The sequence below is a fragment of the Marinobacter alexandrii genome (genome assembly GCA_039984955.1).
Taxonomy (GTDB): Bacteria; Bacteroidota; Bacteroidia; order Cytophagales; family Cyclobacteriaceae; genus Ekhidna.
Window position 1 is genome coordinate 1 of the sequence record JBDWTN010000003.1, and the last position, 57671, is coordinate 57671.

At 37.5% G+C, this 57671-nt stretch carries 55 protein-coding genes (1 of these 55 running past the window's edge); 33 read left to right on the forward strand and 22 right to left on the reverse strand.

What is annotated here, in order from left to right; translation table 11 throughout:
- Positions 1-3018: hypothetical protein (locus ABJQ32_00460; protein MEP5288084.1), on the reverse strand; the 3018-nt coding region annotated here is incomplete at its 3' end.
- A gap of 836 nt (positions 3019-3854) precedes the next feature.
- Here ABJQ32_00460 and ABJQ32_00465 point away from each other — a divergent pair.
- Positions 3855-5384, forward strand: a complete 1530-nt coding sequence (locus tag ABJQ32_00465; protein MEP5288085.1) for a M20/M25/M40 family metallo-hydrolase — start codon at positions 3855-3857, stop codon at positions 5382-5384.
- Between the two features lie 145 nt (positions 5385-5529).
- On the opposite strand, the gene ABJQ32_00470 is transcribed toward ABJQ32_00465, so the two are convergent.
- Positions 5530-6174 (reverse strand): hypothetical protein, encoded by a 645-nt coding sequence (locus ABJQ32_00470; GenBank protein MEP5288086.1) that lies wholly within the window; start codon positions 6172-6174, stop codon positions 5530-5532.
- Positions 6175-6284: 110 nt separating this feature from the next.
- Complete coding sequence (gene mnmE, locus ABJQ32_00475; GenBank protein ID MEP5288087.1) at positions 6285-7646, reverse strand: tRNA uridine-5-carboxymethylaminomethyl(34) synthesis GTPase MnmE; 1362 nt, start codon at positions 7644-7646, stop codon at positions 6285-6287.
- Between the two features lie 99 nt (positions 7647-7745).
- Here mnmE and ABJQ32_00480 point away from each other — a divergent pair, with 99 nt between their 5' ends.
- Genes ABJQ32_00480 through ABJQ32_00490 form a run of 3 tightly spaced genes read left to right on the forward strand, consistent with a single transcriptional unit; the run spans position 7746 to position 9135 of the window.
- On the forward strand, positions 7746-8063 hold the full coding sequence (locus tag ABJQ32_00480) for a metalloregulator ArsR/SmtB family transcription factor (GenBank protein ID MEP5288088.1): 318 nt from the start codon (positions 7746-7748) through the stop codon (positions 8061-8063).
- A gap of 8 nt (positions 8064-8071) precedes the next feature.
- A complete protein-coding gene (locus ABJQ32_00485) occupies positions 8072-8593 on the forward strand; it encodes an SRPBCC family protein (protein ID MEP5288089.1) in 522 nt (173 codons plus the stop codon).
- A gap of 23 nt (positions 8594-8616) precedes the next feature.
- Complete coding sequence (locus tag ABJQ32_00490; protein ID MEP5288090.1) at positions 8617-9135, forward strand: SRPBCC family protein; 519 nt, start codon at positions 8617-8619, stop codon at positions 9133-9135.
- Between the two features lie 127 nt (positions 9136-9262).
- Here ABJQ32_00490 and ABJQ32_00495 read toward each other — a convergent pair whose 3' ends face one another.
- Positions 9263-10339, reverse strand: a complete 1077-nt coding sequence (locus ABJQ32_00495; GenBank protein ID MEP5288091.1) for a sterol desaturase family protein — start codon at positions 10337-10339, stop codon at positions 9263-9265.
- Between the two features lie 12 nt (positions 10340-10351).
- A complete protein-coding gene (locus tag ABJQ32_00500) occupies positions 10352-10753 on the reverse strand; it encodes a hypothetical protein (protein MEP5288092.1) in 402 nt (133 codons plus the stop codon).
- A 140-nt stretch (positions 10754-10893) separates the two neighbouring features.
- On the opposite strand from ABJQ32_00500, the gene ABJQ32_00505 reads away from it, so the two are divergent.
- The 7 genes from ABJQ32_00505 (at position 10894) to ABJQ32_00535 (ending at position 18280) form a co-directional block, all read left to right on the forward strand.
- Positions 10894-11310, forward strand: coding sequence for a hypothetical protein (locus ABJQ32_00505; GenBank protein MEP5288093.1), 417 nt, complete (start codon positions 10894-10896; stop codon positions 11308-11310).
- A 141-nt stretch (positions 11311-11451) separates the two neighbouring features.
- Entirely contained in the window at positions 11452-13320 is a 1869-nt protein-coding gene (locus tag ABJQ32_00510) for a DNA topoisomerase IV subunit B (protein ID MEP5288094.1), read from the forward strand.
- 143 nt (positions 13321-13463) lie between these two features.
- On the forward strand, positions 13464-14081 hold the full coding sequence (locus tag ABJQ32_00515) for a SatD family protein (protein MEP5288095.1): 618 nt from the start codon (positions 13464-13466) through the stop codon (positions 14079-14081).
- Positions 14074-14391, forward strand: a complete 318-nt coding sequence (locus ABJQ32_00520) for a hypothetical protein (GenBank protein ID MEP5288096.1) — start codon at positions 14074-14076, stop codon at positions 14389-14391. The genes ABJQ32_00515 and ABJQ32_00520 overlap by 8 nt, the downstream gene beginning before the upstream one ends.
- Positions 14392-16986, forward strand: a complete 2595-nt coding sequence (locus tag ABJQ32_00525) for a DNA gyrase/topoisomerase IV subunit A (GenBank protein MEP5288097.1) — start codon at positions 14392-14394, stop codon at positions 16984-16986. It abuts the gene before it with no gap.
- Positions 16983-17645: an RNA methyltransferase gene (locus ABJQ32_00530; protein ID MEP5288098.1), complete on the forward strand. Its 663-nt coding sequence runs from the start codon at positions 16983-16985 to the stop codon at positions 17643-17645. The genes ABJQ32_00525 and ABJQ32_00530 overlap by 4 nt, the downstream gene beginning before the upstream one ends.
- A complete protein-coding gene (locus tag ABJQ32_00535) occupies positions 17642-18280 on the forward strand; it encodes an ElyC/SanA/YdcF family protein (protein MEP5288099.1) in 639 nt (212 codons plus the stop codon). Before ABJQ32_00530 ends, ABJQ32_00535 begins: the two co-directional genes overlap by 4 nt.
- On the opposite strand, the gene ABJQ32_00540 is transcribed toward ABJQ32_00535, so the two are convergent.
- Positions 18277-18597 carry an Hpt domain-containing protein gene (locus tag ABJQ32_00540; protein ID MEP5288100.1) on the reverse strand — a complete coding sequence of 107 codons (321 nt, stop codon included), beginning with the start codon at positions 18595-18597 and terminating at the stop codon, positions 18277-18279. The two genes, ABJQ32_00535 and ABJQ32_00540, sit on opposite strands and share 4 nt — an antisense overlap.
- A gap of 132 nt (positions 18598-18729) precedes the next feature.
- Here ABJQ32_00540 and ABJQ32_00545 point away from each other — a divergent pair, with 132 nt between their 5' ends.
- The 3 genes from ABJQ32_00545 to ABJQ32_00555 all read left to right on the forward strand — a co-directional run bounded on the left by ABJQ32_00545 (position 18730) and on the right by ABJQ32_00555 (position 20878).
- Positions 18730-19191, forward strand: a complete 462-nt coding sequence (locus tag ABJQ32_00545; protein MEP5288101.1) for a hypothetical protein — start codon at positions 18730-18732, stop codon at positions 19189-19191.
- 67 nt (positions 19192-19258) lie between these two features.
- Positions 19259-19798, forward strand: coding sequence for a rhomboid family intramembrane serine protease (locus ABJQ32_00550; GenBank protein MEP5288102.1), 540 nt, complete (start codon positions 19259-19261; stop codon positions 19796-19798).
- A gap of 30 nt (positions 19799-19828) precedes the next feature.
- Entirely contained in the window at positions 19829-20878 is a 1050-nt protein-coding gene (locus ABJQ32_00555) for a PA0069 family radical SAM protein (protein ID MEP5288103.1), read from the forward strand.
- A 71-nt stretch (positions 20879-20949) separates the two neighbouring features.
- Here ABJQ32_00555 and ABJQ32_00560 read toward each other — a convergent pair whose 3' ends face one another.
- The 3 genes from ABJQ32_00560 to ABJQ32_00570 form a co-directional block, all read right to left on the reverse strand.
- Positions 20950-21306 carry a hypothetical protein gene (locus tag ABJQ32_00560; GenBank protein ID MEP5288104.1) on the reverse strand — a complete coding sequence of 119 codons (357 nt, stop codon included), beginning with the start codon at positions 21304-21306 and terminating at the stop codon, positions 20950-20952.
- 81 nt (positions 21307-21387) lie between these two features.
- A complete protein-coding gene (locus tag ABJQ32_00565; protein MEP5288105.1) occupies positions 21388-22050 on the reverse strand; it encodes a hypothetical protein in 663 nt (220 codons plus the stop codon).
- On the reverse strand, positions 22047-23060 hold the full coding sequence (locus tag ABJQ32_00570; protein ID MEP5288106.1) for an AMP-binding protein: 1014 nt from the start codon (positions 23058-23060) through the stop codon (positions 22047-22049). Before ABJQ32_00570 ends, ABJQ32_00565 begins: the two co-directional genes overlap by 4 nt.
- 5 nt (positions 23061-23065) lie before the next feature.
- Here ABJQ32_00570 and ABJQ32_00575 point away from each other — a divergent pair, with 5 nt between their 5' ends.
- The 3 genes from ABJQ32_00575 to ABJQ32_00585 are packed head-to-tail and all read left to right on the forward strand — an operon-like array spanning position 23066 to position 25987.
- Complete coding sequence (locus ABJQ32_00575) at positions 23066-23623, forward strand: RNA polymerase sigma-70 factor (protein ID MEP5288107.1); 558 nt, start codon at positions 23066-23068, stop codon at positions 23621-23623.
- Positions 23613-25016 carry a carboxypeptidase-like regulatory domain-containing protein gene (locus ABJQ32_00580; GenBank protein ID MEP5288108.1) on the forward strand — a complete coding sequence of 468 codons (1404 nt, stop codon included), beginning with the start codon at positions 23613-23615 and terminating at the stop codon, positions 25014-25016. Before ABJQ32_00575 ends, ABJQ32_00580 begins: the two co-directional genes overlap by 11 nt.
- A 56-nt stretch (positions 25017-25072) precedes the next feature.
- Positions 25073-25987 carry a FecR domain-containing protein gene (locus tag ABJQ32_00585; GenBank protein MEP5288109.1) on the forward strand — a complete coding sequence of 305 codons (915 nt, stop codon included), beginning with the start codon at positions 25073-25075 and terminating at the stop codon, positions 25985-25987.
- Between the two features lie 16 nt (positions 25988-26003).
- Here ABJQ32_00585 and ABJQ32_00590 read toward each other — a convergent pair whose 3' ends face one another.
- The 4 genes from ABJQ32_00590 to ABJQ32_00605 are packed head-to-tail and all read right to left on the reverse strand — an operon-like array spanning position 26004 to position 30076.
- Entirely contained in the window at positions 26004-26852 is an 849-nt protein-coding gene (locus ABJQ32_00590) for a 1,4-dihydroxy-2-naphthoyl-CoA synthase (GenBank protein ID MEP5288110.1), read from the reverse strand.
- Entirely contained in the window at positions 26833-28476 is a 1644-nt protein-coding gene (gene menD, locus ABJQ32_00595) for a 2-succinyl-5-enolpyruvyl-6-hydroxy-3-cyclohexene-1-carboxylic-acid synthase (protein MEP5288111.1), read from the reverse strand. Before menD ends, ABJQ32_00590 begins: the two co-directional genes overlap by 20 nt.
- A gap of 5 nt (positions 28477-28481) precedes the next feature.
- Entirely contained in the window at positions 28482-29621 is a 1140-nt protein-coding gene (locus ABJQ32_00600) for a chorismate-binding protein (GenBank protein MEP5288112.1), read from the reverse strand.
- Between the two features lie 20 nt (positions 29622-29641).
- Positions 29642-30076: a hotdog fold thioesterase gene (locus ABJQ32_00605; protein ID MEP5288113.1), complete on the reverse strand. Its 435-nt coding sequence runs from the start codon at positions 30074-30076 to the stop codon at positions 29642-29644.
- 28 nt (positions 30077-30104) lie between these two features.
- Here ABJQ32_00605 and ABJQ32_00610 point away from each other — a divergent pair, with 28 nt between their 5' ends.
- The gene (locus ABJQ32_00610) at positions 30105-30716 is read left to right on the forward strand and encodes a histidine phosphatase family protein (GenBank protein ID MEP5288114.1); all 612 of its coding nucleotides are present in this window, start codon (positions 30105-30107) and stop codon (positions 30714-30716) included.
- 70 nt (positions 30717-30786) lie between these two features.
- On the opposite strand, the gene ABJQ32_00615 is transcribed toward ABJQ32_00610, so the two are convergent.
- Positions 30787-31449 (reverse strand): HAD-IA family hydrolase, encoded by a 663-nt coding sequence (locus tag ABJQ32_00615; GenBank protein MEP5288115.1) that lies wholly within the window; start codon positions 31447-31449, stop codon positions 30787-30789.
- Between the two features lie 480 nt (positions 31450-31929).
- The gene (locus tag ABJQ32_00620; protein ID MEP5288116.1) at positions 31930-34149 is read right to left on the reverse strand and encodes a helix-turn-helix domain-containing protein; all 2220 of its coding nucleotides are present in this window, start codon (positions 34147-34149) and stop codon (positions 31930-31932) included.
- 35 nt (positions 34150-34184) lie between these two features.
- Here ABJQ32_00620 and ligD point away from each other — a divergent pair, with 35 nt between their 5' ends.
- The 9 genes from ligD (at position 34185) to ABJQ32_00665 (ending at position 46826) form a co-directional block, all read left to right on the forward strand.
- Positions 34185-36494, forward strand: coding sequence for a non-homologous end-joining DNA ligase (ligD, locus tag ABJQ32_00625; protein ID MEP5288117.1), 2310 nt, complete (start codon positions 34185-34187; stop codon positions 36492-36494).
- Positions 36495-36650: 156 nt separating this feature from the next.
- Complete coding sequence (holA, locus tag ABJQ32_00630; GenBank protein ID MEP5288118.1) at positions 36651-37673, forward strand: DNA polymerase III subunit delta; 1023 nt, start codon at positions 36651-36653, stop codon at positions 37671-37673.
- Positions 37674-37726: 53 nt separating this feature from the next.
- Positions 37727-40660, forward strand: a complete 2934-nt coding sequence (locus ABJQ32_00635; protein ID MEP5288119.1) for a tetratricopeptide repeat protein — start codon at positions 37727-37729, stop codon at positions 40658-40660.
- On the forward strand, positions 40660-42315 hold the full coding sequence (locus ABJQ32_00640; GenBank protein ID MEP5288120.1) for a hypothetical protein: 1656 nt from the start codon (positions 40660-40662) through the stop codon (positions 42313-42315). Before ABJQ32_00635 ends, ABJQ32_00640 begins: the two co-directional genes overlap by 1 nt.
- A gap of 58 nt (positions 42316-42373) precedes the next feature.
- Positions 42374-43672, forward strand: a complete 1299-nt coding sequence (locus ABJQ32_00645; GenBank protein ID MEP5288121.1) for a hypothetical protein — start codon at positions 42374-42376, stop codon at positions 43670-43672.
- Between the two features lie 76 nt (positions 43673-43748).
- The gene (locus ABJQ32_00650) at positions 43749-44423 is read left to right on the forward strand and encodes a MotA/TolQ/ExbB proton channel family protein (protein MEP5288122.1); all 675 of its coding nucleotides are present in this window, start codon (positions 43749-43751) and stop codon (positions 44421-44423) included.
- Between the two features lie 2 nt (positions 44424-44425).
- Positions 44426-44815: a biopolymer transporter ExbD gene (locus ABJQ32_00655; GenBank protein MEP5288123.1), complete on the forward strand. Its 390-nt coding sequence runs from the start codon at positions 44426-44428 to the stop codon at positions 44813-44815.
- Positions 44812-45612 (forward strand): hypothetical protein, encoded by an 801-nt coding sequence (locus tag ABJQ32_00660; GenBank protein ID MEP5288124.1) that lies wholly within the window; start codon positions 44812-44814, stop codon positions 45610-45612. Before ABJQ32_00655 ends, ABJQ32_00660 begins: the two co-directional genes overlap by 4 nt.
- Positions 45609-46826: a folylpolyglutamate synthase/dihydrofolate synthase family protein gene (locus tag ABJQ32_00665; GenBank protein MEP5288125.1), complete on the forward strand. Its 1218-nt coding sequence runs from the start codon at positions 45609-45611 to the stop codon at positions 46824-46826. Before ABJQ32_00660 ends, ABJQ32_00665 begins: the two co-directional genes overlap by 4 nt.
- Before the next feature lie 23 nt (positions 46827-46849).
- On the opposite strand, the gene ABJQ32_00670 is transcribed toward ABJQ32_00665, so the two are convergent.
- Positions 46850-47599 carry an isocitrate lyase/phosphoenolpyruvate mutase family protein gene (locus tag ABJQ32_00670; GenBank protein MEP5288126.1) on the reverse strand — a complete coding sequence of 250 codons (750 nt, stop codon included), beginning with the start codon at positions 47597-47599 and terminating at the stop codon, positions 46850-46852.
- Positions 47600-47679: 80 nt separating this feature from the next.
- Positions 47680-48207, reverse strand: coding sequence for a hypothetical protein (locus ABJQ32_00675; GenBank protein ID MEP5288127.1), 528 nt, complete (start codon positions 48205-48207; stop codon positions 47680-47682).
- A gap of 32 nt (positions 48208-48239) precedes the next feature.
- On the opposite strand from ABJQ32_00675, the gene trmB reads away from it, so the two are divergent.
- Positions 48240-48899 (forward strand): tRNA (guanosine(46)-N7)-methyltransferase TrmB, encoded by a 660-nt coding sequence (gene trmB / locus ABJQ32_00680; GenBank protein MEP5288128.1) that lies wholly within the window; start codon positions 48240-48242, stop codon positions 48897-48899.
- Here trmB and ABJQ32_00685 read toward each other — a convergent pair.
- On the reverse strand, positions 48896-49537 hold the full coding sequence (locus ABJQ32_00685; GenBank protein ID MEP5288129.1) for a hypothetical protein: 642 nt from the start codon (positions 49535-49537) through the stop codon (positions 48896-48898). The two genes, trmB and ABJQ32_00685, sit on opposite strands and share 4 nt — an antisense overlap.
- Positions 49538-49638: 101 nt before the next feature.
- Positions 49639-50349 (reverse strand): flavodoxin family protein, encoded by a 711-nt coding sequence (locus tag ABJQ32_00690; GenBank protein ID MEP5288130.1) that lies wholly within the window; start codon positions 50347-50349, stop codon positions 49639-49641.
- A 68-nt stretch (positions 50350-50417) separates the two neighbouring features.
- Here ABJQ32_00690 and ABJQ32_00695 point away from each other — a divergent pair, with 68 nt between their 5' ends.
- Positions 50418-51353, forward strand: coding sequence for an ABC transporter ATP-binding protein (locus tag ABJQ32_00695; protein ID MEP5288131.1), 936 nt, complete (start codon positions 50418-50420; stop codon positions 51351-51353).
- A 92-nt stretch (positions 51354-51445) separates the two neighbouring features.
- Positions 51446-52393 (forward strand): LysR substrate-binding domain-containing protein, encoded by a 948-nt coding sequence (locus ABJQ32_00700; protein ID MEP5288132.1) that lies wholly within the window; start codon positions 51446-51448, stop codon positions 52391-52393.
- Position 52394: 1 nt separating this feature from the next.
- On the opposite strand, the gene ABJQ32_00705 is transcribed toward ABJQ32_00700, so the two are convergent.
- The gene (locus tag ABJQ32_00705) at positions 52395-52901 is read right to left on the reverse strand and encodes an exonuclease domain-containing protein (protein MEP5288133.1); all 507 of its coding nucleotides are present in this window, start codon (positions 52899-52901) and stop codon (positions 52395-52397) included.
- A gap of 79 nt (positions 52902-52980) precedes the next feature.
- Here ABJQ32_00705 and ABJQ32_00710 point away from each other — a divergent pair, with 79 nt between their 5' ends.
- Positions 52981-53481, forward strand: a complete 501-nt coding sequence (locus ABJQ32_00710; GenBank protein ID MEP5288134.1) for a DUF427 domain-containing protein — start codon at positions 52981-52983, stop codon at positions 53479-53481.
- 59 nt (positions 53482-53540) lie between these two features.
- Here ABJQ32_00710 and ABJQ32_00715 read toward each other — a convergent pair whose 3' ends face one another.
- Both ABJQ32_00715 and ABJQ32_00720 read right to left on the reverse strand, forming a co-directional pair.
- Positions 53541-54506 carry a sodium-dependent bicarbonate transport family permease gene (locus ABJQ32_00715; protein ID MEP5288135.1) on the reverse strand — a complete coding sequence of 322 codons (966 nt, stop codon included), beginning with the start codon at positions 54504-54506 and terminating at the stop codon, positions 53541-53543.
- A gap of 2 nt (positions 54507-54508) precedes the next feature.
- Complete coding sequence (locus tag ABJQ32_00720) at positions 54509-54796, reverse strand: hypothetical protein (protein MEP5288136.1); 288 nt, start codon at positions 54794-54796, stop codon at positions 54509-54511.
- A gap of 90 nt (positions 54797-54886) precedes the next feature.
- Between ABJQ32_00720 and ABJQ32_00725 the strand changes: the two genes are divergently transcribed.
- Both ABJQ32_00725 and ABJQ32_00730 read left to right on the forward strand, forming a co-directional pair.
- On the forward strand, positions 54887-55813 hold the full coding sequence (locus ABJQ32_00725; GenBank protein ID MEP5288137.1) for a LysR family transcriptional regulator: 927 nt from the start codon (positions 54887-54889) through the stop codon (positions 55811-55813).
- 131 nt (positions 55814-55944) lie between these two features.
- Positions 55945-57671, forward strand: partial view of an ATP-binding protein gene (locus ABJQ32_00730; protein ID MEP5288138.1) — the 5' portion only. It continues 52 nt past the right edge of the window; 1727 of the gene's 1779 nt are visible here — the first part of the coding sequence; it begins with the start codon at positions 55945-55947; the stop codon falls past the right edge of the window.

Consider the following 57671-nt stretch of genomic DNA (forward strand, 5'->3'; position numbering starts at 1 on the left):
GTTATCACCAGAACTACCGATAATAAACATCTTCGTACCGTCCGGATTGAAAACTAAAGATGTCGGTGTTCCTTCTTGATTGCGTACATTGAATGTTTCTTCAACACCTGCATAGGCTGCATTTGCTATATCGAATGCAAACCCAACTTCATGAATGTTTCCTTCAAAACCTCCAGTAGCTGGATTTCCGGATCCGTCTTGAATGCCGGTTCCGCTAGCATTGAGATCAATGCTAATGATTCCATCACCTGATATAGATGCTACAGTTACAGTGTACACATTATCACTACCACTAACTCCAGTCAAACTTGCAGTTACGCGTTCAGAGTTATTGAGTGTGAAGTCAGAACCATTAACACCGGTCACGTTTTCTTCAAATGTTACGATAAAGTCAACAGAAGTGTCAAAAGCACCTGGATCTCCTGATACGACTATGCTAATCACAGAAGGCTCTGTAGTCACGATAACCGTTGTGGTATTATTGTTAGCAATCAAATTGCCATCACTTACGGCTAATGTGAATGTGGTCGTCTCTGTAGCTCCTGAAGTTACACGATCATCAGTTGGGTCAAATATTAGGTTGCGTATTGTTTCTTGCAACAAAGCTGGAGTAGCAGAGGCCACTGTGTAAGGCCCTGTCCCTGTGAGATCAGCACCAGAGAGAATTCCCTTTGCATTATCATCTAATGTGATCGTAGCTGTTACAGCTTGATTGTTTCCTTCAGTTATTAATATACCTCCGAAAGGAGCAATGGTAGTTCGATCATTGACTTGCTGATTAGCGACTGCTCCATTGATTTCAGGCACTATATCAAATAAGGTGAATTCCTGAATAACATCATTGGTTCCACCAACTACAAACATCCTGGTTCCATCGGAGTTGAAAGCCAACCCGTAAGGGTTAGATTCAAATGAATTTATGTAAAGCCTCTCTTCATTACCGTCAAAAATGGCTGTAGAAATATCATACGCAGTTGATAGTGAATATGAATTGATATCATCACCGCTACTACCCATGATATACATCTTAGTACCATCTGGGTTGAAAACCATTGAGTTCGGGGTAGATTCTTGACCACCTACAGAAAACCGTTCTGTATCTCCGTCATAAGCAGCAGTAGATACATCGAATGGACTTGAAAGCGTGTACTGATTAATGTCATTACCAGCGTTTCCTAGGACGAACATTTTTGTTCCATCTGGATTGAAAAGCAAATCAGTAGGGGATGTTTCTTGGAAGGTTACAGAGAATCGTTCTGCGTCACCATCATAGATTGCTGTAGATACATCATAAGCGACAGATAATGTATATTGATTTACATTATCATTATCACCTATGACAAACATTTTTGTTCCGTCATTATTGAAAGTCAAACCATAAGGATTTCCTTCCTGTGTTGACACTGAAAACCTTTCTGCGTCACCATCATATGTCGCTGTAGATACATCAAAAGACGTGGATAAGGAATATTGATTGATGTCATCCCCAGACGTACCCATGACAAACATCTTTGTGCCTCCAGGGTTGAAAACTATTTCATATGGGTTTGCTTCTTGTTCTGCAACAGAGAATCTTTCATTAATGCCTGCATAAGCTGCATTTTCTACATCAAACGCATACCCAGCGGTATGAATATTCCCTTCAAAACCTCCGACGATAGGATTACTTGCACCATCCTGAATTCCTGTACCATTAGCATTGAGATCAATACTAACAATGCCATCACCTGATATGGATGCCACGGTTACTGTATATAGGTTGTCACTGCCGCTAACTCCAGTTAAGTTGGCAGTAACAAGAGAAGAAGTGTTGAGCGTGAAGTCCGAAACATCTACACCTGTTACATTTTCACCAAATGTCACAATGAAATCAACTGAAGTATCGAAAGCATCTGGATTGCCTGATAAAAGAATACTTGTAACTGATGGATCAGTACTTGAGATAACACTCGTTGTATTATCACTGGCGGCTAAATCACCATCACTAATCACTAGAGTAAAAATGGTGGTCTCAGAACCTCCAGAAATGACCCGATCATCTGTAGGATCGAATATTAGGTTCCTTAAAATGGTTTGCAATAGTTCTGGAGTCGTAGAAGCAATTGTATAAGGCCCTGTTCCTGCAAGATCAGCACCGGAGAGAATTCCTTTCGCGTTATCATCTAATGTGATAGTCGCAGAAACATCTTGACTATTAGGCTCAAATATTTGAATACTAGCATAAGGATTTATTGTAGATCTATCGTTGACTTCCTGGCCGGCCAATGTTCCATCAATTTCAGGAGCTACATTAAATAAGTTATATTCATGTACGGCATCAGTGTTATTGCCCATCACGAACATTTTACTTCCATCAGCATTAAATGTAAGAGACAAAGGATTTGGTGCTTCATTGGTCACTAAGCGTCTTTCCGTATCCCCATCAAACACTGATGTCGAAACATCAAAGGGTGCGGATAAAGTATATTCATTAATGTCATCACCCGAGTTTCCCAAAATAAACATTTTGGTACCATCAGAATTAAAAGACATAGAGAATGGGCTAGTTTCCTGTAGACCTACACGGAATCTTTCTGCATCGCCATCGTATATAGCAGTAGAAACATCAAAGGGTGCGGATAAAGTGTATTCGTACACATAATCACTGGATATGCCCAATACAAATAGTTTGGTGCCGCTTGTGTTGAAAGCCATATCAGTCGGAGTTAGATCTTGACTTGCTACAGGAAATCTTTCCGCATCGCCATCATATACAGCTGTTGAGACATCAAAAGCTGTGGATAAGGTATATTGATTGATATTATCACTGCTTTCACCCAATACAAACATCTTGGTGCCATCAATGTTGAAAACCAAACTGTAAGGATTTGCTTCTTGTGCCGAGACAGAAAACCTTTCAGCATCACCGTCATAGGTAGCTGTAGAGACATCAAAAGCTGTCGATAAAGTATATTGATTGATGTCATCGCCAGAGTTACCCATGACAAACATCTTTGTGCCGGTGGTATTGAATTTCATTGAGATCGGATTTGATTCCTGTCCTCCCACATAGAATCTTTCTTCAAAGCCGGCATAGGCTGCTCTCGAAACGTCGTAGTTAAATTGTGCGAATAGAGTCGAACTTGATAGCTGAAAACAAAAAATCAATAAAGTCGACAACAGTAGTTTATGTCTGAAAAATACTATGGATTGAAATGCAGTAGACATACTCTTCCTGCTAGGGCGGTAATCTTGGTTGGTAGTGTACATATGTGTGGTAGTAGTTCTAAGGTAAATTTTTGTGCTGCGCAAAAATAGATAATTCTAATACTTTGTTGAATAATTTCAACAAAACAGTTTGCTATTTTAAAGCAATTTTGAAATCTATTATAAATGGAATTTAATAAGGTCTTGACTGTAAGTAGTTTAGAGGCTAGAAATTATTTTTTTAAAGTTTAGCTTACATCCCTTTCGAGTCAATTTAATATTCTCTACGAGCTGCTCTAAATTTTTTTGATGCTTTGGAAATAATATTTGCTTCTTGCTTTCATACGATCAGACAAATTTGCCCTACTATAAATGACTCAATGGAAAAATATTTTACATTATAAACCAATACATACTAGGATGTAGCGAATACTCAAACACACCATCTTTTGCCACCTTCGATCTCCTAGACTACATACAATCTGTTTATTGAATGGTAATGAAGTTTAAAAAAAACAATTAGCAGTAGACCTATCAAGAGAAGTTTCTTACTACAAAAACGAACATCCAACTAATTAAAGGTCTCAAAATTCCACTTGTAGAAAATGCTACTTAGTATCAGTTTGATTTTTGTAGATTTATAAAATTCAACCTATTAAAAAGATCTTATGAAAAAAATACTACTTATCCCGGCACTGCTATTTGTTTTTATTTTAAATGGTCAGGAAGTGATTGATGCAGCATCAATCGAAAAAATTAAGGAAGAAGGCCTCAACAATTCACAAGTAGAGAAAATTGCTTTTGAATTGATTGATAAAGCAGGCCCAAGGCTATCCAATTCGAAAGGGTATGAAAGAGCCGTTACTTATGCGATCAATCAATTATCTGAGTGGGGATTGGAAAATGCAACGAAAGAGGCTTGGGGAGAATTTGGTAGAGGTTGGGAAGTTAACAAGAGTTATGTGGCGATGACCAAACCTTATTATATGCCGTTTATCGCCGTGCCGAAAGCGTGGACGGAAAGCACTGAAGGTGCCATTTCTGGTAAAGTACTTTTTGTAGAGATCAATAGTGAAGAGGATTTTGATAAGTATCGAGGGAAGCTGAAAGGAGCTATTGTTGCATTCAAGCCTCGCGGTGATCAATCTCCTAACTTTAAGGCTGATGCACGCCGCTACTCAGAGGATGATCTCGGTGAGATGGAAGAACCAAGAGCGGCAAGAAGTACTTATACCCCCGATCAAATCGCCGCTTTTCGCAAGCGAAGAGAATTCAGCGGAAAACTCAATACGTTCCTAACGGAAGAAGGTGTTGCAGTCATAATTAAGGGGGTAAATGGGCGTCATGGGACGCTCTTCACTAGCAGTCCTCGTGGATACTTAAAAGATACACCTAAGGGGGCTACTGAGTTGGAGATGGCACCTGAGCATGCTAACCTCATGGCCAGATTAGTAGAAAATGGGGTAGAAGTTGAGATGGAAGCAGAAGTAAAAACAACTTTTGATACAGAAGACCTCCAAGGGTATAATGTGGTTGCAGAAATTCCAGGCTCTGACAAAAAACTAAAGTCAGAAGTAGTAATGCTAGGAGGTCATTTGGATTCTTGGCATGGAGCAACCGGGGCAACAGATAATGGTGCGGGCGTTATCGTGATGATGGAAGCTGTTAGAATCTTAAAAGCTGTCGGCCTAAAGCCAAAAAGAACTATTCGAATTGCGCTTTGGGGAGGTGAGGAGCAAGGTATTTTCGGATCACGTAATTATGTGAAAAATCATTTTGGAGATGCTGAAACAATGAGTTTGAAATCCGAACAAAAGAAAATATCTGCCTATTATAACATCGATAATGGTACGGGGCGAATTCGAGGTATCTACCTTCAGGGCAATGAAGAAGTAGGTCCAATTTTTAAAAATTGGTTTAGTTCATTTGATGACATAATGGAAAATACGACGATCACTGCTAGAAATACGGGAGGTACTGATCATTTAGGATTTGATGCTATTGGTATACCAGGTTTTCAGTTCATTCAAGACCCTGTAGAGTATTGGTCCAGAACGCACCATACCAATATGGATACCTATGAGCGATTAGTAATCGATGACCTGAAACAGATAGCTACTATCGTTGCAGGTTTTGTGTATAATACGGCGATGAGGGATGAGATGCTTCCTAGAGAAGTGATAGAGATCAAAGAATAAAAAGCCCTAACTGGTTCATGTAATTTGAGACCCTGAAGTAATTCAGGGTCTTTTTTGTTTTCACAATAACTTACTTCCCGATACAAAACTTACTGAAAATATTACTCCAGTAAGTCATCAGTGGAGGAGGAAGTAGGAGTGGCACTCATTTACTCTCTATTAAGAAGTTGGATACCTTGTTTTCATTCATTTCGTAAAATTCTACGATAGGAGTATCCCAATACTTTTTAAAGATGTCTTTCATTTTGCTGTATTCTTTTAACATAGACGCACCATTTTTGGAGTAGAAAACTCCGTTTTCGTAATAGAAAGCATGATTCATCCAATTGGATTTATTCCTAAAAACAATCAATGTTCCATCATCCAATTGGTCTTTGAAGTGTTTTTTGTTTTTCGTGGAAAACTGGTTCGTTTTGATGAAAGTATTATTAACAATGGTTTCGAATGTTTTTCTTGTTATCCCTACATCTTCGTTGAATAACATTTCAGCTTCAATTTTATTGAATTTAAAGTAGCGTTGCAACGCATTGCTGTAACAGTTCTGCGCTCCTGTTTTCATAATGCTTTTTAGACGTTCCTCTTCTTCAATTGTGGGAGTAAAAGTTGAATCCTTCTTGAGTTTTCGCATCAATTCGAGATTGTATTTTACAGGATGAATTAAAGATCTGATTTCTATAGTGTCGCTAAGCCATGTGACAGAGATTCTAACATGATTTGGCTTAACATTGAGTGTATCCACAAATTCAGAAATTTGAGATAGAGACTGTAGCTCCATTTTGTCTTGGCTCATGAGCCGAGTATTGAAGAATAGTAAACAAACGATTACAAAAGTAAGAAGAGAGCCTCGCATTTGATGATTTTGGTGTCTGGAGCTATTGCAATATTAAGATAGTCTATTTGCTACTTCCCAATACAGAACTTACTAAAAATATTCTCCAACAAGTCATCCGTGGTGACTTCACCAGTGATTTCTCCCAAGTGGAAGAGTGCAGAGCGTATGTCTTGTGCTACCAGGTCGTTACTCATCTGCATATTGATTCCTTCGATCACTCGGTTCAAGGCATCATCGGTTTGTTGTAGGCTTTGCAAATGACGGGCATTGGTCACAACAACGTTGCTTTGAGTAGGAATATCTATGAATGACTTCAGTCGCTCTTTCAGCGCTTCCAGATTGTTTTTTTCCTTAGCAGAAATGAATACCGCATTTTCCTTGATCAATCGATCTTGCAAAAATGTATCCGCTTGATCCATTTTATTACCCACAATGATGAATGGCACGTCAGATGACAACAGCCCTTTAAGCTGCTCTTCAATCGATTCAATTGATTCATTCACTAGATCAAATAGGTAGATAACAAGCCCTGCTTGTTTCATCTTCTCCAATGTTCGGCGCACACCAATGATTTCTACTTCATCATCTGTTTCTCTTATGCCTGCTGTGTCTATGAAACGGAAAGCAATACCATCGAGGTAGATTTGATCTTCTATAAAATCACGCGTAGTTCCTGCTACATCCGATACAATAGCTTTCTCCTCATTTAACAAAGCATTTAGAAGTGTAGACTTGCCAGCATTGGGCTTCCCAACGATGACGGTAGGGACACCATTTTTAATGACATTTCCGTATTCAAAACTGGCAATCAAAGACTGAATAAGTATTTGAATTTTATTGATCAAATCAATCAGGCCTTGCCTATCTGCAAACTCCACATCCTCTTCCGCAAAGTCAAGCTCCAATTCGATCATGGATGCGAAGTGTACGAGTTGCTCTCTCAGGGTTTTGATTTCGTTTGAAAATCCACCACGCATTTGTTTCATAGCTGTCTGCTGCATGCTTGCATTCTCCGATGCGATAAGATCAGCTACTGCTTCAGCTTGTGCCAAATCAAATCGCCCATTAAGAAAAGCTTTCTGTGTGAACTCTCCCGGTTTGGCCAAGCGAGCTCCTTTAGTAACCAGGAGGCTCAAAACTTTCTGAAGGATGTATTGTGATCCATGACTGGAGATCTCAATAACGTCCTCCTTCGTATAGGAGTGGGGCCCTTTGAAAATAGAAACAAGCACTTCATCAATGATCTCATTCTGATCATTCCTGATGGTACCAAGATGAATCGTATGAGAAGCTACCTCTAGGAGGTTTTTTCCCTTAAATAGCTCATTTACTATTGAAATCGTCTCAGGTCCAGAGACGCGAATAATTCCAATGGCGCCCTGTCCTGGAGGTGTGGCAAGTGCTGTAATAGTGTCATTGATATGAGACATTCTACAAAGATGATAATAAAGGAGATGAGTTGAAATATTTATTAAAATGTAACCGTTTGGTTTCTTTTATCTATAATTGTAACCAAAAGGTTTCATATTATGCGTAGAGATGTATTTCAAGCAATAGCAGATCCCACTAGAAGAGAGATTATTGGATTAGTCTCTCATCAATCCAGAAATGTGAATGAACTGGCTGACAACTTTGATATGAGCAGGCCGGCAGTATCTAAGCATGTCCGTATTCTTAGAGAATGTGGATTAGTCAAGATTGAGAAGAAAGGGAGAGAGCGTTACTGTCATGCTGAGCTAGATAAACTTGGGGAGATTGCATTATGGGTGCATCAATACAGACGTTTCTGGAATACAAGCCTTGATAAGTTAGAGGCTCTATTAAAAGAAGACACAAACAATAAATAACTACAACGATGGATAAATACGGCAAATTAATCAACGATCACACCATTCAATTTGAACGCCTTTTGCCTGGCCCGATAGAACGTGTTTGGGAATACCTTACCGACGCAGATAAACGTGCGCTATGGTTTGCAGGAGGAGAGATGGATAACAACTCAGGAGGAAAGGTTGAATATCAATTCAATCACAATAATCTTTCACCTGCTAAAGACCCCATGCCTGAAAAGTATAAAGGTATGGAAGGTGGAACGATCTCCGTTGCTGATGTACTAACCTATGATGAACCACATCTTCTGATAATCGGATGGGAAGGAGGAGAGGTAACCTTCAAATTAGAAGAAATTGATGATCAAGTTAAGCTCACACTAACACATTCCAATTTACCAAACGATAAGGACAAGCGTGTAGGAACAATGGGTGGCTGGCACACGCATTTAGATATTCTCGTAGATCGAATGAACGGAAAAGACCCCAAAGGATTTTGGAGTGTTCATATGAATATGGAAAAGGAATATACTGAAATCTTCTTTTGATTTAACCCTAAAATGGCATCATTATGAATAAATATGGAGAACTAATAGACCCCACTACGCTACAATTTGAACGTATACTTCCAGGCCCAATCGAACGAGTTTGGGAGTATCTGACTGATGTAGACAAACGCAAGAAATGGTTTACAGGAGGCAGCTCAAGTCTTGAAGTTGGGGGCAACATAGCCTTCGTTTTCAATAACAACCAACTTTCCTCCCCATTGGAATCACCTCCAGCTAAGTATGAGGAATTTGGAGATGGTTTTGTTTCCCAAGCTAAAGTCATTAAATGTGAAGCTCCACATTTATTCGTGATTGAGTGGGAAGGAGTGGTGACATTTAGACTTGAGACTTTGGATGAAGGTGTTAAACTTACACTAACGCATGAAAAACTTCAAGACGACAAAGAAACGCGAGTCGGAACAATGGCTGGGTGGCATACACACTTGGATATTCTTTCTGATCAATTATCACGGAGAGCACACGAAGGCGGCTTTTGGACTACTCATATGGCTCTCGAGGAAGCTTACGAGAAACTAGTGTAGATACTCACTTTTCGCTCGCATCAGCCAAAATTCGAAAATAACAAGAAACCCTCCTGCAATGATGTAGGAGGTTGTTCCTTCTAGTAGAAACACTATTATAGCCGCAGAAGCAACTAATCTAATATGTTCACCCGGAATCCAATTTTTTTCTATTCTCCATCAAAATTCCCAGTTGAGTGATTGACCACATAATGAATCCTGCCAGAGCTAGTTTGACATAGAAGTCATACTGCTTGAGTGTAAATAGAAAATAAGCAGTTAAAATCAACACCAGGATGAATTGAACAAACACATACCGGATCATAGGCATGTGTGGGTGCTCATCATACTTCTGGTAAGTCTTCTTATCAACTTCTGGAGCCATCTGATAGCCACCAAGTTCCACAGGCTTCCAGCCAGGTTTGTAGAAGAGCACCTTTAGCTTATTCCAGAAACCAGGAGTGGATTTCATTTGCTTAGTCATATCTACAAGAGGTAGAATGTTGGCCCAAATTGGGTTCCAGGTATTTGCCGGTTTGGTTACCCCATAGGTAGGTTTTTCTTCTTCCGCTTGGAATGTTCCAAACATTCGATCCCAAATCATCAATGTCCCGGCATGATTTCGATCGATGTACTTTGGATTTCGTCCATGATGCACACGATGATGAGATGGAGTATTGAATAGATATTCAAACCATCTTGGAAGTTTATTTATAGCTTCCGTATGTATCCAGAATTGATAAATCAGGTTGATTCCCTTAACTATCAGGAATGCATAAGTATTGAATCCAACGAGAGCCAATGGAAGGTAAAACACCATGGAGAAGACACCACCAAAAGAAGCTTGTCGAAGCGCAACAGATAGGTTGTAATCTTCGCTTTGATGATGTACTACATGAGCAGTATTCCACAGGAAATTCACTTCATGGCTCGCTCTATGAAACCAATAATAACAAAGGTCAATCAACAGGAATAGGATAAGGTAGCTCCACCATGTATTAGGTATTTGAGTGATAGACCAATATTGGTAGGTGTATTGATATATACCTATGGAGACAACACCCCAAATGGCATTCGTTACCTGAGAGAATATTCCACAACCAATATTGGAAATTGCATCGTTTGTTCGATAGATTTTTACATTCTTGACCAATTGAAAAATCAATTCAAACCCTATCAAAATAAAATAGATCGGAATCGATAGAATGATCGGATTAAAATCCATCTACCAAAAATACTACACGGTCGACTTTGATTTAGCGTGATCTTTAAAAATGTGAATAAGGTTAGGAGATACCATCGCCGTATATCCTACAATCCATGTAAAGAAGTTGAAAATATCTAAGCTGTTTGGAATTAAGTGAGCAATACTGAGAATCGCTTTGATGATAATAAGCATGAATATCACACTCACTAATAATTTAAATGCTCCTTCATATTGAGCTTCCCTAGGTCCATGAGAAGCATTCCACACTTTTTGATTGAAAACAGAGAATGCTGCCGAAACTAACGTTCCGATTAAGCCAATGAGTAGGAGAGTTAATTCAAGTTGATGATTGGCAAATTCAAAGGATACGCTAAATGCCAAGAGAAAGAATGCAACAATATTTAAGACGGCAAATAATTTTTTCTTTTTCATGTACTTTAGGTTTAACATTAGCAAACTACTGTGTTAAATGGATAATTATTTTCTTCCTAAATCAATTGATCATTTTTAGTAGTCTACCTTTGCTTGGTTAGTATATCGTTAATATTATTTATTACAAATTTTTCCAAAATATGATCAAAGCAGTCAAAGTGCTTAATGCTGTTTCAGTCTTCTTATTCACAGTAATATTATTGGTGATTTATGCCTACTTACCGATCATGGTAGACTTAAGTTTGGAAGGAGTAAAAGGCATGCATAAACAAACATTCTTCTATTATGCTTTTGGAGGGTTTGTAACTGTAAACATTATCCTTAGAATTGGAATTAATCTAGGGAGTAGGAATTTATCCACAGATCTTACTGCATGGATTCGAACGATCATTTTCATTGTGAATTTCTACCTTACTACGCTTATCGGTTTTCTTGGCGTTCTCAATAATGCAAGCAGTATAGATCCTTCTAACTATGCTTATTTAAATTATTTAGGACCGATCTTTCTAGTATTTTGGATAATTGGCCTGTTTTTTTTCATTCTTCAAAAGAAATAGAACTTCCTCTATTTCAGATTTTTAAATTGACTTATTTCAAGTAATACTACTTCTATTGCCTAGGTTGTTACGTGTAAGTCTTGGATTTTTAGCATTACTTTGAATTAGAGTTTATTAAATCATTCATAACGATTTTACTGCATGGCTGAAGCGATATATACTGAGGATAGTATCAAATCACTGGATTGGAAAGAACATATTCGACTTAGACCTGGGATGTACATTGGTAAGTTGGGGGATGGAAGTTCGCCTGATGATGGTATCTATGTATTGGTAAAAGAAATCATTGATAATAGCATCGATGAACACATGATGGGACATGGTCGTACCATCGAAGTGAAAGTAACTGATCACCGGGTGACAGTGCGTGATTATGGCCGAGGAATCCCTCTTGGAAAAGTGGTGGATTGTGTAAGTAAAATCAACACTGGTGGTAAGTATGACTCTGGCGCTTTCCAAAAATCAGTAGGCCTAAATGGCGTTGGTACGAAAGCTGTAAATGCTTTATCGAATTACTTCAAAGTTCAGAGCTACAGAGACGGAGAGACGAAAGTGGCTGAATTTGAAAGAGGAGAAGTAACCAATGATTCGAATGTCAAAAAAGCGGAGGGACGAAATGGTACGCAAATCATTTTTGAACCTGATGATAGCGTTTTCAAAAACTATCATTTCATTCCTGAATATCTGGACAATTTGATGTGGAATTACGCCTATCTAAATGCAGGTTTGACAATCGTTTTGAATGGAAAAAAATATCATTCTGAAAACGGACTAAAAGACCTTTTGACTCGCAAAGCAGACGTAGAAAACATTCGTTATCCAATCATTCATTTAAGAGGAGAAGATATTGAAATGGCACTTACTCACGCCAATCAGTATGGAGAAGAATACTACTCGTTTGTCAATGGCCAATATACAACACAAGGAGGGACTCACCTTGCAGCTTTTCGTGAGGCTGTTGTTAAAACCGTACGAGAATTTTACGGGAAAAACTTCGATGCGGCAGATGTTCGTTCGGCCGTAATAGGAGCTATAGCTGTACGAGTACAGGAGCCAGTGTTTGAGAGCCAAACAAAAACGAAACTTGGTTCTCAAAATGTAGGGCCCGAAGGTCCGACTATGCGAACCTTTGTCAATGATTTTGTGAAAACAGAATTAGATAATTTTCTCCACCGGAACTCAAGTACAGCGGATGCATTGTTGAAACGAATTCAACAATCTGAACGCGAGAGAAAGGAAATAGCGGGCATTAAAAAATTGGCGAATGACAGAGCTAAGAAAGCCAACCTTCACAACAAAAAACTAAGGGATTGCCGTATTCATTTCAATGATAAAAAGGGAGACGATGCGATCAAGGATGAGACCATGGTTTTCATCACGGAGGGAGATTCAGCAAGTGGATCAATTACGAAATCACGTAGCGTACAAACTCAGGCTGTCTTTTCTCTTAGAGGTAAGCCATTCAATTGTTTTGGGCATACCAAGAAAGTAGTTTATGAAAATGAAGAATTCAACTTGCTACAACATGCACTGAATATAGAAGATGGACTGGAGGGGTTACGATATCGAAAGATTGTTATTGCAACAGATGCTGATGTAGATGGTATGCATATTCGCTTGCTTCTGCTAACATATTTCTTGCAATTCTTTCCTGAGCTGGTTAGAAACAATCATATTTTTATTTTGGAGACTCCTCTATTCAGGGTTAGAAATAAGAAGGAAACGATCTATTGTTATAGTGAAGATGAGCGAAGGAATGCAATTGCTAAGCTTGGAAGTAAACCTGAAATCACACGATTCAAAGGATTAGGAGAGATAAGCCCTGGAGAGTTTGCTGAATTCATTGGAGATAATATTCGTCTAGATCCGGTTATTCTTCAAAAAGACACTAGTATCCAAGACCTGCTAACATTCTATATGGGTAAGAACACACCTGATCGTCAGCAATTTATTATAGATAAACTTCGTGTGGAGAAAGACTTGGTAGAGGAAAAAGTAGAAGTTATTTGATGGAGTTGTATTAGGTCTCATCATGAGTATACACTTAAAATAGGCTCAAATTGATCATCATTAAATATTGAATTGTAATAATTATACAAATAATGATTTTTTGTAAAAAAAATACAATAAATTGAATTTTGTAAAATAGATCAATGAACAGGTTCATTCTTATGGCGGATATCGTGAGTAGTCACGAAAAAGATAGTAAGACACTTATGTCAGACTTTCAGGTGCTGGTAAAGTGGACCAATATGATATATGGAGAATCGATTGAGTCGCCACTTACAATTACGTTGGGAGACGAATTTCAAGGCATTGTAACATCGGCATCCAAAGGAATTGATATCATTCTCGCAATGGAAGAATACATTTTAGAGGAAGAATTTGATTTCAAGTTACGCTATGTACTGAATGAAGGAGATGTAGAAACTCCCATTAACAAGGAAAAAGCGTACGAAATGTTGGGTCCAGGTCTAACGGATGCTCGAAACATGTTGAACGGAATGAAGAAAGAAAATGGACGCTTTCTGGTATCAATTAACGCAAGCGAGGAGATCAATAAAATGATGAAAATCACGCAACACTTCATTGATGGTTGGCATCCCAAAGACAGGAGCACAGTCTCTGGTTTTTTGCAAGGACATGATTATAAAGCTCTGGCTAAAATTCAGCAGAAGGATGATTCCTCTCTTTGGAGGAGAAGGAAGAGCCTGGCGATTGATGAGTATCTACTATGTAAGGAAGTTATACACCACCTAATAGATGGATAACTACATCATCCATAGCGCCATATATGTTGTAGGAGAGATAGTAACTCTGGCTGTTTTCTTTCTGGTAACAAAAATGTTTGGTAAGGGATTAACACTTAGCAGTGTATTAAGAGGTGCATTGGAGCGTGGCTTTTTATATATCATTTTACTTGTGGACCTACCTCAAGGGATGGCATTCTTTGGCGCACTAAAGATCGCAACACGTCTAAAAGACGATGATAAAATTTCAAATGACTATTTCCTTGTTGGGAATCTAGTCTCAGTTTTAATAGTCATCGGGTATTACTTGATGAGCCAATATTGTTTTTAAATGGGAGAAGAACACGAAAGAGAAGATGAAATACAAGATGTCATTCCTATATCAGGAATGTACGAAAACTGGTTTTTGGATTATGCTTCTTATGTAATCCTTGAACGAGCCGTTCCTGCTATCAATGATGGATTGAAACCGGTACAACGTAGGATTCTGCATGCCATGAAGGAGATGGATGACGGTCGTTATAATAAAGTTGCCAACATCATTGGTAGCGCTATGCAATACCATCCGCATGGAGACGCATCTATAGGAGACGCCATTGTCAACTTAGGCCAAAAGGATTTACTGATAGATACTCAAGGAAACTGGGGAGATGTCCGAACAGGCGATTCAGCAGCCGCAGCTCGATACATTGAGGCACGTCTGTCCAAGTTTGCCCTAGAAGTCATCTTCAACCCTCAGACAACTAAATGGCAACTATCATATGATGGTAGAAAGAAAGAACCAATTACATTCCCAGTAAAGTTTCCATTGCTGCTTGCACAAGGTGTGGAAGGCATTGCCGTGGGCCTTTCCACAAAGATGTTACCTCATAACTTCTGTGAGATCCTTGAAGGCTGTATTGCAATACTAAAAGGAAAGAAAGTCAAATTATACCCTGACTTCCTTACGGGAGGAAAGGTTGACGTCAGCGATTACAATGACGGCAAGCGAGGTGGCAAAGTCCGTGTAAGAGCTGTGATAGAAGAGCTGGATAAGTCTACATTGGTGATCAAAGAGATACCGTATGCAACTACAACTACGTCTCTAATAGAGTCGATAGTTAAAGCAAACGATAAGGGGAAGATAAAGATTAAACAGGTGGTAGATAATACTGCTAAAGATATTGAGATATTGGTGAGTCTCGCATCTGGAACATCACCAGACATCACTATGGATGCGCTTTATGCATTTACGGATTGTGAAGTTTCTATCTCTCCAAATGCCTGTGTGATTGTAGATGATAAGCCTATGTTTTTGGGCATATCAGAAATACTAAATCAATCTGTTGATCAGACGGTTGATCTTTTAAGGCAAGAGCTGGAAATTGAAAAATCGGAGCTGAAAGAGAAGATATTCTTTAGCAATTTGCTTAAAATTTTCATCAATGAAGGGATGTATAAACATCCGGACTATGAGAACTCCGGTGACCTTCAAAAATGCTATGAAGTCTTACATACTTTGTTTACTCCGTTTTTTGACATCTTCTACAGAGAGATTACGAATGAAGATTACAAACGACTCATTGACAAACCGTTGAGTAGTATCACACGCTTTGACACAAGCAAAGTAGATGCGCAAATTCAGGATTTAACTGATCAGATAGGTAGGGTTGATCATAATCTGGATAACCTCACTGAGTATGCAATTGCTTACTACCAAAACTTGCTCGAGAAGTATGGTAAAGGAAGGGAACGTAAAACTGAGATAACAAACTTCGATACAATCAATGTTACGGTAGTCGCAGCAAACAATGCGAAACTCTATGTGAATCGCAAGGATGGATTTGTAGGATACGGACTAAAGAAAGATGAATTTGTGAGTGACTGCTCAGATATCGATGACATCATCGCTTTTACTGGAGATGGTAAATGTGTTGTGACGCGTATTCAGGACAAAACATTTGTTGGAAAGGATATTCTATATGCAGGAGTGTTTAAGAAGAACGATGAGCGCATGGTCTATAATCTTGCGTATTTGGATGCAGGATCAGGAAAGACATATGTGAAACGTTTTCAGGTACTATCAGTCACAAGAGACAGGGAGTATGATCTGACAAAAGGAGCTAAAGGATCTAAGGTGCTATATTTTACTGCCAACCCAAATGGCGAGGCAGAATTGGTGACGGCTTCACTTACACAATCAAGCTCAGCTAGAAAGAAAATATTTGATTTTGACTTCTCTGAATTGGAAATCAAAGGAAGAGGAGCCGGAGGTAATATCCTTACTAAATACCCCGTTAGAAAGGTTGTCCTTAAAGAAGAAGGAAAATCAACCCTTGGGGGTGTTGATATCTGGTATGACCCGACAATTGGTAGGCTGAATAGAGAGGATCGAGGAGATCTCTTAGGCAACTTTATGTCTGAGGATCAAATTGCAGTTTTCTATAAAGATGGAAATTATGAAACCACGTCATTTGAACTCACCAATCATTATGATTTTAATAATGTGATGGGCATATATAAGCTTGAAAGTGATACTTCTTTTAATGCCATTCATTACGATGGAGAGTCGAAAACATTCTATGTCAAACGATTTATTATTGAGACCAATACCCCAGATAAGAAATTCCCATTTGTCACAGAAGCGAGAAGTTCCAAGCTTGTTTTTATATCCAAAGGAATAGAAACGGACGTTGAGGTGACTTACAAGGAAGGAAGAAAGCATGAGAAGAAAAAGTTGGATTTGATGAGTCTGATTGATATTAAGGGATGGAAAGCCATTGGAAATAAGCTACCTGTGCAACAAGTTATCTCTGTAGATCTTATCAAAGACGAAAAGCCTGAACCAATAATTGATTTAGATGCAATTAAAGACACGATAAAAATTGAAATAGAAGAGGAAGATGAAGAGAACCAATTAGGTCTCTTTGGAGAGAAGAAAGAATGACAAAAGCTGCGAAAATCATCGATGTTCTTGAGAAGTTTGTTTCAGAAAATAAACAAGACTTGATTGATAAAGTGCTTGCTGAACGAACACGACATGTCACTTTGGTTTTTGAAGATATTGATAAACCACACAATGTAAGCGCTGTTTTGCGAACTGCAGAATGCATGGGTATTCAGGATTTGCACTTCATAGAGAACAAAAATGAATATTCAGTAAATTCTCATATCACTCAAGGTGCTACCAAATGGATTACCATGCATCATTACGGTGATGGAGAAGATAATATTGAAGACTGCTATCAATCGCTGAGAGAGAATGGCTATAAGATATATGCTACATCTCTCAATGAAACTTCCAGATCAATACATGATTTGGATCATTTAGAAAAAACAGCCATTGTTTTTGGGACAGAATCGGATGGAATAACAAAAGATGCTGGGGAAAAGGCAGATGGATTTGTTCATATTCCAATGAGTGGATTCACTGAAAGCTTTAATCTTTCTGTTAGCGCTGCAATATGCCTGACTGTTCTGAAATCCAAATTAGGACAATGGCCATCTATTACCGACCAAGAAAAACTCAAATTGAGATCTGAATGGTATAGAAAAATTGTTCGCGAAGCTGACCTCATACTTAGAACAAAGGGAGTAGATGTATGAAAAAAGTTATTAAAGTTGGTTTATGGATGCTACTCATGCTTTTCTTTTTTATTCTTGGAACCAATATTTGGGTAGTTCAATCTACAAAAGACTTAATCTATCAACCAGAAAACATACCTAGAAATGATGTTGCCTTGGTACTAGGCACAAGTAAGCGTACGGTTGAAGGAAAGCCCAATCGTTTTTTCGTAGAAAGGATGAATACTGCAGCTTCTCTTCATTCAAGTCAAAGGATCAAGCATATCTTGGTGAGTGGGGATAATAGAACGAGATATTATAATGAACCTCGCGACATGCTACATGCACTTGGAGACCTTAATATCCCAGAAGAAGATATTTCATTAGATTTTGCAGGTCTTAGAACACTTGATTCAGTAGTAAGGTGCAAAGAGGTTTTTGGTCAAACAAGGGTAACGATTGTAACACAGCAATTTCATTGCTATAGGTCCTTATTCATTGCTAATTATCTGGATATGAATGCCATTGCCGTATCTGCGGATGATGGAGGTCCCATAGGAAACTCACTAGCTTTCCGTGAAGTACTTGCCCGAACTGTTGCTGTGCTAGACTTATATGTCTTACAACGTAAACCCAAGTATCTGGGTGAAGAGATCGCTTTACCTATCAATAATTAACTAGCCCATTCTACTAACTGTCTATGTGCATCTTCACACTGCGCATTGATTTCGTTTAAAATATCGCTGGTAGCATTATTTGGATGATGTTGTAAATCTTCCAAAGTCTCAGCGCATGAAAGTTGAATCATCTTCGCCGACGGCTTCAATTGATGAGCAGACTTAGACAAGTTATCTAAGTCACCACTCGCCAATTCATCTTTCATCTTTTTCACCAAAGACGTATAAGTTGCTTCAAATGTCTCAATAAACTCCTTTTTGAAATCTTCATCGTCTTCGCTCAGAACCTCTAGGTAGGTAAAATCTATTTTTTCCATATTTTGCTTAATCCAAGTTATAAATGTAATATCTCTCTAGGTAAAAAGCATAACCAAAATTTAGGGATGATGTCAATATCAATACAGCAAATAATTTTGTATTTTCGAGCCGAAAATTTGAAATTAAAAGGAATGATCCCAGAATTTGAACCATTAAGAGAAGACGAGATCCAGGTGATACTACAATCGCCGGTATATGTAGCAATACTTATTGCAGGTGCTGATGGAAAAATTGATAAATCAGAGCGTAAGGAAGCAATAGAAATTGCCAGGAATAAGCAAAGTAGATCCAGAGAACAATTAGCTGACTTTTATAAGTTGGTAGGAGAGCAGTTTGAAGATAACTTCAATAGGTTAATTGATGAACTTCCATCAGGTACTGATGCTAGAATTGAAGCAATTTCTACCGAACTGAGAAAGCTCAACTTCATTTTACCTAAAATTGAGAAGAACTTTGCGGTGAAGTATCATGCAAGCCTTAAGGATTTAGCTAAAAAGATTGCAGAAGCATCTGGAGGAGTTTTGGGCTATCTATCTGTAAGCTATGAAGAATCGAAGCTGATGGAGCTTAAAATGATTAAGGAGCTAGGCTAACATTCATTAGAATATTTAAGCCCTGATTTCAAAACTTGAGGTCAGGGTTTTTTGTTTAAATTCAACTATGAACAAGTCCGGAATAGTACCACCTTTAAGGCTCTGCTTCTTTATGTGGCTTGTTTACAGCATAGAGTTTTATCTTAAAACCGACTTAGGATACCTAGGAATCTATCCAAGAGATATAACAGGACTAGTGGGAATTTTCATGGCACCATTGCTACATGGTAATTTCAATCATTTAGTATCCAATACAATTCCACTTCTTGTTTTAGGTGGGAGTATCTTCTTCTTTTTTCCATTAATAGCTACTCGGGTTTTTTTATATGCTTATTTCTTTACGAATATATTGGTTTGGGTATTCGGTAGGCCTTTCTATCACATCGGAGCAAGTGGATTAGTCTATGCGCTTGCATCATTTCTAGTTTTTTATGGACTATTTAAAAGGAACTTCACATCAGTAATCATAAGTCTTGTGGTAATTTTTTTCTATGGTGGGATGGCTTACGGCTTACTTGCTTTAGATGATCGAATTAGCTGGGAATCTCACTTGATGGGCGCAATTGTTGGAGCAGTTAGCGCCTTTACTATCTCAAAGAATAAATAGAATTACTAAAATTTTTAGTAATTTTAATGAATGGATTATTTGAAGGGTAAGGGGGCGCAAATCAATACCCCCAACAAGTTTCTAAACCTCAGTATTAGCACCGATGAAACAGATGGTTTAGATGAAGAAATGGTACAACAAAAACCCAAGACTGAGGTATTTAAGGAAACACCTAAAAAGATTATATCAACTAACAATAGTCCAGATTTAGGTTTTTATGCTTCTGTAAATCCCTATCAAGGTTGTGAGCATGGGTGTGTGTATTGCTATGCGAGAAATTCTCACGAATACTGGGGGTTTAGTGCAGGCTTAGACTTTGAAACTAAGATTATCGTTAAACCTGATGCTCCAAAACTTTTAGAAAAAGAATTTCTAAAATCATCCTGGAAACCAAAAACAGTGATGCTCAGTGGGAATACTGATTGCTACCAGCCATTGGAGAAGAAACTGGAAATCACAAAGAGGCTCCTTTCAGTTTTCAACAAATATCAGAATCCTGTTGGAATTATAACCAAGAATTCCCTCATCACACGTGACATTGATGTTTTGAAGGAACTGGCTCAATCTAACCTGGTTCATGTGATCTTTTCTATCACTTCTTTAGATGAGAAGCTTAGACAAAAATTGGAGCCCAGAACAGCGAGTGCAGCAAAGAAGCTAAGAGCTATGGAAATACTCTCCAAGGTGGGTGTGCCAGTAGGAGTGATGAACGCACCGATTATTCCTGGTTTAACACATCATGAAACACCTGCAATATTGAGCTCAGCTTCCAATGCTGGGGCAGTTTTTGCAGGTTATACAGTCGTAAGATTAAATGGACAAATTAGCAAAATATTCCACGATTGGCTTATAAAGAACTTCCCTGATCGTGCGAAAAAGGTTTGGCATCAAGTACAAGAACTGCATGGAGGAAATGTAAATGATAGCGAATTTAAAAGGAGAATAAAAGGAGACGGAAAAGTAGCTGAGATAATCAAAAAATTGTTTGAGGTGAGCAGACGTAAATACTTTGATGATAAGACATTTCCAATTCTAGAAACTTCTCATTTTAGACGAGGAGGCAGTTATAATCTTTTTTAAGAAAAAAACCTCCCAATTACTATCAGGAGGTCTCTCTTCATACTTATCTAGTATCTAGATTAAGGTTCTCTTTAATCACTAAGGTGGGCACTCATAAACCAAGCACTACCAGCCAGAGCAATATCTTTTAAAAACATTGACGAACTTAATGGATCTTGACTTAAAAATCCAGATAAATGTATTAATACAGCAAAAAGTGCTAGCATCAATCCCAGAAGCTGAGTGGCTAACTTTGCTTTCTTTCCTATGATGATGGCTACTGCTGCCAAAATCAATGCAATCCCAGTTAAATAAACAAAAACAACAGGAGCAGGTATAAATTCAGGAACGTATCCTGTCATATCATCGGCTCCCATTAGATGAAAAATACCGAACATAGCCATGGGACCCGCAAACATTAGCTTTCCTAGAAATCCTAAGCTTTTCATATGTATGGGTTAAAGGTTGAAATAGTTGTTAATGATTTTCAAGTTAATTGTTTTCAGCAGTTAATACAAACAGGAATTACGTTATAGAATTTTACCTATTAGTATATTTAGCCGGTTAATTAGCTGACCGTCCTTAATAGGATACCAGAGTCCTTCCCCCATATCTAATGAATTTTTAGTCGGCCTTTCTTGTGATTCAAGACTATGAAAGTCAAGACTAAATGCTTCATTCATAAGCTCTCGTCCAATTTCCCAGTTGCTACTTAACTGTTCATTTATAATCACAACCCTCTCTGAAAACTTCCATATTATTTCATAAGTGATACCTTCTAATACAAAAACTACCTTGAGGGGAGACTCAATTCCGGCGATTTCAAGAACTACTTGTAGTAACTCCTGAAACAAGGCATTTGCTAGAATGATATTGCTGGGGAAGCCCAGAATCAAATCATCTTTTTCAATATGTAGATAGTTTTCATTATTAGGCTCAGAACTCATTTTCATTTCACCTAATAACTTAATATCCTCAAGCCAACGAGTATTTACTTCTCCTTTCCATATAAGATCATCATTTCTTGTAAACCCTTCCGCTCTTAATTCGTCATCAGTCAATTCTTCTCTTTCCAGATATTTCAAGTCAAGATTTAGAAATAATTTATTTTCTGCTGACTCAAATTCCATAACTGCAGCATAGGCAAAGGGAGGAGGAAGTTGTTGTGGCTGGTAGGACAATTTGATATTCATATAGATTTTTTTAACTCGGCTTGAGTCTTTGCTCTATCAATTTTTCCACTGGTAGTTTTAAATATATTGCAGTCAAAAAATGATTCTTTAGGACGATGATATTTATCAAGAATATCAAAGTCGATAACTTGTTTACTTCCACTAGATATGAGTACCACTTTACTGCCTAAAGTTTTGTCAGGCAAAGAGCTTATCATAAAATCGTTTTCAAATTGATCACTAAGCTTTTCTTCAATGAATTCAGGATTGATTTTTATCCCACCGGAATTAATCACGAAATCTTTTCGCCCTAACCATCTAAAAGTTTTTTCAGAAGTTACTGTAGCTAAGTCAGTTGTTTTTAGCCATTTGTTGGCTGTAATGGAGCCCTTTATTTTCAAGGAATTGCTGTTATCTACAGCTACAATGGTGTCTCCTGTCGTATGAAATTCTTCCATATCTATTTTCCTTAACGCAATGTGAGAAACAGTTTCTGTCATTCCGTATGTAGAATAAACTTTAGCGCTATAGCTTTTAACATCTATTGGCATAGGTGCACCTCCAATCAGAATAATGCCACACCTGTTTATTTGCTTTTCTTTTAACTTCTCAAACTGCATTGGAACCATGGAAGCGATATCAAATTCGTCACTTTCTAGATCTTTAAATGGATAAGAATTTGGTTCTACAATAGTAATGTTGTGATTATAGATTAACCCACGATATATAACCATTGCCCCACCAATATGTACAGGGTCGATGCAAAGTAATGATTCCTTCACCAGCTCATTAGGATCAAGATAGGACATGGTAGCTTGAGCGCTTAGCTGTATGCTATTTCTTGAAATTTTTATCAATTTAGGTTTGCCTGTAGACCCAGAAGTTTGATGAAAAAAATCTTTTTTATCGGAATACCAGCTTTTGATTATTTCTAACACTAATTTTTCAGTCTTGTTATATCTTTCTTTAGAAAGATCATCTTTTAGAATTTCTTCTAACTTTAAGAGAAAATTTTTAGATTTTATAATCACTGCGCTTGGAAAACGAAGAGGTAATTGTTAGCCGACTAATCAACAAAGATAAGAGGGCTTTTGAATATGTGTTTAATGAATACTATACCACAATGGTACTGTATGCAGCTCGCTTTATGGATACAAGGGAAGAGGCGGAAGAGGTAGCTCAAGACGTTTTCGTGAAATTCTGGGAGAAGTGTGATTCTTTATCACCAGACTCTTCTGTCAAAAGTTACCTGTATCGTTCTGTACATAATTCTTGTTTAAATACACTAAAACATGAAAAAGTAAAAGATGGCTACCGACAGCATGTGATCTATGTGATGGAATCATCTTATCAAAATGAATTTAAAGATGAAGATCCCGATTTCCTGAGAAAGCGTATTAGTGAAGAAATTGATAAGTTACCTCCTAGGTGCTCAGAAATATTTAAATTGAGTCGTTACGAAGGACTTAAATATCAAGAAATCGCTGATCATCTGGGAATCTCCGTTAAGACTGTTGAAGTGCAAATGGGCAAAGCATTAAAAGTGTTAAGAGAAACGCTACAAGATTTGAAAAACCTTCGTGATGCGGGTTAAGACCTTCACTATACTTTTTTTGTTTTTTTCTTTCGGCTTTTCCCAGTCAAGAAAGAACGATCGAATTAATGCCTCTTTTCTCAACACTCCATTAGAAGACGTCTTTGATACTTTAAGTGCTCAAACAAATTATTTTTTCAGTTATAATTCTGATATTTTACCTAAGGGAAGCCTTTATACAATTTCAGCCGATAACCTTCCAATTGATCAGTTTTTATCGCGATTGCTAGTGGGCACAGGACTCAAGTATTCTTTCTATAAAGACCAAATCATACTGAACTACGAGCCTCCACAGCAGCAAGCGATTAAGAAGAAGAATTTTTTCACCCTTTCAGGGACAGTATACAATGAAGAAGGTCAGCCATTGAATAATGCTAATATTTTTCTTGATGGAACGACTATAGGAATGTCAAGTGACATTGATGGTAATTACAAATTAGAATCAATTCCTCCTGGTTTTTACAATGTTGTTTTTTCGCATGTTGGATATAAAAATGCAGTTTATGAGCTTTCAGAGAACAATGGAGGAGCTCGTATCCAAGACCATCAAATGGAGTTGGATTTAGGTCAATTAGAAGAAGTTCAGGTTATTTCAGATAGAATTAGTCAAACAGCCATTAGCTGGCAGTCCCACTATTCTACATTTATGGTAGAACTACTAGGGCAATCAAAACAAGCAGAGAACTGCGTAATTGAAAACCCTGAAACATTAAATTTCTCTTATCATAGGTTAGACGAAACACTCAGAGCATATTCACAGTACCCGTTGCAAATCAGAAATGAAGCTTTGGGATATCGAATCAGCTATTTTCTTGAATTTTTTCAAAGAAAGGATACTGACCTTAGATTCAGAGGTAAAATTCGATTTAAAAACCTCGAACCAACGAATAGAGGGGATATAAGAGAATGGCGGAAAAACAGAAAGGAGAGTTACAATGGATCATTCAATCACTTCAAAAAGTCTTTATTGAATGGAGAATTAAGAAAGGAAGGTTTTAGAATTTACAGCTTGAAAAGCCTAGAGAATTTTGAAATTGATAAAAAACAAGAATTGACTGTATCAGATATTATTGTTTTTAAAGGAGATCATTACGAATTAGATTTTAAAAACCACCTCATTATTGAATACAGAAAAGAGAAAGAAAGTATGAAGTTCTTAGAAAATAGTGATTTTGTACATTTGATGTATGCCAAGTACATCAAATCAGGACGCTTAATAAAGGATCCAGGAGCTCAGATATCGGTATTGAAGTTACTAAAAGGGTCAGTTAAACTCGATTTGTCGGGACAAATTATGGATCGTTTTGCAGTGACGACCTATGGCTACTGGTCATGGGAGCGTACTGCGGATTTGGTACCGATTAATTATGATCCTGCATTTGATAATTTATGAAAAAAATTAGGGGTATAGCAACTGTAAGTTGTTAATAACCAGACGATAACAACAAAATGGAAGAAGTACTAGCAAAATATTTTTCTGGGGAAGCGTCAAAGGACGAAATTTCCTCTGTGGAATCATGGAGATGTGAATCTAAAAATAATGCCAATACATTTTTAGACGTAAAAAATGCATGGTTGGCTACTCAGCCTAAAGAGACCCCACCTGAGCATGTTTTAGGTAAAATTCTGGATGAAAAACCTAAAGGAAAGCAAGCGTCTTTCATGATGAGTACTTGGATAAGATACGCAAGTGCTGCAGTATTGATTTTAGCAATTTCCTTACTATTTATTTTAAATCAGGATTCCGGGCAATCTATCTATACAAGCCAAAAATTAGACGATGGAAGTGTTGTTGCCTTACATGGTGATTCTGGGATTGAAATATTGAAATTTAATGATAGTATTCGCGAAATAAGAATTATTGGTAAAGCTTATTTTGATATAGAAAGAGATGAAAAGAGACCTTTTGTTATTCATACTGAAAATGCGAAAGTTCAAGTTCTTGGTACTTCATTTGTAGTAGATGCATATAAAGGGAATACTGAAGTTTGTGTTGAAACAGGACTTGTGGAATTAGTAAAGAGTGATGGTGTTGCTGTTAAACTTGAAATGGGAGAGATGGGTCTCGTGTCGACTAACAATAAAGGTATAATAAAGAGAAATAATAATGACCTTAATTATCTCGCCTGGAAAACGAAAGTTATCACATTTAACGAATCCAGTATGTCCGAAGTGAAAGAGGTCATTGAAGATGTATATGGGATAGAAATGAATTTTGAAAATCCTTTATTTCAGAACTGTAAATTAACTGCCAAGTTCAATAAGAAAAAAGCAAAAGATGCTATTGAAATTATAGCACGAACTTTTGGGATTGAATATGATTATTCTAACGGCAAAGCGGTGTTAAAAGGAAAAGGGTGTTAAAACCACCCTTTTTTAATCAGGGAATCCATTTAATATTACTAAAGTTGGGCTTTCGCTTCTCTAGAAAAGCATTTCTACCCTCCTTTGCTTCATCTGTCATGTAAGCTAATCTAGTGGCTTCTCCTGCAAAAACTTGCTGTCCTACCATACCATCATCAGTAAGATTAAATGCAAACTTTAGCATCTTGATAGAGGTAGGGGATTTAGCAAGAATTTCTTGAGCCCATTGATATGCTTCATCTTCCAATTTTTCATGTAGAATAACGGCATTTACCATCCCCATTTCATAAGCTTCCTGAGCTGAGTAATTTCTACCTAAAAAGAAAATCTCACGAGCCCTCTTTTGACCAACCATTTTCGCTAGATAGGCTGAGCCATAGCCGCCATCAAAGCTAGTAACATCTGCATCAGTCTGTTTGAAAATAGCGTGCTCTTCGCTAGCTAATGTTAAGTCGCATACAGTGTGTAAACTATGACCACCGCCAACAGCCCATCCAGGAACAACAGCAATTACTACTTTTGGCATAAACCTGATTAATCGTTGAACTTCCAGAATGTTCAGACGTGGCATGCCATCGTCATCAACATATCCTTGATGGCCTCTTGCATTTTGATCCCCACCACTGCAAAAAGCCCAACCTCCGTCTTTCGCAGAAGGACCTTCTCCACTCAATAGCACAACTCCAATATTTACATCTTCCCTTGCATCTAAAAAAGCTTTGTAAAGCTCAGCTACAGTCTTAGGACGAAAGGCGTTTCGTACTTCTGGTCGATTAAAAGCTATCCTGGCCACTTTACCAAATTTCTTATAGGTAATATCTTCAAAGCCACTAGCAGTTACCCATTTAATTGTTGATGCACTCATTGATGTGTTTTTTTAGATCTTTAAATATTTGTTGGTTCGTTTCTGGATCTGTGAAAACTTCTAGAACCTTGGTTGTTGAAGAGGCCTCATAGAACGTGCTTAAATGAAATTCCAGTTCCCTTTCATTGTTGGCAGTAACGTATTCTAATCCATTCTCTAAGCAAATATATTCTGCTGTCTTATTATGTCTGGTTTCGAAATAGTCTTCCAATTCAGGTAAAGCGGACGGACCATCTATCAATCGAAAAATCCCTCCTCCTTGATTATTTAAAATGATGATGCGTAGGTTGGGAGTTCGGTAATTATGAAAGAAGGCGTTTCGATCATATAAAAAAGCTAGGTCGCCCGTAATAAGAGTATTTATTTTTGATGAAACTAAACTTGTACCTAGTGCTGTTGAAGTGCATCCATCTATTCCACTAGTTCCTCTGTTTGCGTAACATTCCACTCCATTTTTTATACCAAACAGATCAGCATAACGCACAGACATTGAGTTGCTTAAATGTAGATTTGAAGAATCAGGTAACGCGGCTAAGGCTTGAAGAGCAGTTGTTACTTCGGAGAAAGTAGCAGTAGCGCAAAAATTGGAAATAGCATTTTGTGTTAATTCCTCATAGTTCTTCCAGAGTTCTATGAAATCGGTAGCTAGATCATCAAAGCTTGCGAATTTTAACCAATCCTTCAAAGAGTATTTAATTAACTGAGGAGAAGACTTATAGGTGTCTACTGAAACTCCGCCCGCATCAAAGTGCAAATGTTTTTTGGGTGAATTTTTCCTTAAGAAATGCTTCAGTTTTTTTGAAAGAACCGACAATCCACTAGTTAAAAGTAGGTCTGGCTTTAATTCTGATTGATTATTGATAAAACCATCTACATGCTGGATGCCAGATCCAAGGTTGTTTAATGGTGATCGAACAACTGGAATTTTTTCAGATAGTATGGATAGCATACTATTGAGTTCTCCGTCCACCGGAAGTTGACCAACCAATAAAAGTGGTCTTTCATAATTTGAAAGATCAAAATTCCTGCTTTCATCCGACCTTTGATCTTCCACCTGATCACGGAATACAACCGGATTGAAAGATAGATCATCATCGACGGATGGGTAGAAAGGTTCTCTGAAAGGAATATTGATATGAACAGGCCCCAAAGGTAAGCGAGTACTCAAACGAATCGCTTCAATGATTGAAGATTGATAATCATTTGCTTCCTTCTTATTTTGAATAATGGGAAGCTGAAATGAGTCTTTCACATGGTTTTTCAATGACTCAAACTGACGGATGGTTTGACCGTCACGTTGATCGATTAGTTCAGGAGGGCGATCTGCAGACATCACAATAAGTGGAATCTCACGATAGTAAGCCTCAGCAATAGCAGGAGCGTAGTTCAATAAGGCTGAACCACTTGTACAGCATAGAACTACAGGTGATTTTGTTTCTTGGGCGATTCCAAGAGCAATAAAACCGGCTGATCTTTCATCAGGAATAATCCATTTTTCAATATCGTCATACCGAGCAAAAGATATGGTTAAAGGCGCATTTCTGGATCCAGGAGACATTACAGCATGCCGTACACCTAGTTGATAGCAAAGCTGAGAAGTATTAAAAACTGTAGAATGAAGCATCAGTTTTAAAGTAATCTTTTCAAAACGTTCATTTTCATTTCAGTCTCTAAGTATTCCTTTTTAGGAATAGAGTCCTCGGTAATTCCAGCTCCGGCATAAAAACGAATCTTGTTTTCGCTCAATCTCATACATCTGAGATTGACAAATAGATCTGTTGATCCTTCAAAGTTTATAGGGCCTAAAAAACCAGAGTAGAATTCACGATTATATTTTTCTACTTCTTTGATCCATGGTTTGGTATTTTCGATAGGCATACCACAAACCGCTGAGGTAGGATGGAGGAGTTCGAGCATTTGATCTGCCAATTCATCAAACCCTAGTTCACTATAGTCAACAATAAACTCGGTTTTCAAATGAGCAAGATTTCCTGCTTGGATGGTTTTAGGACCATGCTCATGGAACTCTCTAAGTCTTATCTTCTTGAAACAGTTTATGATATATCTGCTCACCAAAGCTTGCTCTTCAATTTCCTTTTGTGTCCAGGCAATTTCTGAAAGCTCTTGCCCTTCTTCTAATGCTTTTGTTCCTGCTAGTGAAACCGTTCTAAATTGATTAACACTATCGGAGATCAAGAGCTCGGGAGATGCCCCAATCCACACTCTTTTTCCGGGAATATGAGAGATACTACAAAAGGCATTTTTGTATGTAGAGCATATGGTTTGAAAGAACTCCCAGATTGAAAAACCAGCGGGTAAGGGTTCATCCTTATACCTGGAGAGTACGATTTTTTCAAAAGAACCATCCTTAATCTCCAAAATAGCTTGTTGAACTGCTTCTTCGAATTCGTTTGAAGAAAAGATACTTTTTTCGCTTGAATCAACAGTTTTTGTGAAAGAAGGATCGTTCATCTGCTTAACAAACTCATCAATCTCTGAAGATTTGACATTTGGATTGATCGAAGTTTGATTGTCTTTGACAACTATATCTGCTGATATATAATAAGGTTTTATTGGGTGGTTGTCTGCATATTCATTTATTAGAAAACCAGCACCTATTTCAGATAGTTGAAGATCATTCGATTTGACAGTGTTATTGAGTGAAATAATTAATTGAATACTCACGTCATTAGGCATTTTCCATGCTGCGAAAGCAACACCAGCCTTTTGAAGTTTATTAAGGAGAATATCTCCTTGATCTAAGTTCAATATTTTACTTAATTCCCACACTACTTTTTATCAAGTATAGCCATCGTTATTCTACTTACGGCAACTAATTGGTTTTCTTCATTTTTCATTTCAATACTCCAAACATGGGTGCCTCTTCCCAAATGAATTGGAGTTGCTTTTCCAGACACTATTCCACTACTAGCTGATTTGATATGGTTTGTATTTATTTCTAGCCCAACAGCGTGCTGTTTGTTTAGGTCAATGCAAAGAGTAGCACCGACACTTCCCATCGTCTCAGCGAGAGCAACTGAAGCTCCCCCATGTAACAATCCCATTGGCTGCTTTGTTCTGTGATCGACAGGCATAGTTGCAATTAGATAGTCATCTCCAATTTCTGTGAATTGAATACCGAGATGTTCTACCATACAGCCTTCCGACATATGATTAAGTGCATCCAACTCGATGTAATCAGGAAAAATTTGTTCTTTTGCCATCTTATCGGCAAACCAACGTAAAGCAGCATTGAAAAGCAAGACGATTTATTTACTTAGACACGGAGAAACGGATTTCAATAAGAAAGGAATGGTGCAAGGCAGAGGTGTCAATGCGTCATTGAACGACACGGGTAGAGAACAAGCTAAAAAGGCAGGAAACGTATTTTCTAAAACACAATTGGATCTCATATACACTTCCGCTCTGGTTCGAACGCACGAGACAGTTGCAGAATTGAATACAAATGGCGCACCAATTAGGAGTCATGAGGGTTTTGATGAAATAAGCTGGGGAAGTCAAGAGGGTAAAGAAGCATCTTATGATGCAAAGAATTTGTACGCTGATACGGTAAATGGATGGAGAAGAGGAGAATTAACTTTAAATGTAGGTGGTGGTGAAAGCCCTATTCAAGTGATGGAGCGTCAAAGAATAGCTATGGAAGAAGTTTTGGAAACAGGCGCTGAAAGTATATTGATTTGCATGCATGGACGAGCCATGCGAGTGTTACTCTGCTGGCTACTAAACTATCCATTAAATTATATGGATGGATTCCCTCATAATAACTGTTCTTACTATGTATTGGAAAATAGAGATAACTCATTCACTTTAAAGGAATTTAATCAGACGAGACATTTGAGTTGATGGAAGCACTTTATATGCTCGAGACTCGCGAATGACCACTCTTGATTTCGAAAAATACCTAAATCAATAGTTACTTTCCTAGTACATACTTGATACCATTAAAGTGAATTGATTCGAAATCACTTATGACCAGATCTGCATTGCTATAGTCTTGATTTTTAGTGTGTTCACTGTCAAAGCCCACACAGAATATTCCAGCACTTTTAGCAGCTTCAATACCATTCGTAGCATCTTCAATCACCATGCATTCTTCAGGCTTGAACCCTGTTGCTTTGGCTGCCTTGATGAAAATTTCAGGATGAGGTTTGGAAGCTTCAAGGTCTGCTCCGCTAATTTTAGCTTTGAAATAGCGATCCAGATCAAAGCGTTTGAAAACTCGATTTATGCTAGACATAGAGGAAGATGACGCCAATACGAGTGTCAGACCATGGTCATAATAATTCTGAATTAACGTTCGCACACCCTTGATGAGGTCAAAATTTTTATCATTTTCGAAAATAATATCATAGTGTTTGCGCTTAATGGATACGAGTTCTTCTGGCTCTTGAGACACACCAAAATGATTCTTTAGTTGCTTACACAAATTAATTGTGGACTTCCCGGTAAGGGAGCCATAGAGTTCTGCCGATACTGAAATATCAATCTCATCAAACATAGCGTAATAGGCTCGATGGTGCAGTGGCTCACTATCTACAATTACTCCATCCATATCAAAAATTATGGCCTTCAGCATACTTTTTTTTCGCGAATATAAGTTTAGTGGAATAAACGAGAGGCATGAAAAGATCGTAAAAGGTGTAGAAACAAATTCGTAAAGAGCGACTTTAATTATTGTTAATAAAATATTTTGGTCTCATTCTTGCTTCTATTGTAATACTAAAATCAATACCTTCTTTTATGAAAAACACCACTTACAATAATATAAAAATAGCCATGGTTGCTATTTTTTCTTTTTTGATCTTTAGTCCATCATTTTCTCAAACAGAAGAACTTATGGGGTCATATAACTTTCTACTTGACGAAACATGTGAAGAAAAAACTACTTGTTCAACGCAAGTCGGGTGGATTCCAATGCCGTTTGGTCCTTCAATACCTTATTTCTACGAAGATTGTGTAACAACGACCTGTTAATAGACCTTGGATTTTTTCTGGTAGATTAAAAAAAAGGTTACAAATCTCAAGATTCATCCTAATTGACTTAATCTTCAACTCACTAGTCTGGCTTTTCTGTTGTCAATTGATTTACATGAGCAAGTCCCATTTTAATCTCTCCCCAGGTATAACTATCAGGTAGCGCACCTTTAATTTCTCCAGATTTGGTTAAACCTTGTTCATGGCATTTAAGAATTGCCTTTAGCTTGGCTGGTTTTAAGAAGTCCGTCACATCTAATTCCCCTTTTTCGACATACTGAGCAAGGTGACTTTCAATAGTACCTTCTACCAATCCTCTTTCCTCGGCAATTACTTTAATCGATTTGCCTTCTTTATACATTTCAAAAGTGATCTCAGCAGTTGATGTTTTGTCTTTAGTAGCAGACTTTGCAACTTGTTTCAATTGATCATTTTTTTGAAGTTTATCCTTCGTAAGTGGAACACCTTCGTTTACATGTTGAACCAACAAGTTGAGCTTTACAATAGATTTAAGCTGATCCGTGAATAAATCCTTGACCTCAAGCAACTCAGCTCGATATGTTTTGGCTTGTGTTTGAGTTTTTAAAAGCCGATACTGTGATTGGATTCGTTCAATGATTTCAGAAAGCTTTCCATCAAAATAATCAGCAGCTTTTACCATCCGTTCAGAAAGCTTAGATAAATCATTTGCTTGAAGAATACCGTGAGCTTGACGTGTAAAAGATTCTCCAACCCCTTTTAAAGGAAAAGTATCATTGATTAGCTCATCAGTCCAAGGAAGATACTTTTGTTTTAATGATCTATTCTCATCCTTATTGAAAGTCTTTTTGTGATCAACCAGTTCTCTAAGCATCGGGTCAAGAAGAAATGCTCGACTCACAAATTCTGCTATGAAGTTTATTTGATCCCTCTCAAATTGCTTGTTCAGTTTATCCATTCCCTCAAACCCTTCGATGTATTGCTGCAATTGTGCATCAATTGATGGCGCTCTTTCAGGTAATTTTGATGATAAAATAAGACCTTCTAGAGAAGTCAATCTTGAGAGAGCAACATATAGCTGGCCAGCTGCAAACGAATTCTCTACATCCAGAATAGCCTTTTCGAAAGTCAGTCCTTGACTTTTATGGATAGTGACTGCCCAAGCGAGTTTTAGAGGATATTGTTTGAAAGTACCAATGACTTTCTGATCTACTTCTTTGGTCGCTTTATCTAAAGTGTATCTGATGTTTCCCCATTCATATTGCTCTACAGTCACTTCATCACCATTTTCAAAGGCAACTTCAATTCCGGATGATAGGCTTGTGACTTCTCCAATCTTACCATTAAAAAACTGGCCTTTACCTGTAGGATCGTTTTTAATAAACATTACTTGAGCTCCTTCTTTAAGTTTCAACTCTAAATCGGAGGGAAAAGCATTTTCGTTGAAGTCACCATCAACTTCAGCATGAAAGGAAACAAGCTTGCCTGAGAGTTCATCTAAATGTGTAGAATTGATTTTATCAGCTTTCTTATTGTGAGTAGTTAAATGGATATAGCCGTCCAATTCCTTTTTATCTACTTCAGCATCATAATGCTCATTAAGAAGTAAAATATCATCATGGATAAGTTCATTGTGCCTTAACCTATTCAGCAGTTCGATGAATTGATGATCACTTTGTCTATAGACCTTTTGCAGCTCTACTCGAATTGGAGGGTTTTCTTTTAGGGCCCTTGCTTCAAAAAAGTAAGGAGATGAATAATATTGTTTAAGCAACGTTGATTCATCATTTCTGACCACAGGAGGAAGTTGCATAAGGTCTCCAATGAATAGAATCTGAAGCCCTCCAAATGGATCAAAACGCCTCTTTCTTAGATGTCTTAAAGTAGCATCAATACAATCAAGAAGGTCCGCTCGAAGCATACTCACCTCATCAATGATTAGCAACTCAAGTTCATTAATGAGTTTTCTTTTCTGCGCACCAAACTTAGCTCCTTGAAATAGAGATGACGGAGTATTCACTTGAATACTTCGCTCCATAAAAGGAACATCCTCAGGGAGATAGACTCCAAAGGGTAGTTGCAATAAAGAATGTAACGTAACTCCCTCAGCATTGATGGCTGCAATACCTGTTGGCGCTGCTACAGCAGTGTTTTTATAAGTATTTTGAACAATTTCTCTAAGAAAAGTAGTTTTACCCGTACCTGCTTTTCCGGTTAGAAATATGTGTCGATTTGTCGTGTTTACATAGTTAGCTGCCAAGATAGCGGCATCACTTGCTTCATTCATAAGACGAATATACATCGATGAATTAATTCTGTACATGATGAATAGATGTCGGCTATATTTATAATTCGATCATGGCCAAGCAAAAAATACATGCCGAAGTAGGAAAAAGGGTGGTGGACCTTTCCAATCTGGAAAAGGTACTTTATCCCGATGATGGCATTGTCAAAGCGGAGGTTATTGAATATTACTTAAAACTTGCTCCAACAATTCTGAATCACATACGTGGAAGAGCGCTTTCATTAGTGAGGTACCCTGATGGAATTTATGGAGAACAATTTTTCCAAAAGCATCGACCAGATTGGACCCCTGACTGGATAGACTACAAGAGATTAGGACAAGAGCGAAAGAAAGAATATGTGGTGGCGAAAGAAGAAGCAACCTTAGTTTGGTTGGCCAACCTGGCGTGTTTGGAAATCCATCAGATTCACAGCTTTTCAGAACATAGTGATAAACCTGATTATATAGTTTATGACTTAGATCCTCCTGAGGACGGTTCCTTACCTCTAGAAGACCTCAAAGAGATTGCTTTTTCTTTGAAAGAACATTTAGAACGATACAATTACCATGTTTTTGTAAAAACTACAGGAGGAAAAGGACTACACTTAGTTACTCCAATTGAGGCGATATACTCGTTTGAAGAATGCTTTCAAGCAGCCAAAAAGATTGCTTCAGACTTTATTAATAAGCACAGTAGAACTACACTTCATATAAAGAAAGAAGCGCGAAAAGGAAGGGTTCTGATTGATATTTATCGAAACAGGCCCTCTCAGACTATTGTATGCCCCTACAGTCTTAGAGGAAGGCAAGGAGCAACCGCTTCAACACCGATCACATGGGAAGACCTAGAAGACCTAGAAGACCTAGCTTTCTGGAAGATTGATACTACACTAAAAAAGGTCTTGGAAGAAGGAGATCCTTGGGAGCAAATAAGAGGGTGGGCTGTTCCTCTACATACTGATAAGAGGGGGGTAGTAACGAAGGAAATGCCTCCTAATAAAAAGCACAAAACACCAGAGCAGTTAACCGATTACGAAAAGAAACGTGATTTTAATAAAACTCCTGAACCACTTTTATCAGATAATGAAATACCAGGAAGTCGCTTCTGTATTCAGCGTCATCACGCCTCTCATCTGCATTATGATTTAAGATTAGAGCAAGAAGGAGTGCTTAAGTCTTGGGCTATTCCAAGAGGAATGCCACCCGTACCAGGCGTAAAGAGATTAGCTGTTCAAACGGAGGATCACCCACTCAAATATTTAACCTTTGAAGGCGAAATACCTAAAGGAGAATATGGTGGTGGAATGATGTGGGTCTATGCCACGGGGCGATATGAAATCACAAAAATCAAGAAGGAGGGATTTTATTTTAGGCTTTCAGGTAAGCAATTAAGTGCAGAATACCGCATGCATTTGATGAAAGACAAAGAATGGTTGCTAGAAAGAGTGGATACACCACAACAAAACCTGCTAGAGCAAATTATTAAGCCAATGCTGGCAGATGCTTCTAAGAAAGTTCCAAGGGGAGATTATTATTATGAAATAAAATGGGATGGTATACGCGCGTTGATTTACCTGAATGAGGGACAATTAACGATTTACAGCAGGAATGGGAATGATATCACAGAACAATTTCCTGAATTAAATGTACCAGAACAAGCATTTAGAATTAACAACGCCATTTTTGATTGTGAAATAGTTTGCCTGGATCAAGAAGGCAAGGCGAACTTTAAAAAAGTGATTAAGCGCCTAATGAGTAAGAAGAATTTTGATCAGGAATCAAAACGATCTCCTGCGTATTGTTATTTATTCGACTGTCTTTATTTGGATGGGCGCTCTTTAATGAATGATCCTCAAGATCGAAGAAGGTGGTGGATGATTGACTCTGTAAGGGTAGGTGAGACTAATTATCGTGTTAGTCAATCAGAAACAGATGGGAAAGCATTGTTTGAAGCAGCCAAGACTCATGGTATTGAGGGTATTGTAGCTAAGCTTTCAAATGCTAAGTATGTTTCAGGAAAGCGAAGTGATGCCTGGGTAAAGGTTAAGGTAAAAGAGACACTCGATTGCTTCATTATCGGGTTTACGCAAGGGCAGGGTGAGAGAGAACGATATTTTGGATCACTTCAATTGGCAGAAACAGTGGGAGAAAAGTTGATTTATAGAGGAAGAGTTGGGACTGGGTTTGATGAAGCTATGCTTAAAAACCTGTCAAAAAAGTTTATAGATAAAATTTCAATTGAAAAGACAATTGAAGAAGAGGCACACGAAGAAAAAAATACCGTATGGTTAAAGCCAGAATTAATATGCGAAGTGGAATTTTCTATGCTTACAGACAATGGAACTTTAAGAGATGCTGTTTTTAAGAAGCTGATTGAATCTTGATGGCCTGATAATAGTCTCTTAAACTTGGTTTAGAGTTGTTAAGAGACTATAAATAAGCCAATTTTAATTGATTACTTACCATACAATATAAATGAGTTGATTTTTGATAATGAGTAGAAATAGTAAAGAGTAGTATGATACTTACCTTTGGAAAATATGGCATCTGAATACGCTGAAATCTTACGAGATATAAAAAGTGGATCTTTTTCACCCGTTTACTTTCTTCAAGGGGAAGAAACATTCTTTATTGATAGTATTATCAATGAAATTGAGAGCTCAGCCTTAGATGAAAGCCAGCGAAGCTTTAACCAGATCATATTATACGGAAAAGATACAAGTCTGGTAGATGTGATCGGAGCATCAAAGAGATATCCGATGATGGGAGAAAGACAAGTGGTGATTGTCAAAGAAGCTCAGGAAATAAGGGATTGGACAAAAGAAGATGGACAGAACCTTGTAGTGAACTATCTGGAAAACCCCTTGACTAGCACAATTCTGGTATTTGGATATAAGTACAAATCGGTTGATAAAAGAACCAAGTTTGGGAAGACCGTTGAGAAGAATTCTGTCTTCTTGAATGCGAAGAAGCTTTATGATAATCAAGTACCTGATTGGATTAGAGGCTACTGTAAGACCAAAGGTGTGAGAATTCAGGATAGTGCCGTCATGATGTTGTCTGAGAATATCGGTAACAATCTTCAGAGGCTGGCTAACGAAATCGAAAAGTTGTTATTGAATGTTAAGGGGGATCAGGAAGTAGATTCAGCAATGGTTCAGAGATATGTAGGAATAAGTAAAGACTATAACATCTTCGAACTCCAAAAAGCTTTAAGTGCAATGAATAAACTGAAAGCTCATAAGATTGCAGATTACTTTGGGTCTAATCCCAGCAACAACCCACTGGTTTTGACCATTTACAGTCTTTTCTCTTATTTCAGCAAGCTTTTATTAGTTCATCACTCAGATAACAAAAACGATAAAGCAATTGCATCGTTAATTGGAGTTAATCCATTTTTTGTGAAAGAGTATTTACAAGCAGCAAGAAATTATCCACTTGGAAAAGTGGTTCAGAACATAAAACATTTGCATGAAGCAGACATGCAATCTAAAGGCATTGGGTTTGCCACAAAAAAAGAAGGTCCTGTTTTAACAGAATTGGTATATAAATTGATGAATTGACACAATTTAGTGTCAAATTTTCGTTGCATTTGGTGGTCAAAAATTATTTAGTATTGAGAAAATTTCTATTTCTACTGCTTGTGGGTCTTATACAGACTATATGGGCTCAAAATTCCATTGATAGTAAGCAATTTTCTGAGCTATCGGCATTTGAGGAATTTCAAGCTCGAAAGTATCAAAGCGTAATAAGTGAGTTTAATGATAACTCAGAGAAATCATCTGACGAAGAAATCTTATTGCTACTTAGTCAACTAAAGACTGGAAATGGTTCTACAAGATCAATCGAAAACTGGCTTGAAAAAAATCCAAAACACCCGATTAAGCCATTAGCTTATTTTCATTTGGGAGAATACTATTTTTATCAAAAGGATACAAGTAACAGTAAAAAGAATCTTATCAAGGTAAATGGACAAGATCTTACTACGAGAGATCGTGCCTCATATGGATTTGTGTACGGAGTATTGCAGTTAGATGAGGCTAATTATAAAAACGCGAAAAACTTATTTCAGTTTGCACGAAAACATCAATTTGAATCATTAGCACGGCTCAACTATTATGAAGCTTATGCAGACTACCATCTAGGCAATGAGGAAGCTGCCTTAAATGGGTTTGAAAAGTCTAAAGATTCCTATGAGTTTGGCTCCTCATCCAAGTTTTTTATAGCTAAGATTCTATTGGAAAAGGACCAAATAGATGAAGTCATAGCTCTTGCTCAATCAGAACTATCCGATGAACAATCCATTACGAACTCGGCACTTCATCAACTTGTAGGAGAAGCATACGCACAAAAGAAGGATGAAGCTAAAGCTGATGCCTACTTTGAGCGGGCCATTGAGCTTCATCCAAGCAAGCCTTCGGCAGCATTGTATTATCAAGCTGGTGTAGCCAAATTTAAAATAGGAAATGAAGATAAAGCAATAGAATTCCTCACAAATGCTGGACTACAAGGAGGTGAATACGCGCAGCTAAGTGCTTTTCAGCTTGGAAGACTATATCTGAAGAAAAAAGAACTTGAAAACTCGCTGGCAGCCTACATTGAAGCTTCAGCTTCAGAAAATGACATTATAAAAGAAGAGTCTTATTTCTATGCCGCTACTATTAATGCTGAACTTGGCCTCTTTACAGAAGCCATCAATTATGCTGATGATTACTTGAAACTTTTCAAGGAAGGACGCAGAGAGCAAATCCAAAACTTGATAGCACAATCCTATCTTCGAACATCTAATTTTGATTTAGCTATAGCACATCTTAATCAAGTAGGAATTTCGAACCAAACCCAGAAAGAAGTATATCAAAAAGTCACCTATCAAAAAGCAACGCTATCATTCAACGATGGTCAATTTGCAGAGGCCGATATGTGGTTCAAAGAAAGCCTAAGATTTACCCTTGATCAATCCTTAAAAGACCTATCAAACTACCATCTAGCCGAGATTGCCATGAAAGCCAATGGCTATGATAGAGCCATAAGTTATTACAATGCTCAATCTTCCAAAGATGCACTTACAAGATATGGATTAGGTTATGCCTATTTCAATAAAAAGCAATACAAGGACGCCATTCCTCACTTTAAAAGTGCGAGCGTTTCCTCCACGGATCAAAATATTAAAACAGATGCAAAAGTAAGATTGGCAGACTGTCTCTATGCCACTAAGTCATACGATCAAGCCTTGAGTATATATTCACAATTATCAACTTCCAGTGGCTCTGCATATTTAGTTTTTCAAAAAGGAGTTACTCAAAAAAACTTGGGAAAAGATGAAGATGCCTTGCAATCTTTTAGGAAAATATTCACATCTAATAGATATGGTGCAGAAGCTCGATTCCAAGCAGGAATGATTCGGTTTGAGAATGCAGAATTTAAGGAAGCTGAATCTTATTTTAGTCAGGTAATTAAAGATCATGCCAGCTCGTCATTCGTACCTCAATCACTTCTAAATAGAGGAATTTCGAGAAAAAATCTAGGCAATCTAGAGTCGGCTAAGAACGATTATGAAGCTATTCTTGATAAATATATCGATAATGAAATTGCTTTGAATGCTATTCTGGGAATGCAAGAATTACAGCAAGCTGGTCTCAAGATTAACAAACTAGACAAATACATTGAGCAGTATAGGCAAACAAACCCTAAAGATGGTAGCCTGGAGCTGGTTGAATTTGAAGCGGCCAAACGTCTATATTTTGATTTTGCCTATGATGATGCAAGTGTGGCATTTAAAAAGTATTTGGAAAATTATTCTGCAAGTCAAAATAGAAGGGAGGCTAAGTATTACTTGGCAGACTCATATTATCGAACAGATAAGTTAGAAGAAGCCAAACCTATTTTTGATGAACTTAAATTCGTTAGAAATTCCTTTACAGGACGAGTGTTAACAAGGCTTGGAGACGTTAACAAAAGGCAGGAGTTGTTTGAAGAATCAATCGAAGTATACCAATTACTCATTGATTTGAATCTAACACCCAAGGATACTTACAATGCCAGACAAGGGTTAATGCAAGTGTTTTTTATTGCGGAACAGTATAGTCAAGCAGTTTCTATGGCTGATGAAATTATAAAAGCTGATTGGAAGCCTTTAAATGCCGAAAAAGAAGCTTTGATTTTAAAAGCTAGATCATGGTTTTTGTTGGACAACATGCAATTAGCTAAATCTAACTATAAAGAATTGGCAGAGGGTAATGATGTTTATGCAGCGGAAGCAAATTATTATTTAGGACTTATGCTGTTTCAAGAATCTAAGTATAAAGAATCATTGGATTTACTATTTGACCTTAATTCCAACTTTGGAAACTATACAGATTGGGTAGATAAATCTTATTTGTTGATTGCAAAAAATTATGTTGAATCGGATGAATTATTTCAAGCAAAAGCTACTTTAAGATCAATTATTCAACATTCTGAAAATGAGGATATTAAAAACGAATCAAGAGCTATTCTTGTGCAAATAGAACAAGATAACTCTACAGCAGATTCTTTGATAAGAAAAGACTAATGATGAGAGTATTCACTTCAATTTTAATAGTGCTGTGCGTTATCGCATCTCACGCACAAACTGATAGCACAAAGACTGGTGAGATCATTTCTGGTGAAGTAGTTATTGAAAAGAACAAAGAAATTCTTCTACCTAAAGCAGACAAAATTTTCCTGAGATCAGTTCCCAAATCATTTTTGAACCAACCATTGAATCTGACTTTTGACGTCAAAGAGCCTTCATTTGAGTGGCCAGATTATAAGTCTGATGTTCCTTTTCAATCCATCGAAGAGACCTATCCAAAAGCTCAATATCAAAATTATATCAAGGCTGGGTATGGAAATTTTAGTTCACCATTACTCGAGGTGGGTTTTTTTAAGATGTTTGGAGATTTTGATACCAAGGCTAGACTATTTTATGAAAGCTTCAAGTCTGGACCTGTGAACGGCGATAATAGCGGAAGTTCTGATGGAGGTATTCAATTGTCATCTACATACAAATCAAAAACCATTGCTATTACCCCTCTACTTTCGTTTCGCAGTAGAACCTATCGGTTTTATGGAAATTCAGATCGTGTAAATACAGGATTTGATTCAACACGATCACCTAAGGTTTTACTAAATAACCTGGCATTTTCTATAGGATTAAAAGGAGGAAATGAAGACATTAGTTACTCTATTAAACCACATTTCTCTTTCATAAATGAAGATGAATCCGACAGTCCTCTTTTTAATGAAGAATCTACAATAGGTGTTAATGGAATGTTTAATTACGGAATCGATGATTCTTTTACTACCGGCTTTGATCTGGAAGGACTGAGTAGTTCATATGATGGTGGAATATCATATTCAAGGTCTTTAATCAATGTAAATCCATGGGTGAAATACAAAAAGGATAATTTGTTGATTAAGGCAGGTTTTATTCTTTCTTCAGGTAAGGTAGCGGATGATTCTAAGACTGGTTTTTATCCAGATGTAAGAGTGGATTATGATCTTTCTGATAAATGGCTTATTTATGGAATTTTATCTGGAGGGCAGACATGGAATGGATTACAAGAATTACTAAACGAAAACGAATTTCTGGATGACTCACTAGCGATCTCGCATGTTGAGTATACCTATAAATTCGGCGGAGGAATTAAAGGAAGTCCAATCAAAAACCTATTGTTTGATGCTAGCTTGATTAGTAGCTCAACCAAGGGACTTCCATTTTTTGTCCCATCAATTAATGATTCTTCAAGATACAATCTAGCTTACGATACAGAGCCCGTTAATATTATATCGCTTAAATCGAGTGTTTCTTATATGCCAACAGCCACCAGTATGTACGGAGCTAGCCTGGAAATAAATGGCTATTCTGTAAAGACGTTGGACCGCCCTTGGAATAGGCCCACGTACATATTTAAAGCACATACAAGTCATAATATCAAGGAAAGAATTATCGTTTCAGCCTACCTAAGTAGCATGGGAGGCATTCGTTCTCCTGCCAATGTAAACTTTGGATATGTCAATCTATCTGCGTTTGTTGATGTGGGATTAGGAGCCAAATACCTAATAACTGAGCGTGCATCTGCATTCATTGACGTAAATAATTTGCTTAATAATGAATACGAACGATATTTGGGGTACCCGACCCGAGGACTCGCTTTTAAAATTGGTGGTCAGTACCGTTTCTGATACTAATATTTCCTAGTTATTAATTTTATTTTATCTTGGTTCGGTCAAAATATATACTATGGCTACAGACGACAACAAGGATAAGGATCAGCAAGATCAAGATGACTTCTTCGGTGATGATGAAGATTTCGGTTTACCGGAGTTAGATTACGAAGCATTAGATGATGACTCTGATGATGTAGAGGAAGCAACACCAACACCAACGGCAGAAGAGAAGCCTGCTACAGAAGAACCTGTGCAAGAAGAGAATGTGGTAGCAGAAGATGATTCCATATTTGAGAGCGAATCAATGGATGATGATATCTCTATGGACGATGACTTTTCCATGGATGATGATATGTCTACAGATGATGATATTTCTATGGACGATGATATATCCATGGATGACGATATCTCTATGGATGACGATATCTCTATGGATGACGACATCTCTATGGATGATGATTTTTCTATGGATGATGATATCTCCATGGATGATGAAGAAATACCTGAACAAGTTTCAGATGAAGAAATAAAAGCATCACTTGATGAAGAAAACCTTTCAGAAGGAGATGCTCTTCCTGACGAAGAGGATCTTTCCGATGATACCATGGAAGATTTCTACGAAGAAGAATCATTTGATGACTTTGAAGCTTCAGAAGCAGATGATGATGGAGAAGAGATACCCGATTCGGTATTTGATAGCGATGTACTAGATGAAGATGAATTTGCTCAGTTTGAAAAAGAACTGATGGAAACAGAAGAGAGTAATGTGTCTGATGTGCCTGCATACCAGTCTGATAGTGAAGAGCCTACCTCTCAAAGCAAAGGTAAATTTGCCAAAGTAGTAATCATAGGTATTTTGATTTTCGCAGCTCTAGGTGCTATTTTCTATGTTATGTCACCATTGGGTGGAGGTGAGGATAAGTCTGTTGCTGAGAAGAAAGTTGAAAAGCCGGTTGCTAAGAAACCAGTAGAAAAGAAACCTGTAGCGAATGAAGATGAAGAGACAACTACCGAAGAGACAGAATCAACAACAAAACCTGAGAATAATCAACCTAAAACTACACCAGCACAAAAGCCTGCGGTACAGAAACCAGAACCTGTGGCTGCTAATCCTGGAACCATAAATGCACTTACTAATAGGACGGGTAATTACTTTATTGTAATTGGAAGTTTTGTTGATGAAGATATGGCGACTGATTATGCTACTGAGCTATCAAACGTAGGAAGAAGCCCTTCGATAATTCCTCCATTTGGCAAGGCGATTACACATAGGGTAGCGATTAGAGGATATGGGTCTTTGACAGAAGCACAAGGTGCAGTTGAGGGATTTAAAGGTGAGTTTGGTGATGATATTTGGATATTAAAATACTAAAACACTAATCCTTTAGTTATTACGTTCAGTCTTTTTGGGTGGTGTTCCATCCTTTAACTCATGATAAAAAGAACATATGCTTATTAGTGTTATGCAAGATCCTATAGTAGAGGGTTTAGAATCAGAAGAATCAATTTCATTATTAGAACTCCTGACTAATGGAGGATATATGATGATTCCCATCCTGTTGCTTTGGATGGTAGCTATCTATATTTTCGTAGAAAGAACAAGGACCTTAGGGGCTGCAGCAAAAACTCCCGAGTCCTTTAAGGATCAAATAAGATCATTGGTTATTTCAGGAGATATAGGTGGTGCTCAAGTACTTTGTGGCAAGACTGATACCCCTGTTGCTCGTATGATAGAAAAGGGAATTAGTAGGATTGGTAATCCACTGAAGAACATTGAAGTTAGTATCGAAAATGTAGGAAAGCTAGAAATCTATCGACTTGAAAAAAACTTGAATTTATTGGCTACTATCTCAGGAGCAGCGCCAATGATAGGATTCTTAGGTACCGTTACAGGAATGATTCAAGCCTTTATTGCTATAGCACAAGAAGAAGGTGCTGTAAGCCCAAAATTATTGTCTTCGGGTATTTATGAAGCCATGATTACAACAGCAGCTGGTTTGTTTGTTGGCATACTTGCATACTTGGGTTACAATTACCTCGTTTCCAAAGTAGCGAAAGTGATACATACGATGGAGTTCAATGTGATTGATTTCATTGACCTGTTACAAGAACCAAAGAAATAAACATGGATTTGAAGTCAAAACATAAGGTGAGTGCAAGTTTTAGCATGTCATCAATGACGGATATCATATTCCTTCTATTGATCTTTTTCATGTTGACAGCCTCATTTATTACTCCTTCAGGTTTACCGGTGAACCTGCCTTCTTCTAGATCCTCTGAGATAGTGATGCAGAAGGTTAGTGTTACCATTACCAAAAATTTAACCTACTTCGTGAATAACCAGCGAGTGAATCGTTCTTCGTTAGAATCCGTATTAAGGAGTAATTTGTCAGGGAAAGAAGGCATTGTCGTTTTGCATTGTGATGCAGCTGTTCCTGTAGAAAGGTTAGTGGAAGTAGCCGGTATTGCTACCGCGTTAAAAGCAAAAGTTTCCATTGCTACAAAACCCGAATGATGGAGGAACGTGAAAAGAAAGATGAGCGCAATAGACGAGTTGGCTGGCTTACTTCAGTAGGCATCCAACTGGTGTTACTTGTTCTCTTTTATTTTATAGTGGCCTGGAGAGAGCCATTCCCACCCATTCCTGAGTATGGCATTGAACTAGGTTTTACAACATCTGCGGGAGCTCCCGCCGCATCATCTCCATCACCACAAGCTCCGGAAGTAGAAGACATAGAGGAAGAAGCTATCGAGGAAACTTCAGCTGAAACGGAAGAGGTCAGGGAAACTACAGATAACAGCGAAGCTCAAGAACCAGCTGTAGAATCACAAGTAGAAAGCCCTGTAAAAGTAGAAGAAGTTAAACCTCAAGAAACCAAACCAGCAGAGGAGCAACCAGAGGTTGATTCAAGAGCTGTAATGAAGCCCTCTGATAATGACTCAGAAGAGACAACTGAGAATACTTCAGATGGTGAAGAAGAGAATGAATTAGATGAAAGAGCTATCTACGGGAGCCAAGGAACAAATACTGGAGAATCTGAAGGAGCTAACCTCGCTCTCTCTGGATGGGTTTGGGATTTTAAGCCCAAACCTGATGATCAATCAGATCAGTCGGGAAAAATTGTTTACAAAATTGTAGTAGACCAAGATGGATATTTAGTCAAAATAGAAACCGTAACTTCTACCGTTTCACCTTCTGTGGAGCGTAAGTATCGACAAGCTGTGGAAAAGCTTACATTCAGCAAAACAGCCGACTATAAAACAGCCAATGTTTCTACTGGAACGATTACTTTCATCATAAAATCCAGATGACATACGAAGAAACGCTCGAGTACCTTTTTACTCGACTTCCAATGTATCAGCGTGATGGAAAAAAAGCTTATAAGAAAGATCTGACGAATACGATTAAGCTTCTTGATGTTCTTGATAACCCTCATTTAAGTTTTAAGAGTGTCCATATTGCAGGTACAAATGGCAAAGGAACTTCGGCTCATGGAATAGCAGCTATTATGCAAACAGCAGGCTATAAAACAGGGCTTTACACCTCGCCACATTTAAAGAACTTCACTGAAAGAATTAAAATTGATGGAAGTGAAGTTCCTCAAAACTTCGTAGTTGATTTTGTTGAACGAATAAAACCAGCGGTTGCAGAAATAGAACCTTCTTTTTTTGAGATAACAGTAGCAATGGCGTTTGACTATTTCAAATACAGTAGTGTTGATATCGCGATCATTGAGACAGGTCTTGGAGGAAGGTTGGATAGTACCAATGTGATAACACCAGAAGTAAGTTTGATAACCAATATTGGATATGACCACATGGATATGCTTGGTAATACATTGGAGGAAATTGCTCGTGAGAAAGCAGGTATTATCAAACCAAATGTACCTGTAATTATAGGGGAAAAGACATCTGAGACTCAGTCAGTTTTTGAAGAGTTTGCTGAAGTGCGACACACAAATTTGGTTTATGCTGATTCTGCAAATTGGAGAGCTCAATCGTTAGTCCCAGACTACTTAGTAAAGAATGTTCCAGGTATTGAGGCAGTCATTGATGAACTGAAGAATCGAGGTTGGAAGATTTCTCAAACTGATATAAATGAAGGATTGAATAACCTTAATTCCTTGACAGGTCTAAAAGGTAGGTTTCAGATTCTAAGTCAAGAACCATTGGTTATTGCAGACGTAAGTCATAATGCGGAAGGATTGAGTATCCTACTGCAGCAAGTAAAGTCTCTTTGTAAAGGCGCATTACACCTGATCATCGGAACTGTGAAGGATAAGGATCTATCTTCTATTTTTCATATTTTCCCCAAAGACTCTAAGAAATATTGGACGCAATCTTCAGTTCCGAGAGCGCTCCCGGTCGAAGAATTAGCGATTCAAGGAATAATGAATGGTATAGAAGGGGAGTGCTTTAAAAATGTAAACGAAGCGATAACAAGTGCAAAAGAAAAGGCGCACCCTGATGATATTATCTTAATCACTGGGAGTACTTTCGTTGTTGCTGAGGTTGAATCAATCTGATGTTAGATCATTTTTTCGAAGGTCTAACTAAATGAATTTTGTTCCAATACTGTTTGAGTAATCTTTTCCATTTGATTCATCAATCTTTGATGTAAGAAATTCCCCATACTTATTCGTTTCACGCCTGCTCTAGCTAATGTTTCAAAATCAGGAAGATTTGGGAAACACATGACATTCAAAGGGAGATCACAATTCGTGGTAATAGACTCGATATCACTAATTTCTGTAATACCTGGAAGAAAGATGCCATCAACATAGTTTTTATACGCTTCTATTCTATTGAGTGACTCATTCAATGGACTTGCATTTGTCACCAAAAAAGCGTCTGATCTTAAATTGATGAAAATGTTTATGCCTCTCTCTTTGAGAGTGGCTGATATTTCAGCTATTTTTTCTTGAAATATTTTCACATTCTCAAGTACTCTTTCTCCATTCACAATCTTAGAATCTTCCAAGTTGATGCCTTGGACACCTAGCTTATCTAATTTGATGATATTATCAATAATCTCACTAGGAGTATTCCCATATCCAAATTCAAGATCTACACTCAACGGGATTTTAATTGAACTTATTATTCTTTGGACTATTTGCAAGTAAAAGTCGAAGGGCATGTTTTGACCATCTTCATAACCTAGCGTATGAGCAATCGCAGCACTAGATGTCCCAACTGCATTGAAGTTCATTTTCTCATAATGTATCGCACTAGAAACGTCCCACACGTTTCCTAAAATTAAGGGCTCTTCTTTTTTATGTAGATCTAAGAATTTTTGCATCACTTGTGTTTTTGATGCAAATGACCAACTAATTTAGAATTGCGGCAACCGAAAAATGAACGAGTATATTTTTAATTAATCTAATCCTCGCCTAAATGTAAATGATGTACATGCTCATCAATAACATCAATCTGCTTTGTGATTTCCTTCACATACTTTTTAAGCTCATCTTCAAGAGCCTTTACCTCTGCCTTGTATTCTGATCCTTTTTCAGCACCGAGATTCTTCTCTATGTCATTATACGTATTACACTCCTGATGAATGAACCTTCTAAAAGACTTAGTTGTGTAATCACTTTCTAAAGTCTCAATATCATCCAGCGTTGCTTTGGCCTCTTTATCTCCATTCTTAGTAAATTTCCTGGTCACTATCCCATAAAGTAAAGTATCGTAATGGTGAATTTCATCAAGCATGCCGATGATTTGTTTTCTATATACCGATTGACCACAAAAACTCCCTAAGCCTTCATAAGTTTGCAGCTTCACGGCTTCACTGTCCCATCGGAGAGTCAAGTCATCAATAGCTTTAACAATTTCAGCTTCTTTTTCTTGAGAGAAGGAAGCAAATGAAAATAAGCAGAGTAGTAGCAGAAGGATGTTAGATTTCATTATTCTGTGTGTTTGATTGAACAGGTAATACATTGGCAAAAAAAAATAAGTTAACGAAGTTTTCCGAAAATATGGCAAGTAAAAATGTCATAGAACCAGGAAAAGATCTTTTTGAGTCGATCCATGGAAACTGGAGCGAATTCTTTAGTAATAATAATGAAATCGTAATAGAACTTGCCTGTGGGTGGGGAGAGTACACTATTTCATTAGCAGAAAAATACACTAGTCAAAACTTTATAGGAATTGACATAAAGGGTGATCGTATTTGGAGAGGAAGTCAGTATGCTCAAGAGAATAACCTGGAGAATGTAGCATTTCTTCGTACACATATCATTGAGATCTTGAAATCTTTTGATGAAAATGAGGTAGATGAAATATGGTTGACTTTTCCAGACCCAAGACCAAAAGAACGTGATGAAAAGCATAGGCTGTCCAACAAGAATTTCTTAGAAAAGTATCGCCAGATTCTTAAAGCAGATGGGTGGTTTAAATTCAAAACGGACAATACAGAGCTTTTTGAATATACATTACAAGTATTAGCCGACTTCAATATCAAAGATCATGAATTCACATTCGACCTGTACGATTCACCCATGCTGAACGAACACCACGGAATTAAAACCAAATACGAACGCATCTGGACAGAGAAAGGGGAAAAAATCAAGTACATGAAGTTTAGGTTCGCTGACTAATACTCAACGATAGTTCTTGCAGCCAGGTAGCCATTGTAGAAAGTGAAATTTGAACGTTTGAATCTTTTCATGACCTTATCTAGCTTATCAGCGTATTCTTCAGCTTCACCAATCAGCTTGTCTTTATCTTGTCTGGCGATTTTTGAGGCCATATCGTACGTTTGAGATTTGCCTAGACTTAGCTGATACTCATCCAGGTTAAGCTTAACATCATCAATTTGATCTTGCACCAATCCATAGTCACCCATATTGTTCACATGTATTTCTAAGAGATCAATCATTTTGGTGACCTTATCAACAAAATCGTCATAGGGTAACCTGAAGTAATCAGAATAATAATTTGCAGCTTGTTGGCGAAGCTTTTCGTTTCCAATATCATCGGCATAAGCTTCAAGTGTATCATCCAGGATATCCATTTTATCTGCTATCTGCTTCTTGAGATGCAAAATAGCTTGTCCCATATGCACCTTTGAAGTATCCTTTCCAATAAGAGACTCCTTCAAAGTAGGAATTAGTTGGTGGATCCTATTTTTATAATTGCTTACAATTGGAATAGCGATCCATATAGCTATGTGATCATCCAGGTAAGCATTTGTTTGCTCAAACATTTCAAGTTCTCTTGCGAATAAGGTTTCCATATTGGCATATCATTTAATGAAGCAAATATGCCCTAATCAATACATAAATTTTCATTTATATTTATTATGAAAAGCATAAGTAATTATAAATGAAAACTTAACTATCTATATTCAGGATTTTCAAAATTCCATCTCGTCCCGTCATCCCAATCTTTCCTGGAGTTACCATACTTAGGATATCCTCCATTATCCTTCATCATCCTTGCAAGATGGAGCAAGTTGTAAGTCATAAAAGTGGTATTCCTGTTCGTAAAAGCATTGTCAAATGCATTGGCTTCTTTATCCATGTAACTAGGTCCAGGACCAGCTTCACCGATCCATCCACAATCTGCCTGAGGTGGAATGCTGTATCCTAGATGTTGTATTGCATATAGAATACTCATAGCGCAATGCTTGATGCCATCTTCATTACCCGTAACAACACATCCTCCTACTTTGCCATAATAGATGTATTGTCCCTTATCATTTTGATTACCGCTCATTCCATATAAACGTTCAATTAACTTAACCGAAACAGAAGATTTTTCACCCAGCCAGATTGGGGTTCCAATGACCAAAATATCAGCTGCCATTACTTTTTCGTAGATTTCTGGCCAATCATCTTCTCCATACCCATGTTCTTTCATATCTGGGTGGACTCCATAAGGAATCGCATAATCAACAAAGCGAATACTCTCAGTAGCTAAACCTTCTTTCTCCATGATATCAATAGAAACATCTATCAAACCTTGGGTATGACTCTGATTAGGAGATTTTTTAAGCGTGCAATTGATAAACAATGCAGAAAGGTCAGTGAAATCAGTTTTACTCATCATACTTTATTTAATGTTACTGCCACCTTTGACCATCCTATATTTGGGTCGATCTCATAGATGAGTAAATGGCAAAACTAAAATTACATAATATTCGAAAGACATTCGATGGGCAGAGAGATGCTTTTGATTGCTCTTTTTTAGAAGTTGATGAAGGCAGTAGGATAGGTATTGCCGGCGAGACTGGATCAGGAAAATCAACACTATTGAAGATCATTGCAGGGTTGGAAAAACCGAATGAAGGAGAGGTACTTCTGGGTCAGGAAAATATTTACCCAAAGCTAGATCGGCTCATTCCTGGACATCCCAAAATGGCTTACTTATCTCAGTCTTTTGAACTACCAAAATTCATTAGTGTAGAAGATTTTTTATTAGTGCATCCATATTCCGATGAAGAGGTATCGCGCATGGCAGAACTTTGCAGGATAGAAGATTTACTTGACAAGGATACACGGGCACTCTCTGGGGGAGAGAGACAAAGAATTGCACTGGCTAAAGTTTTGATGAAGGAACCTGAGATTTTACTTCTAGATGAGCCTTTTTCCAATCTAGATACGCATCATAAGCATAAAATGAAGAGTGTCATTAATAACATAGATGAAGAGATTAAGGCCACCATTTTGATGGTGTCACATGAGTCAACCGACTTACTTCCCTGGTCTGAAGAAATTCTTGTTTTGAAAGAAGGAGAGATTGTTCAACAAGGTAACCCAAAAGAGATCTATTTTCATCCAGCCAACGAATATGTAGCTGGACTATTTGGAGACTATCAATTGATCGATCCAAAGAGGTGGTTGGAGGTAGAAGGAGATGAAAGAATTGTAAGACCTGAGCAATTTCAACTCAATGATCATGGAAAAAAAGGTCAAATAATTAATATTCAATTTAAAGGAAATCACGAGGAATTAGTTATCAAAGTTGCAGATGAAATTGTGTTCACATCTTCATTACCAGGAAAGTATGAGATCGGTGATGATATACATGTATCCTTGAGTATTCAGTGATTTGTAGCTCTGAGGTAATCAATTATAAAATTTGTGACACACGTATTGATATATGTTAAATTTATGGCAAATTTTTTTTATAAGTTATTCTTATGAATCTTCAGCAATTAGAATATGCACTCGCACTTGAAAAGTTAGGCTCGTTTACACAAGCTGCTAAGACCTTGCATGTCACCCAACCTGCACTTAGTTTACAGATCAAAAACCTTGAAAACGAAATAGGCATCTCTCTTTTCGATAGGTCTAGGACAAACGTAGAACCGACTGAACGGGGATTGAAATTTTTATTAAAAGCAGGCGAAATAGTCTCAGCCAGTAAACAGTTGAAAGACTATGCTATGAGCCTAGGCCAACAGTATACAGGTAAGTTGAAAATTGGAGTAATTCCAACATTATCACCATTTCTGATTCCACTATTTCTAGATGATTTCAATCAAACATATCAAGAGGTATCAATAGAAGTACACGAGCTTTTGACAGAACAGATTTTACAAAAAGTCAGATTAGGCGAACTCGATGGCGGAGTTATTTCTACACCAATATCCAGGCAAGGCATAGAGGTCAGACCCCTTTTTTATGAATCTTTCTTTCTTTATCAAAATCAAGAAAGTAATAAGGTCTTGGCTTTGGAATCACTCAAACTTTCAAACATAGATTTGGGAACTCTTTGGCTACTCGAAGAAGGAAACTGCTTTCGAGATCAGGTTAATGATATTTGCTCATTTAAGCATGTAAAAACACAAACAAGCTTAAAATATTTTTGTAGCAATATAGATTCCTTAATCCGGATGGTGGATCATTTTGGTGGAATTACAATACTTCCAGAGTTGACCACCTTAAGTTTAGATAATGATCAGGAAAAGAGTTTAGTTATTCTTGAAGGAAAGATTCGTGAAATTGGTTTTATAAATAGAAAATCTTCGGGACAAGAACATTTGTTTGAGGCTTTATGCACCATTATCGAGCGAAATGTCCCACGATCTATGAAGCATAAGGATGATAGGGAAGTTGTTGATCCAGGAATAGATAGTAACTGGTAGTTCAGAAAAGGCTTCCTGTCTTAGGAAGGGCCTGTCTCTTCAAATGTTTCAGGTACAATTGAGCACAAGCATTAGCATCACTTAAAGCATCATGATGCTGTAAAGGAATTTTATATTTTTTGGAAAGGTAGGCTAGCCCTCTACGATAGATTACACGCGTACACCTTACTTCGAAGTGAGGTTGAGCAATGTCGTAGAATGCAAGCGTATTTCTTAAACAATTCACATCAAAATTTGCGTTGTGAGCTACAACTACCTCATCTTCGATCAAATGCTTGATATCAAACCACACCTCTTCAAATAGGGGAGCCTTTAGTGTATCTTCTGGTTTGATTCCATGCACTTCAATGTTCTTATAGAAGTATTCATTTTTTGGAGGTTGAATGAGGCGATTCACTTCTTCGGTTGTAATTCCATTCTCAACCCGAACAATCCCAACTTGACAAACACTTGCTGGATTCCATGTAGCTGTCTCAAAATCTAACGCTGAAAAGGATTCTAAACTCATTGAAATGCTAAAATAGGATCTGAACTCGATAAGTGAATTTTAAAATAAACTTTTAAGTTAAAAAACGCTTAGACTATTGATGAATAAAATAAAGAAGATTAAGTCCTTACCAGGTCAGGAATCTGTTTGGGATTATCCGAGACCACCAGCGCTTCAAAAGGTTACAAAACATATTCGAATCATTTGCAGTTCGGAAATTATTTTAGACACCAATAGCTCGTTCCGAATACTCGAAACAAGTCATCCACCTACTTACTACTTGCCAATTAGTGATTTTAAAACTGATATAATCTTAAGAAATGAAAATAAAAGCTCTTTTTGCGAGTTCAAGGGGATGGCACATTATTACGATATAAAGGCGGGTGACAAGATTGTAGAGAATTGTGCGTGGGGGTATGAAAACCCTACAAATCCCTATCATGAACTTAAAGATCATGTATGTGTCTATTCGCAATATATGGATGAGTGTTATGTGGGCGATGAAAAAGTACTTCCACAGCCAGGAGGTTTTTATGGAGGCTGGATTACCTCCAATATAGTTGGACCATTCAAGGGAGAACCCGGAAGCTGGGGTTGGTAAGAAAAAAGCCGCACACATTTGTGCGCGGCTCATTTACTCAACTAACTTGAACTGGCTCCTCAACCAGCATTTTGAATGATTTGATAGTAGAAAGGAATTCCGATGATTACATTGATTGGAAATGTAATACCCAATGCCATTGGTAGATATAAACTCGGATTTGCCTTTGGCACTGCGTTTTTCATAGCTGCAGGAACAGCGATGTATGAAGCACTTGCACCAAGCAATGCAAACAATAATTGATTTCCTGGAGAGTCCGTTATTTGCATACTAATAAAGAGGGCTACCAGGCCATTGAAAAAAGGCATCAATGTTGAAAACAGGAAGGGGTATAATCCTTTTTTTACCATAACGGAGAGTTGCTTTCCACTTGTGATACCCATATCTAAAAGGAACACTGCCAGAAACCCTTTAAAAATATCTGTTGTAAAAGGCTCAATACCTTGCGCTTGTTTATCACTAGCTAGAAACCCAATGATGAGACTTCCCATAATTAGAACAACACTGCCATTCGTTACAGAATGATAGAGGACTGACTTACAGGAAGGTCGATTCTTATCTGTCTTGTTGTAAAGGTTGATAAGTAATACACCTACAACGATAGCAGGAGCTTCCATAACAGCCATAACAGCAATCATATGACCTCCAAATTCTACTTGCTGAAACTCAAGGAAAGAAATGGCGGTTACAAAAGTTACTGCACTTACGGATCCATATGCTGCTGCTATGGCCCCAGAGTTTTCAATACTCAACCTTCGTTTTAGGATGAAAAAAGCAAGTAATGGAACAGTAGCAGCCAACAAGACTCCTGCGACAATGCTCCATATCAACTCACCACTTATTGCGCTATGAGAAAGCTCTTGTCCTCCTTTGAATCCAATGGAAAACAGCAAGTAGATCGAAATAAATTTCGAAGAGCTTTCTGGTATTTGTAAATCACTTTTCAATTGAACTGCTATGATCCCTAGTAGGAAGAAGAGCAAAGCAGGATTCGTAATGTTTTCGGCTAGGCCACTGAAAATCATACTTAATTCTTAATCTTTAAGATTGTCTGTTTATTGTACTCAATGTCTTTTCCCATCTCTTCTGCACGCAAGGCAAAGCTGTGGATTGCAAGACCTGAAATATTCGTTACTTCAACAGTTTCGTGATCAATCCATCGAATCTTGCTTTCATCATACTCCCCCTTTTTCATAAGTTCTTGCTTGAATACTTCTGATAGAGGAAGCTCTTCATTCTGAAAATTCATTGATTTTTCTTGTAGCGTTTTGGCTGCATTTGTCTGCGAGAAGATGGAGTTCATGGTAATTGTCATCTTGTTTTATTTTTGATTTCGAGGCAAATATGAATGGAATAATTCATAAGTTTTTATTTATATTTTTAATGATTTACATTAATATTGCTTATGAATTATACAATCCACCAGCTTCGAGTATTTCAAAGTATTTGTAAGAACAAGAGCATCACTAAAGCTTCAGAAGAACTTTATTTGACTCAGCCTGCAGTTTCGATTCAATTAAAAAAATTGCAGGATCAGTTTGATATACCTCTTACAGAGGTAATAGGAAGGCAGCTTTATATCACTGATTTTGGAATGGAAATTCATCGTGTTAGCGCAAGAATCTTGCAAGAAGCTGAATCTTTGAAAACGACAGTAGATCAATACAAAGGCCTGCTTTCTGGTAAGATTAGCATTTCAGTAGTTTCGACCGGTAAGTATGTTATGCCTTATTTTTTGAAGCAATTTTCAGAAGCACATCCTCAGGTAGAGTTGCGTATTGATGTAACAAATAAGAATGCTGTGGTAGAGAGTTTAACAAAGAATGAAACAGACTTTTCATTGGTTTCAGTACTGCCTGAAAATCCTCCTGTTGAAGCCGTGGAATTAATGGAAAACGAACTTTTTCTAGTATCTAATTCAGATCGAACAATAAGTAAAAAGACCTTTAAACCTCAGGACATAAGCGAATTGCCAATCATTTTTAGAGAAAAAGGCTCAGCTACAAGAATGGTTATGAAACAATTCTTCTCAGACCATAACATAAATCCTGAAAAGTCCATGGAACTAATGAGTAATGAAGCGGTAAAACAAGCGGTAAATGCTGGTTTAGGAGTTTCGATTATGCCATTAATAGGATTAAGGAATGAGTTGAAATATGGAAGCCTCAAGATTATTCCAGTGAAGGGCTTACCCATTGTCACTAGATGGAACTTGATTTACACAAAAGGTAAACGCTTAACACCCGCTGCAAGTGAACTTTTAAATTTCATATCCTCTCATAAAGATGAGATTGTGAAAGATCATTTTAGTTGGGTAGAAGAAGTTAAATAGGTTAGATTTAAGGTTGAGTTCAAATATATACAACCTCCTTTAATTTGTTGTTATTCAACTGATTGGCCTAAACTAACCTATTAAATTTACTCATTTCGACTATTTTAGTCGATCTCATTACCGTCGTATTAATGCTCAAAGCATACTGTTTCATATTAATCATTATTCTTGGATCTATTCATTGTCATGGGAATGGAGATGATTGGGTCAAAATCCTCAAAGAGGAAAAGGGAGTAGTAGAATTTTATTGGTACCCAAGTAATGAGGAGACTGAGAAGTCACTCAATATTATTGATGGAATAGAGCATGACTTAGCCATTGCATTTATCGAATTTATTAGTAAGAAGTATAAAGTTTCCATTGAGTTAAAATGGCTTGAAGTTGAAAGTTTTGAAGGAGTCTTAGAAACCATTAAGAATGCCAAAGGGGGAACTTTTGGGGCCTCATCAATATCTATAACGGAAGAGCGAAAGAAATTTTTAAACTTTACTGAGCCCTTTATGGCTGACGTTGCAGTTCTTGTTTCTAATAATTATTTGCCTACTGCTTTGACGGAAGACGAACTTAGAAGAATATTAACGGGGAATACAGGAATATCAATAGCGAATACTACGTTGGATCAATCCTTAAGAAAACTGCAAAAGCAGTTAGGTATTGAGTTTGAAATTGAATACGAAACAAATAGCGGGAAGATTATTGATAGGATAACCAAACAAACAAGAAGTTTCGGGTACGTTGATATTGCAAATTTTTTAGACGCTATAGGTCAAAATATAGATGTCAAACGTCAGTTTTTCTATCCGGTAAAACTTGAAGGTCTGGCTATGATCTACCCGAAGGGAAGTGATTGGCAAAAGCCAGTAGAAGATTATTTTAATAGTCCGCAATTTGAGCTTGATAAGTTTAGAGTCATTTCCAAGTACCTGGGATCCAATGCTTCGGAAATTATAGGGAGAATATCCAAGTCTGCAGAAATAGGACCACTTGATGAAATAGTTATTTCGAATAGAGAGAAGGAGCTTCAATATGAAAGACTTTTACTCGCCGCAAAACGAGATCAAGAAGCTTCACGTTTGACAATCATCCTTATCTCCATTATTGTAGCGGGTTTGGCGATTATGGTGTTACTATTTTTTCTATACAGAATCAAAGCGCGCAATAATGACAAGCTTTTGTCTCAACAACTTCTCATCGAAGAGCGAAATGATCAGTTGCGTCAGTTAAATGATGAAAAAAACAATCTTATCCAGGTACTAGCACATGATCTAAGATCACCTCTTTCAAATATTCTGAATGGATCACAAATCATTGAGTCGAATGAGAAAAGCTTAAGTGATGATGGCAATAAAATCTTAGGATTCATTCTTCAATCTTCTGAAAAAATGTCTTCTTTAATTGATAAAATATTAGACGTGGACGCGATTGAAACAGGAAAGCATAACCTTAAGGTAGAGACCTTTCCAGTCAAGGAAGTCATTAGTCTGGTTGTTGAAGAAAATGAGTCAAAAGCAAAAGGTAAGTCAATTACCATCAGTACTTCTTTCGGCAGAAAGAAACTAATGGTTAAAGCAGATAAGGTATATACTTCTCAGATTTTTGATAATCTTGTTTCAAACGCAATAAAATATAGTAAGTCAGATACCCAGGTCAAATTAAAGACCAGCGAGGAAGGAGATCAGATTAAAATCTCTGTAATTGATCATGGTCCGGGTTTGTCTGATGCCGATAAAAAGAAAGTTTTTCAGAAATACCAACGATTAAGCGCTCAACCAACCAAAGGAGAATCTTCTATTGGCTTGGGACTATCCATAGTCAAATTATACGCTGAGCGAATGGGGGGGACGGTTACTTTTGAGTC

Bases quoted from the DNA above. Each gene is read 5' to 3' on its own strand.
- ABJQ32_00515 (MEP5288095.1), top strand. From the start codon at position 13,464: ATGAACAGGTTCATTCTTATGGCGGATATCGTGAGTAGTCACGAAAAA.
- ABJQ32_00540 (MEP5288100.1), bottom strand. From the start codon at position 18,597: ATGGAAAAAATAGATTTTACCTACCTAGAGGTTCTGAGCGAAGACGAT.
- ABJQ32_00725 (MEP5288137.1), top strand. From the start codon at position 54,887: ATGAATTATACAATCCACCAGCTTCGAGTATTTCAAAGTATTTGTAAG.
- ABJQ32_00665 (MEP5288125.1), top strand. From the start codon at position 45,609: ATGACATACGAAGAAACGCTCGAGTACCTTTTTACTCGACTTCCAATG.
- ABJQ32_00530 (MEP5288098.1), top strand. From the start codon at position 16,983: ATGACAAAAGCTGCGAAAATCATCGATGTTCTTGAGAAGTTTGTTTCA.
- ABJQ32_00640 (MEP5288120.1), top strand. From the start codon at position 40,660: ATGATGAGAGTATTCACTTCAATTTTAATAGTGCTGTGCGTTATCGCA.
- ABJQ32_00715 (MEP5288135.1), bottom strand. From the start codon at position 54,506: ATGATTTTCAGTGGCCTAGCCGAAAACATTACGAATCCTGCTTTGCTC.
- ABJQ32_00700 (MEP5288132.1), top strand. From the start codon at position 51,446: ATGAATCTTCAGCAATTAGAATATGCACTCGCACTTGAAAAGTTAGGC.
- ABJQ32_00500 (MEP5288092.1), bottom strand. From the start codon at position 10,753: ATGAAAAAGAAAAAATTATTTGCCGTCTTAAATATTGTTGCATTCTTT.
- ABJQ32_00580 (MEP5288108.1), top strand. From the start codon at position 23,613: ATGCGGGTTAAGACCTTCACTATACTTTTTTTGTTTTTTTCTTTCGGC.
- ABJQ32_00495 (MEP5288091.1), bottom strand. From the start codon at position 10,339: ATGGATTTTAATCCGATCATTCTATCGATTCCGATCTATTTTATTTTG.
- ABJQ32_00590 (MEP5288110.1), bottom strand. From the start codon at position 26,852: ATGAGTGCATCAACAATTAAATGGGTAACTGCTAGTGGCTTTGAAGAT.
- ABJQ32_00620 (MEP5288116.1), bottom strand. From the start codon at position 34,149: ATGTACAGAATTAATTCATCGATGTATATTCGTCTTATGAATGAAGCA.
- ABJQ32_00685 (MEP5288129.1), bottom strand. From the start codon at position 49,537: ATGGAAACCTTATTCGCAAGAGAACTTGAAATGTTTGAGCAAACAAAT.
- ABJQ32_00510 (MEP5288094.1), top strand. From the start codon at position 11,452: ATGGCTGAAGCGATATATACTGAGGATAGTATCAAATCACTGGATTGG.
- ABJQ32_00565 (MEP5288105.1), bottom strand. From the start codon at position 22,050: ATGAATATCAAATTGTCCTACCAGCCACAACAACTTCCTCCTCCCTTT.
- ABJQ32_00605 (MEP5288113.1), bottom strand. From the start codon at position 30,076: ATGGCAAAAGAACAAATTTTTCCTGATTACATCGAGTTGGATGCACTT.
- ABJQ32_00660 (MEP5288124.1), top strand. From the start codon at position 44,812: ATGATGGAGGAACGTGAAAAGAAAGATGAGCGCAATAGACGAGTTGGC.
- mnmE (MEP5288087.1), bottom strand. From the start codon at position 7,646: ATGTCTCATATCAATGACACTATTACAGCACTTGCCACACCTCCAGGA.
- ABJQ32_00705 (MEP5288133.1), bottom strand. From the start codon at position 52,901: ATGAGTTTAGAATCCTTTTCAGCGTTAGATTTTGAGACAGCTACATGG.
- menD (MEP5288111.1), bottom strand. From the start codon at position 28,476: ATGCTTCATTCTACAGTTTTTAATACTTCTCAGCTTTGCTATCAACTA.
- ABJQ32_00505 (MEP5288093.1), top strand. From the start codon at position 10,894: ATGATCAAAGCAGTCAAAGTGCTTAATGCTGTTTCAGTCTTCTTATTC.
- ABJQ32_00480 (MEP5288088.1), top strand. From the start codon at position 7,746: ATGCGTAGAGATGTATTTCAAGCAATAGCAGATCCCACTAGAAGAGAG.
- ABJQ32_00490 (MEP5288090.1), top strand. From the start codon at position 8,617: ATGAATAAATATGGAGAACTAATAGACCCCACTACGCTACAATTTGAA.
- ABJQ32_00555 (MEP5288103.1), top strand. From the start codon at position 19,829: ATGGATTATTTGAAGGGTAAGGGGGCGCAAATCAATACCCCCAACAAG.
- ABJQ32_00485 (MEP5288089.1), top strand. From the start codon at position 8,072: ATGGATAAATACGGCAAATTAATCAACGATCACACCATTCAATTTGAA.
- ABJQ32_00695 (MEP5288131.1), top strand. From the start codon at position 50,418: ATGGCAAAACTAAAATTACATAATATTCGAAAGACATTCGATGGGCAG.
- ABJQ32_00720 (MEP5288136.1), bottom strand. From the start codon at position 54,796: ATGACAATTACCATGAACTCCATCTTCTCGCAGACAAATGCAGCCAAA.
- ABJQ32_00520 (MEP5288096.1), top strand. From the start codon at position 14,074: ATGGATAACTACATCATCCATAGCGCCATATATGTTGTAGGAGAGATA.
- ABJQ32_00670 (MEP5288126.1), bottom strand. From the start codon at position 47,599: ATGCAAAAATTCTTAGATCTACATAAAAAAGAAGAGCCCTTAATTTTA.
- ABJQ32_00525 (MEP5288097.1), top strand. From the start codon at position 14,392: ATGGGAGAAGAACACGAAAGAGAAGATGAAATACAAGATGTCATTCCT.
- ABJQ32_00585 (MEP5288109.1), top strand. From the start codon at position 25,073: ATGGAAGAAGTACTAGCAAAATATTTTTCTGGGGAAGCGTCAAAGGAC.
- ABJQ32_00655 (MEP5288123.1), top strand. From the start codon at position 44,426: ATGGATTTGAAGTCAAAACATAAGGTGAGTGCAAGTTTTAGCATGTCA.
- ABJQ32_00470 (MEP5288086.1), bottom strand. From the start codon at position 6,174: ATGAGCCAAGACAAAATGGAGCTACAGTCTCTATCTCAAATTTCTGAA.
- ABJQ32_00645 (MEP5288121.1), top strand. From the start codon at position 42,374: ATGGCTACAGACGACAACAAGGATAAGGATCAGCAAGATCAAGATGAC.
- ABJQ32_00535 (MEP5288099.1), top strand. From the start codon at position 17,642: ATGAAAAAAGTTATTAAAGTTGGTTTATGGATGCTACTCATGCTTTTC.
- holA (MEP5288118.1), top strand. From the start codon at position 36,651: ATGGCATCTGAATACGCTGAAATCTTACGAGATATAAAAAGTGGATCT.
- ABJQ32_00550 (MEP5288102.1), top strand. From the start codon at position 19,259: ATGAACAAGTCCGGAATAGTACCACCTTTAAGGCTCTGCTTCTTTATG.
- ABJQ32_00710 (MEP5288134.1), top strand. From the start codon at position 52,981: ATGAATAAAATAAAGAAGATTAAGTCCTTACCAGGTCAGGAATCTGTT.
- ligD (MEP5288117.1), top strand. From the start codon at position 34,185: ATGGCCAAGCAAAAAATACATGCCGAAGTAGGAAAAAGGGTGGTGGAC.
- ABJQ32_00545 (MEP5288101.1), top strand. From the start codon at position 18,730: ATGATCCCAGAATTTGAACCATTAAGAGAAGACGAGATCCAGGTGATA.
- ABJQ32_00650 (MEP5288122.1), top strand. From the start codon at position 43,749: ATGCTTATTAGTGTTATGCAAGATCCTATAGTAGAGGGTTTAGAATCA.
- ABJQ32_00675 (MEP5288127.1), bottom strand. From the start codon at position 48,207: ATGAAATCTAACATCCTTCTGCTACTACTCTGCTTATTTTCATTTGCT.
- ABJQ32_00615 (MEP5288115.1), bottom strand. From the start codon at position 31,449: ATGCTGAAGGCCATAATTTTTGATATGGATGGAGTAATTGTAGATAGT.
- ABJQ32_00690 (MEP5288130.1), bottom strand. From the start codon at position 50,349: ATGAGTAAAACTGATTTCACTGACCTTTCTGCATTGTTTATCAATTGC.
- ABJQ32_00465 (MEP5288085.1), top strand. From the start codon at position 3,855: ATGAAAAAAATACTACTTATCCCGGCACTGCTATTTGTTTTTATTTTA.
- ABJQ32_00560 (MEP5288104.1), bottom strand. From the start codon at position 21,306: ATGAAAAGCTTAGGATTTCTAGGAAAGCTAATGTTTGCGGGTCCCATG.